Genomic DNA, 57,671 nt, shown 5'->3' on the forward strand with positions numbered 1-57,671 from the left:
GTTGAGGTATTCGATATTTTCTTTGACTTTAATGCCGCGAATAATCGAGGCAGCAGCAATTTGATACATCTGCTGCAATTTTTTCAGTACCGACAAAAACTGTGACGCATCGATACTGGCAGGTAAACGTTTGGCGGAAAGTTGTGTTGCTGGGCGTAAATCTGGATTAAATAGACGGGATTCAGACAGTAAGTTTTCACCGCGTACCGCTCGTAAATCGTTGAGCAGCGGCAAAATCATTGCTGGCTGGTCTTGGCGATGAGTTTTAATGAAATCTAAATACAACGGCAACTGCAAGATACCGCGCATCAGTGACTCTTGAGCTTCAACAACAAATTGAAGTTTTTCGTCACACAGGGCTTGCGCTAGATGCTCGAGTTCTTCGGCAAGTAGCGCGGCGCCATAAAACTCCACCATTTGAAGAGAGCCATGCACTTGGTGGATGTGGCCCAAACAAAAGCGAATTTTCGATTTGTCGTTAGGGTCGTTAGCCCACCCTTCCAAAGCATCGCGTGCATGAGAAAGTGTTTCGTCGATCTCTTGGGTAACCCAATCGAGCGCTGCAAAGTTTCTATTCTCTCCCATTACGGAAGTCTTCCTCTTCTCTTCTGCCTAGCTTTAGGCTTCTAACGACGTTGGTACGCTTGAACACCATTTGCTGGAATTGCTTTTATTTTGTTGTGCTCCCAGCCAACGATTTCTCCAACACCAATAATTAAAATTCCGTTAGGTTTAAGCCAGTCGATGAGCTGTTTTAAAATATCCCGCCGACGCCAACGTCGAAAATACACTAACAAATTCTGACAAAAAATGACGTCCATCGGCAATTTGGGCATTGCGTCTAATTCACAGATATTGCCGCGAATAAAATTAACTCGTTGAGCAATTTCTGGCTTCACAACAAACTGCGATGAATCCGCGCCACGGTTGAAATAACGCGACTTTTCTTGGTCGGTCAACTGAACTAAACGTGCTTCAGAATAAACCGCCTTTCGGGCATGATTCAAAGCAGATTGGCTGATATCTGTGCCAGTTACGGAAAAATAAGTATTACCTTTAGCAAGAGTGAAGCCATCGTGTATCGCCGCTGCGATACTGTACGCTTCTTCGCCGGTAGAACAGCCCAAACTCCACGCATCGAAACTGTCGTTTAATTCGTCTGCGTTAATGCGATTAAATATTTCCCGCTTTACGAAATCGATAGATTCTCTGTGGCGAAAAAACTGTGTTTCTTTAACCAACAGTCGATCCATAACAATCAGCCATTCGCGATAGTCCTGGCTGACCTTGTGAAAATATTCATCGGGATCTTTTAATTCTAACTCTTTCATTCGCAGAGCCACTTGTGTTTGCAAATGGCTCAGACGAATTTCACCTAACTGGATCCCGGTTTTCCGCTCAAGCAACTCAGCCCAAAGCTGAATCTGCTCTTCTGTTAATGAAGAAAGCGCTTCTACGCTCCACACTTTTTATTTTCCGAAATCCAAATGGTCTTAAACTGCCGCACCCGATTTTTTACCGCCTTCTAAATCGAGGTTGTCTGATTCTTCTTCAACACTGAAATGAATATCTTCGTCAAACTCAGAGCTTTGAAGGTCGACGGTCTCATCTAAAGTGGCGACGTAATCGTGCTCTTCCATTGATTCACCTGATCCGTAATCAGAAACGGTATCGGTAACCACAGGTAAGTCGTCGTCACTGATCGCGTCGTGCGTACCAGTTTCAGAAACAGAACCATCGGGTAGGGTGAAACCAGCAACCGACTCTCGCAGTTCCATCGCCATCGAGGCCAGAGTTCCAATACTGCCAGCAGTGGCACTGGTACCTGATGCTGTCTGAGAAGTAATTTCCTGAATTACGTTCATCGTATTTGAAATGTGACCGGCAGAAGATGCCTGTTGGCGTGCAGCGTTGGAAATGTTTTGAATCAAGTCTGCAAGAGAAGTCGATACGTTTTCAATTTCTTCCAGTGCAACACCCGCATCCTGTGCTAGGCGAGCACCGCGTACCACCTCTGCGGTGGTTTGTTCCATCGAAATAACCGCTTCGTTGGTATCGTTCTGAATTGTTTTAACCAGCGCCTCAATCTGCTTAGTTGCAGCAGCGGAACGTTCCGCAAGACGCTGTACCTCATCCGCTACCACCGCGAAGCCTCGACCGGCGTCACCTGCCATCGATGCCTGGATTGCAGCGTTAAGTGCGAGGATGTTGGTTTGGTCGGCAATGTCGTTAATCAACGATACGATATCACCAATCTCCTGGGACGATTCACCCAATCGTTTAATACGTTTTGAGGTGTCCTGAATCTGTTCACGAATCGTATCCATCCCGTGGATGGTGTTCTGTACCACTTTTGCACCGTTGTTTGCGATCGATACCGCTCGTTCCGCAACCGAGGCTGATTCCGCGGCGTTAGCGGATACCTGGTCAATGGTGACCGCCATTTCGTTTACAGCAGCTGAGGCTCCGGCGATCTCTTGCGCCTGGTGTTCCGCGGCCTCTGCAAGATGCAATGCAGTTTGCTGGGTGTCCTGAGATGCCGATGCAACTCCCACCGATGTTTCGTTAATGCGCGATACCAGAACACGTAATTGGTCGATTGTGTAGTTGATGGAGTCAGCAATCGCACCGGTGAAGTCCTCGGTTACCGTTGCAGTGGTGGTCAAGTCACCATCAGCGAGGTCAGCCAGCTCATCGAGAAGACGCAAAATTGCGTTCTGGTTTCGTTCGTTGGTTTCCGCTGTTTCTTTCAAGCGTTTTTGCGTCGCGTTCAATAACTGGGATGAAATCAAGACCAAACACAGTACCGCCAAGGCTGCGAGAATAGTAATTGTCACCGTGTTAAAGGGTCGAGCTTCGGTTGCGTTTCGAAGGTCAGCACCAACAGCAGACAGCGACTCTAAAATAACAGGGGAGTCATCAAGAATAGTTTCGGAAGATTGACGCGCGGCGAATAAAGCAGGGGAAGATTCGAATATCTCTCGTACGGAGGAGTTCACGAATTCAAACAACTCGGAAATTTCATCCAAACTACTGATGGCGTCGGGGTCTGAAATTTTTGAGATTCCCAATGGCGCATCACCGACACGCATACCATTAAGAACCTTACCGAATAAGTTTGCATCGAGGTTGAACTGATCGGCAGCGATTGCCACGTCTGAATCACCACGAAGCATTTTATCAACGTTACGTCCAATACGCTCTGCACGCCAAGACTGCATCTGCGCTAAAGCGACCTGCTCACCCGGAGAGTTACTTTCGAGTAAAATTTCAACAATACTATTATGTTCAGCCTGAAGTTCGGGAAGCGACTCGTTCAAGGTGATTGCAACGTCGTTTAGGAACAAGATGGTGTCTTCGTTCTCAAGAATAACGCCGGAGTTGTCCTTCACACGTTGAAAAACTTGTCTGAAGTTTTCGAAATCCTGACGAGCCAGTTCACGTTCTTGAACCTCACTCGTACTGAGCTGATTCCAAGAACTGTCCATTGATGACAAAACTTGTCGCAACTCGTCAAACGAAGACTCTTCACCCGCCGTCGCGTTTCGAGCCAGTGTGGTAAGAAGATAAGATTGCGCACGAAGGTCGGCCACATTCTCTAAGTACGCTTGGTCTTTCTGAGACTCTTGGTAAATATAGATTAAGCCGTAAGTGATAAAACCTATCAATAGTACCAAGGCGAAAACTAGGGCCGCCAACACTGGGTTCTTCCGAACTGTCACCAGTAAATTGTTGGAGTCACTCTTCATGCTAACGCTCTCCCGAACGAATCAATTTAGAATTTCTTGCAATATATTTGAGAGAACAAGCCTCTCGTTACTACGGTCTCTTTTATAAAATGCAACAAGTCTCAGGTATCAAACCCTCAACTCGCTGCATATTTATTCGTCTTTTAATCTTCTTCATTCTTGCTCGTCTAGCGCTACGAGCAAGAATTTCGCAACAAAGCGTTTACTACCCAATACCCTTCTTTCGGTGAATTCGTGGGTGTCTTGTGTTGTATTCGCTGATTAAGGCAACACCTAAGCATAACTCAAAAACACGCTTAAACTTTTGATGCTGATGAAAACTCGGCATCTTCAACCAGGTTTACCATACTGAAGACGTGCCAATTTTCACTCCCCGCTGTATAGCCGCCCAGCAAATAAGGCGCAACAGATTGCTCGTCAATGGTCATATCAGATCGATAGGCTTCCGATAAGAAACGTTGAATACCAAAAGACTGGTCAACGACTAAGCCACAATACAATTCTTGATTTTCTAGAATCAACACTCGCTGGCGGCGAGTTGGGTTGATCAATCGAGCACCGAGGAAAGACGCCAAATCCAAAACGGGCAAGAGTCGGCCACGCACATTAGCCACACCCTTTACCCAAGGTTTTACTCCAGGCAGGCGTGTGTAACTTGGAACTTCAATGATTTCTGATACCTGCCCCATAGGAACAACGAAGTGTTTCCCAAGCAAGCTGAATCCTAAACCGTTCCACTCTACCTCTGCTTCTTCTTGAGAAGGCAGATCTTGCGCAGCTGATCGACTCAACTTTGCTAGATTGGTCAGCGCTTTAAACGCAGGCGTCTGCTCAATCACACAAACCTCCCATTAACACCAGCACTTAACCGAGTACGCTAGTAATGGTGGTTAACAATTGTTTTTCTTCAACAGGCTTCGTTAGGTATGCCTTAGCGCCTTGACGCAAGCCCCACACGCGATCGGTTTCTTGATCTTTGGTGGTTACAATAATGATTGGAATATCAGAAGTTTGACTGGCTTTACTAAGTTGACGAGTAGCTTGGAATCCATTGAGGCCGGGCATGACAATGTCCATCAGAATAACGTCTGGATTATGTTGTTTAGCCTCGACTATTCCAGCCTCACCATTCTCAGCGGTTATTACCGTGTAACCACCTTTTTCCAACATTTGAGTGAGTCTGTGTGTTTCTGTTGGAGAGTCGTCAACGATCAAAACTGTGGTCATGTAAACATCCTAAAATAGCTTCAACATGTAGTTGTCAAATCAATTACTTAGCAATACTCGAAAGCGCCTACCACGAAACTGAAATTCACCATCCGAGATTCGCAAAGAGGTGAAAACCAGTCGGGTTCTTTGTAAGACTAGCTGGCTATGAGCTTTCCGTCGTCCAGGGCTTGCCAACTGTGCCTAAAGCAAACGTAGTATTGGCAATGCCCAGCTTACGACATAAATAATAATAAAATTTGTCAATGCAGACTTTTAAAGAAGAATTTTCAATTCAACCAATAAGTTGCACGATAAATGTAACAACAAACCTTAAACGATCACAAAAAATTTATCAGCATTTTTAAGTAAACAAATGCCAAGTTGCCGGTTTTTTTTACGCCCATTTCCTTTAGTTGGCCATTTAAGGTGCATATTAAGTCGAATCTAGATCACAGTAGCCCAAATACAGCCCATGTAGAAGCCTATGCTTATTACATTTTTGAAGATAAAAACCAAAGGTCAAACATTTAGTTATATATAATTTAAGGCTTCCACGAATTAACAGCTAGCGCTCACGGCAAACACATCAAAGCCCGCGACAAAAAAATATCGCAAGCAAAGAAAACGCAATTTAGAAACTTCAAACAATAAGAATTTGAGTTCGAAAAAAGAAAACTCACGAGTATTTAATTAACTTTTGAAATAAAGAGGCGGGATGCTTTTAACAGCGAAAAGGCCAATAACACCAATACATGGCCTTTAAAATATAATTTTCTGTATTTTAGAAATAATTAGTGCCAAAAAAGATTAAAGAAAGCGATAACCCAAAAAGACGTCAGAATAATTAAGACGCTTTTGCCGGCTGAACGTGAGTTTCGATAGCGCCTAATAATTCACTTTTGCTGAATGGTTTCGTCAAATATTGATCTGAGCCAACAATTCGGCCTTTTGCCTTGTCAAATAATCCATCTTTACTGGAAAGCATAATAACCGGCGTTGCTTTAAATTCGCTGTTATTTTTAATCAAAGCACACGTTTGATAGCCGTCTAATCTCGGCATCATAATATCAACAAAAATAATATCGGGACGTGTATCCGCAATCTTGGCTAAGGCGTCAAAGCCATCAGTAGCGGTCACTACATTGCAACCAGCTTTCTGGAGCAAGGTTTCAGCAGTTCGACGAATTGTCTTACTGTCATCAATTACCATGACCTTTAATCGTTCTAAATTTACATCCATAGCGTAACCTTGACAGTATGTTCTCGTGTCATTTGGAATATCATTATTCGCCACTACTACGCAAGACATTAAATCTGCAAAAAAGTGCGAGCGTTTTACGCATTTGTGAAGTCAGATCAATCGGCGTAACAAATGACGTAATTTAGATAAGCCCTAAAAGGCTTGGGATTTTTACCACAGATTTCTGCGTTAATCTATTAAACGGCATTATAAGGTAAAAATACATTAAGCTTCGGTCCCAACTGTATCTACAGTGTAAAACCTTGGCATACTTCACACTATACATCAGCAAATAACGAAACAAGTTGAGACAAAATTCTCATGAGCAAAGCAATCGGCATTATTATGGACCCAATTGAGTCCATTACCTACAAAAAAGACACCACTCTCGCTTTAATGTTAGCGGCCCAAGCCGAAGGTTGGCAAATCTATTATATGGAACAATCAGACTTGTACCTTGAGCAAGGCCGAGCCAAGGCCATTACCTGCCCAATCACTGTATACGCTGACCCTAACAAGTGGTTCGAAAAATCGGAACCTGTCAAAATTGAACTTGGCACTCTCGACGCCATACTAATGCGCAAAGACCCCCCGTTTGACAACGAATACATCTACAGCACCTATGTTCTTGAAGCGGCTGAGCGACAAGGCGCGCTGGTGGTCAACAAGCCGCAATCACTGCGCGACTGCAACGAAAAAATATTCGCCACTCAGTTCCCCCAGTGCTGTCCTCCTGTATTAGTATCAAAAAATTACACGCTGCTCAGAGAATTTCACCAAGAGCATAAAGATGTAATATTCAAACCACTTGATGGCATGGGCGGAAGCGGAATTTTTCGAGTTCGTGAAGACGATCCCAACATTGGAGTGATCCTTGAGACCCTAACCAACCATGGCAACAGCCTGATCATGGTACAGAAATTCATCCCGCAAATTTCCGATGGCGACAAACGCATCCTCGTTGTTAACGGCCAAGCGGTGCCCTACTGTCTAGCACGCATCCCCGCCAAAGGGGAAACCCGAGGCAACATTGCCGCCGGTGGTACAGGACGCCCTCAGCCACTGTCTGAAAGAGACCAGTGGATCGTCGATCAAGTTGCGCCAACCTTGGTAGAAAAAGGGCTATTTTTTGTTGGATTAGACGTTATCGGCGACTACTTAACTGAAATCAATGTCACCAGTCCAACTTGCGTGAGAGAAATCGATGCAGCCTACGACACCAACATCGGCGGGCGCTTGATGGCAGCTATTAAAGAGCGCTTGAACTAGTCAGCACTTAGTACCTTCACCCGTTTCGCTCAGATGCCTCGACACGATTTTAGAACCAACGAATGTCGAAATTTGAGCGGAACGTAAAGGAATTAAATCAACCTTCTTTTTATACTCAACATTGAAGCGTGAATATTCTGCCAAACCTTTTTAGAATGGCACCCCCAAACGTATTAACCAGAGAATTAAAAGCGGATGATCAACGCGCAAACGCAGATCCAATCAACAGAAAGATTGACCTTCACACTGTTCGTCGCAATTGCCATCCACGCATTACTCATTTTTGGTTTAACTTTCGATATTGATATCAACAAGAAAACCAGCTCAACGTTAGAAATTACTCTGGCCACACACAAAGCGGAAATTGCTCCTGAAAGCGCAGATTTCATCGCTCAGCACAACCAGCAAGGCAGCGGCACTGAAGACAAACCGCAACAAATTACTACCGAGCACCTAGCTGAATTTGAAAACACACAAATCAACGAAGTACAGCAGGCCAGAAGCCAAAAGCCGCAACCAAACTCTGTTGATACTCAAGTTGTCACATCAACGCAAACTGCCGATATCCAATTTGATAAACCTTCTGAAGACGAACAACAGCAAGTGCTAACAGAAGCTGGCGAAGACGCTGAGAATCGCAGAATTAGCCAAGAGATTGCCAGCCTTAAAGCGAAACTCGATAAACAGCGCGAAGCCTACGCTAAAAAGCCGAGAATAAGACGGTTAACCTCTGTTGCTGCAATCGCCTCAGCTGACGCAGCTTATTTGCACCAATGGAGCCAGAAAGTGGAATTCGTCGGCAATAGAAACTTCCCCAAAGAAGCACTCAATGCCGGAATTCACGGCAAGCTTCGCCTACTTGCTGTCATCGATAACACTGGCAACTTAGTCAACGCTGAAATATTACAATCGTCTGGCTATCGAGTACTGGACGACGCAGCAATGCAAATCGTTCATCTGTCGTCTCCTTTCCCGCCGTTTCCATCAGAAATTCGCCAAGATACTGACCAATTAGAAATTATTCGTACGTGGCATTTTGAAATCACCGGACTTTCGACAGGCTCCTAAAAAGCAAAGCGGATAATTTTTGAATGCCCCGCTCTGTAAACTCGTAAAGCGCGCTGAAAAACAGTTGAAAAGAGCAATTGAGTCGCCGCTCTATAAAACCTTCTAAAAAACTAGGTTTTATAACGTATAAACCAGAGGTATAACTTGTAATTAATCCATTCCGGCTCAATAATGAATTTATGAGCCTACTTAACAGCCAATCAGATCTAAATTCACTGAGCCTTAGAAATCACTTTTTGATTTCAATGCCCGGATTGAACGACCCCAATTTCAGCCACTCAATCACCTACATTTGCGAACACAATGAAGATGGCGCAATGGGATTAGTGGTCAACCACACCCTACCGATGAAATTAGGCGAAATTTTCGATCAGCTGGATATTGATGACGCCGCCGACATCGGTGAAATTGAGTTGCTAGCAGGCGGTCCCGTTCAACTGGAAAGAGGCTTTGTCCTTCACTCTAATGACAAATGCTGGGAATCCACATTAAAAGTTAGCGATGATATTTACCTAACGGCTTCTCGAGAAATTCTTGAAGCACTGGCTAAAGGTGAAGGCCCTGAAAACCTATTGGTGATTTTGGGTTATGCCGGTTGGGAAAAAGGCCAGCTTGAGCAAGAAATTGCCGAAAATTCATGGTTAACCGTACCGGCCAACAGCCACGTTCTGTTCAACACCGAAACGGCAATGCGTTGGCAGGCGGCCGCAGATTACGTGGGTATCGATCTCAATTTAATCTCTCAATTCGCCGGCCACGCTTAAATAAATTAGCAACGCCCTCTCAAAAAGAAGTTATCTCGTCGTTGAAAAACCGTCGCACTATTGTCGCATTTGACTACGGCCTCAAGAACCTAGGGGCCGCCGTTGGCCAAACCATTACCAGCAGCGCAAGCGAACTTCCCGCATTGAAAGCCCGTGACGGCGTACCAAACTGGGACGAAGTCGCTAATCTTTTGAAAGAGTGGAAACCCGATCTAGTTGTCGTTGGCAATCCAATAAACCTAGACGGCTCAGCCAGCGAATTATCTAACCGAGCAAAGAAATTCAGCAACCGTATCAACGGTCGATTTAATATTCCGGTAGAGATGGTCGATGAGCGCTACTCTTCACGAGAAGCAAAATCTCAGGCGAGGGAACAAGGCCACAAAGGCAATTACGGGGAAAACCCCATCGACTCAGTGGCCGCCCGCATCATCCTAGAAACCTGGTTAAACGAGCAGCCACAGAGCTAATAAGCGTCACACTATGCTCAGACAAATAATCAACCGCTAGAAAAGCTTCGAACGATCATTTTCATCTGCCTGCAAACTCAGCTCTTTCGCAGCGTTGCCCAAATAATCGGCGTCGGTTTCGGACGCAAGCTTAATCATCAGACGAAGGTCATTCGGCGAATCTGCGTGCGAGAGCGCATCTTCGTAGGTAATTTCACCGCGATCATACAACTCATAAAGCGCCTGATCGAATGTCTGCATGCCGATTTCGTTAGACTTTTTCATCAACTCTTTCAAATCAGACACTTCGCCTTTTCGGATCAAATCCGAAGCCAAAGGCGAGTTCAGTAGTACTTCGAGACAAGCTCTTCGGCCCTTACCATCAGGCGTAGGTATTAACTGTTGAGCGACAATACCACGCAGGTTAAGAGACAAATCCATCCACAGCTGCGAGTGGCGATCGGCCGGGAAGAAATGAATGATTCGATCCAACGCCTGGTTCGCGTTGTTCGCATGCAATGTACACAAACACAAGTGGCCAGTTTCGGCGAACGCAATCGCGTGCTCCATGGTTTCTCGGGTTCGAACCTCACCAATCAAAATAACATCGGGGGCCTGACGCAGTGTATTTTTAAGCGCAACCTCGAAGGATTCGGTATCAAGGCCAACCTCACGCTGGGTGACGATACAACCTTGATGTTGGTGGATAAATTCAATCGGGTCTTCAATAGAAATAATGTGACCCTTAGAATTTCTGTTGCGGTGACCGAGCATCGCCGCTAACGAAGTCGACTTACCGGTACCGGTAGCACCAACGAAAATAATCAAACCACGCTTAGTCATCGCCAATTCTTTGACGATATCGGGCAAACCGAGATCATCAATCCTCGGAATATTGGTTTCGATACGACGCAGTACCATGCCCGCCAAATTGCGCTGGTAAAAAGCCGAACAACGAAAACGGCCAATACCGCGTGCACTTACAGCAAAGTTAAGTTCTTTGTGCTCCAAAAACTCAACTCGCTGTTTTTCATTCATTACGCTGAGCACCAGCTCACGTGTCTTTTCAGGCGACAACGGCTGGGTGGTAACCGGAGTAACCTTACCGTGAAGTTTGACCGACGGTGGCACACCTGCCGTAATAAATAAATCGGACGCTCCTTTGTCCACCATTAATGACAACAGTCGATCAAACTCCATCAAACTTCTCCCAGTTTAAAATTACTTATTTTCATTAAAATGCTTCAGGTGATTTCGCTTTTTCTTTCGCAACTTCGCGAGAAATAACACGTCGAGCCACCAAGTCTTGTAGACATTGATCCATCGTCTGCATACCAATGGAACCACCCGTTTGTATCGCAGAATACATCTGCGCCACTTTATCTTCACGGATCAGGTTTCGAATAGCGGGCGTACCTCGCATAATTTCGTGTGCCGCAACTCGACCACCGCCGTTTTTCTTCAACAATGTTTGCGAGATTACCGCTTGCAATGATTCCGACAACATCGACCGCACCATGGCTTTTTCATTCGCCGGAAACACATCGACAATTCGGTCAATGGTTTTTGCCGCCGAGGTCGTATGCAAGGTTCCGAACACCAAGTGACCGGTTTCTGCGGCAGTCAATGCCAATCGAATCGTCTCCAAGTCTCGCATCTCACCCACCAAAATAATATCTGGGTCTTCACGCAGGGCAGAACGTAAGGCTTCGGCGAAACCATGTGTATCTCTGTGAACTTCACGTTGGTTCACCAAGCATTTTTTCGACTCATGAACGAATTCGATAGGGTCTTCAATGGTTAAAATGTGTTCATATTTATTATTATTAACATAGTCGATCATTGCCGCGAGCGTTGTAGATTTACCCGATCCAGTCGGCCCAGTCACCAACACAAGTCCGCGTGGCACAGACACGATATCGCGAAACACCTGCCCCATGCCCAACTCTTCCATGGTCAGAACCTTCGAAGGAATGGTTCGGAAAACGGCGCCGGAGCCACGGTTTTGGTTAAACGCATTCACACGAAAACGCGCAACACCAGGTACTTCAAACGAGAAATCGTTTTCTAAGAATTCTTCGTAATCCTTACGCTGCTTATCGTTCATGATGTCATAGATCAGCGTGTGAACCTGCTTGTGCTCCAGTGGCGGCAAATTAATTCTTCGCACATCTCCATCGACACGAATCATAGGTGGTAAGCCGGCAGACAAGTGGAGGTCCGATGCACCTTGTTTTGCGCTAAATGCGAGCAACTCTGTGATATCCATAAAAAACCTTGCGTTTGTTTTTGGTAAATATTGTTTAACCTAATTCAGCAATTTTGGTTGCCAGTGATAAACTTATCTTTTCTGCAAAGAATTGATACTAAGTATATGCACAACCTCCCTGACAACCTAGCGCAAGTACTCGATAGAATTCACAGCGCGAGCAACCAGTTTTCAATGCCAAGTCCACAGCTGTTGGCAGTTTCAAAAAAGAGAACCGCCGCCGAGATTCGAGAAATCTATAACTTAGGCGTCCATCAATTTGGTGAGAATTATCTGCAGGAAGCCCTAACCAAAAAAGCAGATCTGACGGATTTAGACATTACCTGGCATTTTATTGGCCCGATTCAGTCAAACAAAACTCGCTTAATCGCGGAAAATTTTCAGTGGGTCCACAGCGTGGATCGCATCAAGATTGCCCAGAGATTAAACGAACAGTGCCCAGAGGGAAAAGTCATCAATATTTGCGCGCAAGTGAATTCCGATGGAGAAGACACTAAATCTGGTATGGCAATAAATGAACTGTCTGATTTCGCAGATGCTATGACCGATTTCAGCAATTTGCGCCTGCGAGGGCTCATGACCATTCCCGCCCCCAGAGACAGCTTTGAAGCCCAAAAACAGGTCTTCACAGAAATGAAAGAAACTCTGCATAGCCTTAAAGCTCAGCACCCGCAGTTACCCTTAGATACCTTATCGATGGGAATGTCGTCTGATTTAGAAGCGGCCATTGCCGCAGGCGCAACCATAGTAAGGGTTGGAACCGATATTTTTGGCCCCAGATAGCGAAAAACGACGTGTTAATTAGCTGTTCTTAATTTTTTACCCATACTTATAATAAATCCATCCATTAAAAGCCGAGGATCACGTGACTCATTCAACAGTGAACGATCTATCTAATTTTCCAAAAACCATTGCATTCATCGGCGCAGGTAACATGGCCTCAGCAATCTTTGGTGGACTACTGAGCAATGGGCTGGCGCCAGAACAAATTATCGCGACAACAAAATCCCATGAATCCTGCGAACGCACTCGCGAAAACTTTGGAATTCGGGCCACCACGAGCAACCATAACGCCTGTGAGGCCGCAGACATCGTGGTGTTGTGCGTCAAGCCACAAACGCTGCCTGAGGTCGCCAAAGATATTGCCCCGCACTTATCACCCGACGCGCTTGTAATCTCGGTAGCCGCGGGGATCGATATCGACTCTATGACGCGCTGGATGGGAGAAAGCACGCCAATCGTTCGTTGCATGCCGAATACGCCATCGCAAATACAACAGGGTGCCTGCGGCTTGTTTGCCAACGATCAATGCTCACAGCAACACAAAGACGACGCAGAAAGTATTCTAAGTTCGGTTGGCATAGCCGTTTGGTTGGATAACGAAGACGATATTCACGCGGTCACTGCGGTCTCAGCAAGTGGACCGGCGTATATCTTTTTAGTGCTTGAGGCGATGATCGAAGCGGGAGTCAAACAAGGCCTGAGTCAAGAATTGTCAAAATCGCTAGCGATTCAAACCGTCCTGGGAGCATCCGCGCTGGCCATATCGAGCGAATACGATCCGGCCGAATTGAGAAAACGGGTAACATCCCCCGGCGGCACCACAGAACAAGCCATCAACGTATTTGAAAGCAAAAACCTACGTGCTATCTTCTCTGACGCCATGGATGCATGCGCGAATCGATCAAAAGAATTGGCGAAAGCCGCTTCTGACCATTGAGCACAATAACCACAAAGAAACTCAATACCCCCGAATAAACCATAGGACACAGTGAATGCAGGCCCTTTCGAGTATCGCAACGTTGTTAATTCAAACTCTTGCGAGTCTTTATTTATTTCTCATCGTACTTCGCTTTTTGTTACAACTCGCTAGGGCCGACTTCTATAATCCTATTTCTCAAGCGGTGGTAAAATACACAAACCCTGCACTGGTGCCTTTGCGCCGAATTATTCCCAGCCTGTTTGGTTTGGATACCGCGTGCATACTGCTGGCCATTTTCGTCGGCTTTGTCGCGATTGAACTCAATTACTTGGCCGTAACCCAAAATATCGTCAATCCTTTATTGGCACTAGCGTGGGCAGCCATTGGTGTTGCTGCGTTTACAGCAAAAGTGATTTTTTTCGCACTGATCATTTCGATCATCGTGAGCTTTGTAGCACCACAAAGTTTTCATCCAGCCCTTGTTCTAATCAACCAGTTACTGGATCCAATCAGAGCACCATTTCAAAAGATTTTACCGCCAATGGGTGGTTTCGATTTAAGCCCGATCCTGATCATATTAACGATACAAATCGTCGAAATTCTGCTCAAAGCGGCCGCCGCCCAAGTTCAATTGGTCCCACCAGTTGTTCCGGGATACTGGTAATAAAAAACCAGCTCGAACATTGGACGTTAGTGTAATAACTGATTAAAAAAGTACGTTTTTATTCCGCAAAATTTGATTTAGAAATAAATAATTACAAAAAATGAAAATATAATCATTCTCGGAATAAACCTTCCTATTAGAATTGGGTCAAATATCGCGAACAACGCCTTATACCCGAAAAGACTATAGCCATAGAGGTCGATTTAGGCTTTAATTGTGGTATAGCATTTTGAAAGATCCGTCTACCCGCACACACCAAAATTAATGGGATAGGCGTCACGAAACCTGTATGTTTCATTCATAAAGTGAAACAGTTTTTGTGCATAGATCTGACTGCGGCATTAACAGATTAAGTGGCCTAGTCGTAAAAACGCCTCTAGATGTACCAATCACACAGATTAAAATTCTAGGTTTTCTGACTGTTAGATTTAACAGTTCTGGTGCATTTATTCCTCAGCATTCGGGCAATTTCGGCGTATTATTAGCCACAGATGGCTTTATTATCTGGCGCATTCGTTAATTCTAGGCTCTTACAGTATTGACTTTTGGTTAACTGGAATTAGCCAAACGAACATGGAAAATTATGAATCTGTCTTCATTACAGTGCCAACTGAACGATTTTGAACAACATCGCATTGCGTTAGTTAACAAGCTTTTGTCGTTCAAACATTGGTACGAAAACAGTGGTTTGCACAGTTCGTCTGCGAACTACATTATAGACAATGCTATAGACAACCTAAGGTCGTTGCACAGCTATACTGCGGTGGCCGTGGGTGAATTTTCCCGTGGAAAAACCGAAATCCTGAATGCCCTACTATTTTCCCGATATCAATGTCGAATACTGCCTGTACGCCCAGAGCGAACCACTCTGTGCCCTACCGAAATAGGTTTTGACCCAAGCTTACCGAACAACAGCATTCAACTGTTACCTATGTCGACTCGCAAAGGCGGATCGTCGGTAAGTGCTTATAAAAAAATTCCCAACCACTGGGTTAATATTCGTTTCGACACCAACAATCCTGCATCACTGCAAGATGCACTCGGCAGAATCGCTGAAAAGCAATACGTCACAGAAGACCAAGCCCGCGAGTTAGGTTTTAACTGCTCGCTACTCAACCGCCATCCAGAAAACATCAACCACGTTGAAGTTCCCAGCTGGCGTTATGCGCACATCAATATGGATCACCCTCTATTGGTGATGGGATTGCGACTAATTGATACTCCAGGGCTCAATGCGCAAGGTTCTGAACCTGAACTCACCCTTGCGACACTGGCGGACGCAGATTCCTTATTATTCACGCTGGCAGCCGATGCACCAGCAAGCTTGTCGGATCGCACCATTTGGCGCGATTACATCAATCAGGAAGACAACAGCCAAATACTGGTGATCCTGAATAAGATTGATAGCTTGTGGGACGATCTTATCTCCGCACCTTCAGAAGAAGCGTGCATCAACAGCGTTCGTACCGAAACTGCCCTGGCGTTGGGTTTGCCTTTGCAGCAGGTTGTGCCTGTGTCAGCGAAAAAAGCGTTGCTGGCGAAAGCTCGCGGAGATTCATCACTGCTTGAGAAAAGTAACTTCGAGCAGATTGAAGCCACTCTTACCAGCCAGCTGATCGAAAAACACAAATTGCTGATTAAACACCCAGCAATTGAAGACGCTATTATCTTGATGCGCCAAACTCGTGATCAGTTGCACACCCGACTTCTCGACCAAGCCGAGATGCTGCAATCAGCACAAAATCAGTCAGAAAGTCACCACTCAGACGGTTTGATTACGGTAAAAGAATCAATCAAAGAAATGCACCGCAACGTGCACCAAGCATCTCTGATCTATCGCTCACACGAGCGATCACTAAAAGATCAATTCGAAAAACTGGCCCAAGTATTTGACCAGCGCCAGCTAGAGAGAATCTTTAACTACCTTCACGATGCCGCGGCCGATCCCGATCCTATTCTTCGCCCAGCCATGAAAGCTGCGTTTAAACAAATCCAGCGCGGCTTACAAACCCTGGCTATTGAAGCGGATAACGCCAACCATCTTTTGAAGGAAATTTACGAGTCGCCGATTGATGGCAGCTCTATGCCGTTAACGTCTCGCAAACTTGATATCACAGTTCAAAAGAACGATTTCTCAAGACTGAAACATCGCTACGAAAAGCATTTGCAGAGCATTGAAGACAGCCCGCACGAACGCGCGGTAGTTCGCTATTTTCTGCTGAGTTTGAGCCACGAATTGCGTCGATTCATTACCGATACCAATAATTTATTGATTGAGTGGCACGCTCAAGCACTCACGCCAATTTCGTACCCGAACGAGTGCCAAAAGCAGCTTTTACAAAAAGAGTTGTTGATTCTGTCTCGTCTCGGCAACGAGCAAAAGCCCAGCGACCAGCAAATGCTTGCAATTCGCGCCGAGCTAACATTGAGCGAAGATCGACTGTTCACACTCAACCAATTGCTCGACACCATCGAATCCCTAGAACCCACCAAATCTGTCACCAGCAAAGTGGTTCCATTTCATTTTGCCCGTCGCCGCTCTTCCGTTTGAGCGGCAACTGAACCTCGAACAAGCGTTAGTCAGCACTAAAAAGACCCAGCTGATTAAAATTGCTTGAATCACAGACCTAATTAAGCAGCCGATTGCATAAAAAAGCATTATAATCGCCTGCTTTTTGTGATTTTCCAAAAAGTATTACTACAATATTAGGTTTTCACGGATTCAAAAATCGATGCCCCATTCACACCCCACAGGCTCTGTGGGTATTGTTACACCTTCGACTCAGCGCTTCACAGATCCTTTAATACTGGCTAACGGCGACGTATTAGAAGAGTACGATCTTGTTTACGAAACCTACGGCACATTAAATCAAAGCGCGAGCAACGCGGTATTGATTTGTCACGCGTTATCCGGCCATCACCACGCCGCCGGCAAACATTCTCCAGACGATCGTAAACCCGGCTGGTGGGACAATTACATCGGCCCAGGGAAAGCCATCGATACCGATCGTTTTTTTGTAGTCAGCCTCAACAACCTCGGCGGTTGCCACGGCTCAACCGGGCCGGTGAGCATCAATCCAAAAACTGGGAAAGCCTGGGGGGCGACCTTCCCGCGCTTAAGAGTCAGAGATTGGGTGCACTCTCAGGCAAAACTCGCAGATCATTTAGGCATTGATACCTGGGCAGCGGTTATCGGGGGCAGTCTCGGCGGCATGCAAGCCATGCGCTGGTCGCTGGAATACCCAGATCGCCTGCGCCATTGCGCGGTAATAGCCTCGGCAATGAAGTTGTCCGCGCAAAATATCGCGTTCAATGAAACCGCGCGCCAAGCCATTATGTCAGACCCAGACTTTCACGACGGTGATTACTTAGAATTCGACACTTACCCCAAACACGGTTTATCTATTGCGCGCATGATTGGTCATATTACCTATTTGTCTGGCGATGGCATGGGTGAGAAATTTGGCCGTGAATTGCGTAAAGGTAACTTTAATTTAGGCGAACGTGACCTCGTTGAATTCGAGATAGAGAGCTATCTTCGCTACCAAGGTGAGCGATTTTCTGGAACCTTTGACGCAAATACCTACATTTTGATGACCCGCGCGCTGGATTACTTCGATTTAAGCCGCGAGTACGGCAATGACCCGTCACAGGCATTCGCGCAGTCAAAGTGTAAATTTTTGGTTTTGTCGTTCTCCAGTGATTGGCGTTTTTCCCCACAACGCTCCAAAGAAATTGTTGATGCGCTCATCGCCGCCAGAAAACCTGTGACCTACGCGGAAATCGAATCAAGTCACGGCCATGACGCATTCTTGGTCCCCAATGCGCGCTATCACGATGTGTTTAGCCGCTACATGCAGCAAATTACGATTTAAGAAGGGAATACCATCATGCGAATTGATTTAGATGTTATCTCCCAATGGGTCACACCCAGCAGCAGAGTATTGGATCTGGCCTGTGGAGATGGCACACTACTGTCGCGATTAGCAAGCGATAAATCCGTATTCGGCTATGGCTTAGAGATCGACAGCAATCACATCAGTGACTGCATCAGCAAGGGTGTAAATGTTATCGAGCACAACCTCGATACAGACTCGCTCGATACGTTTGGCGATGCCAGTTTTGACACCGTAATTATGACCCAAGCGCTGCAAACCATGCGTTACCCCGACAAGGTTCTGGAAGAAATGCTGCGCATCGGTAAGGAATGTATCGTCACCTTCCCGAACTTTGGTCACTGGAAGGCTCGAATTTACCTAGCACTTAACGGCAGAATGCCAGTCTCAGATATATTGCCTTACGAATGGTACGACACCCCAAACATCCATTTTTGTACCTTCAAGGACTTTGAATTTCTGTGCAAGCAACGAGGCATCACCGTCAAACATCGACAAGTGGTCACCGAGAATTCCATCGATAAAACCGGCGCTAAATTTTTACCCAACTTTTTTGGCGAAACTGCAATCTACCATTTGAGCTAATAACCATGAAAACAAACACCGCTCTCATTCGACGCAATTACCTATTAATCACGGCACTGATTCTCGCTGTGTTTACCTCTCACTCCCACGCTGATGTTGAGCGGTTTTGGGTCGAACGAGGTTACAAAGTTATCTACAGTGTTTTTAACAGTAAATTTCTAACACCTGAAATTGCCTCAGAATACGGCTTAAAACGCAATGGCGACCTCACATTATTAAATGTAGTCGTCACTAAAGACGGCGAAGAAGTAACCACGCTTGGCCTTCCTGCTGAACTCGAAGGTTCTGCTCGAAACTTATTGCAACAAAAACAAGCGTTGAAATTTCTGAGAATCAAAGAAGCCAATACTGTTTATTACATTGCACCTATCAAGCATCACAACGAAGAAGTGTACAACTTCGACCTTAAAGTTTTACCCGAAGGCGAGACCAAACCCATCCGCATTCAGTTTTCTAAAAAACTCTATTCGGATCGATAATTGATCATGCCCAATTCAATACAAACACTGGTACTGGCCAGCAATAACTCCGGCAAACTGGTTGAGTTAAAGCACTTACTCGAACCCATTGGCTGTACCGTGTTACCGCAGTCAGAATTCAATATTCCTGACGCCGACGAAACTGGCTTAAGCTTTATTGAAAATGCGATTCTAAAAGCTCGCCACGCCTCAAAAATTGCAAACCTACCGGCGTTGGCTGATGATTCAGGCCTGTGTGTCGACGCGCTCGGCGGCGCTCCAGGTATTTATTCTGCTCGCTATTCTGGCGGTGGCGATTCGGACAACAACGCCAAATTACTCCGGGAATTAGACGGGGTCAGCGACCGCCGCGCCCAGTTTATTTGCTGCTTGGCTTTAGTGCGTCACTGGCAAGATCCGCTGCCAATTACGGTTGTTGGCCAATGGCGAGGAGAAATACTCCGCGACATCCAAGGCAGTGGCGGCTTTGGATACGACCCACTGTTTTGGGTTGAGCAGACTCAATGCAGTTCGGCAGAACTGAGCAAAGAACACAAAAGCAAGATCAGTCACCGTGCCAGAGCAATGCAAGCCCTGTTGGACGAATTGTCTCGCGAACAAAACGCGTAAATATTGAATGCCAACACTTAAACTGCCTCCACTGAGCCTTTACGTGCACATTCCTTGGTGTGTGCGTAAATGCCCTTACTGCGATTTTAATTCTCACAGCACCCAATCATCCGCGCAAAATGGCGGCATCCCCGAGCAGGAATATCTCAAGCAACTTTTGCTCGATATGAATTTCGAACAAGGGAATGCTCAGAACCGAAAGCTGACCAGCATTTTTTTTGGCGGCGGCACCCCCAGCCTATTTTCAGATGGCACCATCGCGACCATCATTGAAGCCGCTGAAAAAACCTTTGGATTCGAAGACGACATAGAAATCACCCTAGAAGCCAACCCGGGAACAGCTGAGCAATCCAAGTTTTCTGGATTTTTTAACGGTGGCGTCAATCGACTGTCTTTGGGAGTGCAGTCATTTAATCCAAAACATTTGAATGTATTGGGCCGAATCCACTCCAGCGATGAAGCCAAAAACGCCATCGCCATGGCTAAATCGGCGGGCTTTCGTCGCATCAATATCGATCTCATGCACGGGCTGCCCGAGCAAACTCTAGAAGACGCTCTGTTCGACATTGAAACCGCCGTGTCACTTGGACCAGACCATTTATCTTGGTATCAGTTAACCATTGAGCCCAATACCGAGTTTTTCTCGGCGCCACCGCGCCTGCCCGAAGACGATAATCTAGCCGACATTCAAGAAGCCGGTTATGAGCGGATTAACCAGTTGGGCTTTCATCAGTACGAAGTTTCAGCCTACGCCAAATCCACGTCAGCTAGAGCAAAGCACAATCTGAATTATTGGCAATTTGGCGATTACATCGGTGTTGGCGCAGGCAGTCACAGCAAAATTACCGATTTAAACACAGGCCATATTCGCCGATATTGGAAAACCCGGCTGCCAACCGACTACATGAAACGGGTCGCCTCTCAGTATCGAAACCCCTGTACCGCCGGAGAAAAAGTGATTGCTTCATCGGAATTGTCGCTGGAGTTTTTCATGAACGCACTGCGTTTAACTCAAGGCGTCACAATACAAACCTACGAATCCTTCACTGGCCTGCCATTTTCAAATTTGGATTTATCCGAGCTTATCCAGAAAGAATTGTTAGAAGTGAATAACACAATCGTTCGCCCCACCCACTTGGGCACACGTTATTTAAACAACGTGCTCGATCATTTCTTAGTAACCTAGGGCCTACTATCCCTAACGACCCCATCACATTTGAATAAAGTGGTTGTTCCCTGTCTTGAATATCAACATTAGAACCAGTACAACTGGGTCAAATGACGTTGCGCGCCAACTACGAACTTCCACATTTCTCAACATTAATTTATGAGCACGAAAGCGACTCGGAAAAACTCCATTGTTTTTCGGTTACTCACCCTGATTGTGCTTGTCACATCGGGCATTGCCTTAATTGCCACGCTGGTCGATGTCTACATCGGTTATCAAAACGATTTAAGCGCTTTGACACGACGCGTTAACCAGGTTCAGGTCAGCGCCCTACCGGCCATTTCGGAAAGTCTGTGGAAATTCGATGCAGAGCAACTTGAGATTCAGGTCAACAACCTCTTGCAAGTAGAAGACGTCGTCAAAGTAGAATTGAACTGGCGCGATTGGAACGACAAAGATCGTGTTTTTTTAGCCCAAATTGAGGAGCACTTGTCACATTCAGTTTGGACGCAACAATTTAATCTGACCCATGAAGACCCCGCAGGCGGCACAAAACAACTCGGTATTCTCAACATCACTGCCGACCTCCAACACCTACACGACGGTGTTGTCAATCGCGCAATCGTGACTGCGGCCTTGCAAGCAGTTCAAACATTTTTTGTCGCTTGGTTGCTGCTAAGCCTAATCAGAACATTACTCACCCAACACATGGAGACCATTGCTCGATTCGCAGGGCAAGTAAACATCAATAATTTACAAGCACCGCTAAAACTGAATCGTGCGAAAAACGAGGAACGGCAATCAGACGAACTCGACAACATTGTTAACGCCTTCAACAACATGCGTGAAAATTTGTTGCGAGACATTCAACAACGCCAGGAATTTGAAGACGCCCTCAGCGCGCAAAAGCAGGCCAATCTTGAATCCCAGCGCATCGCCGCCGTTGCTGAATCGTCCAATCGGGCGAAAAGCCAATTTTTAGCAACCATGAGCCACGAAATTCGTACGCCAATGAACGGCGTGATTGGCATGGTCGAATTATTAAGAGACACAGAACTCAACCAAAATCAGCGCCATTATTTAGATGTTATCCATCGATCGGGCCTAAGCCTTCTGGATATTATCAACGACATTTTAGATTTCTCTAAAATAGAAGCAGGCAAATTGGTACTTGAGAATATTGAATTCGATTTACAAGAACTGATGGAAGACTGCCTACTGCTGTTTTCGTCTCCGGCCAATCACAGCGGTATCGAACTCATCAGCTATTTAGCCACTGATACTCCCACGCAACTCAAAGGCGACCCCACTCGCCTGCGCCAACTGTTCATCAATTTGCTTGGCAACGCGTTTAAATTTACAGAATCAGGCACCATCTTTTTTGATGCCAAAACTGTAAATATCAACGACACAACAACCAAAATAGAATTTTCCATCACCGACACCGGAATCGGTATTGAGCAAAACGTCCAAGAAAAGTTATTCGATTCCTTCAATCAAGCCGACAACTCAACCACTCGAAAATACGGCGGCACCGGTTTAGGTTTAGCAATCTGTAAACATTTGTCGAAATTAATGAACGGCGATATTGGCGTGTCGAGCCAATACGGCCAGGGCTCTAAATTTTGGTTTACCGCAGAATTTGAACGAGTGAATGACATTTCAGTTGCCGATACCTCTGATTCGGTATTATCCGGCAAGAATGCACTGCTGATGTTTCCCAACCCTCAATTAATTCAGACATTAACCAACCTGTCGCGCCATTGGGGAATGGAGGTTAAATCCGCTCTCCCGGAAACCGCAGCGGCCTTACTGGCCACCGAAGGTTATGGTAAATCCGTTGACGTTCTTGTTATCGATCACCAATGGCCGAACTCACACGGCTGTGAAGTCGCTCAATCGGTGGTGCCCTCACTCAGTAAATCCTGCCCTATCCTGGTGTTATCAAACGAAGACTGCCCGTACTCTAAAGAAGAAATGCGCAGCTCAAGAATCTCGGCGTGGTTGCGCAAGCCCGTTGTACCGAGCCAACTTAAATCGAAGCTGGAGCAAGTCGCTAACAATGCCGTCATCGACGATTCAATAGCCACAAAACAATTAAATACCTACACACCTGATTTATCTCATTTAAAAATTTTGGTGGCCGAAGATAATAAGGTTAATCAAATGGTTATTCGAGGCATGCTCAATCGGCTGAAAACAACACCGGATTTGGTCGGCAACGGCAAAGAAGCCTTAGAAGCGGTTAAGTCGAATACTGATCGCCCGTACGACCTCATCTTCATGGATTGCGAAATGCCGGTCATGGACGGTTTTGAAGCCAGCAAGAAAATTCGTGAGTTTGAAAAGAATAGCGATCTTCCGACCGCATTTATCATTGCATTAACTGCGCATGCTCTCGAAGAGCATCGGGAAGCGGTAATCGCATCGGGAATGAACTATTTTCTCTCCAAACCCATGAGCTTGGATCGCCTTTCCAATACCTTAAAACAATTAGGGTTAACGCACACGGAAAGAAGTCTTTGACGAAACTTTTGATCAGCCATACTAATTTGAAGGAACATCCTTTCTCTTGGCTGTCCTTTTTCTGTCATACAGGCAAACTACGATGACGAATTAATCACACATTAATTACGTAAATTGCATCAACTGGCCGGTACGAACTTGCGCTTGCAAGCCCTGCAAAAACCGTTATTCTCAGTTCAAGATTTGGCCCGCAATAAATAAATTCTCGCTGGATTACGGCACGCCAGCACCAGCTCAACGAGAATGTTTTTACGCCAAAAGATTACAGAATTACCCCAAGGCCCATCAATGTCGAAAACAAAATCCGCTGCTCCTAAATCCCACATGAAAAATCACGAAGATATTGATTTAAATAATCCCACTTATTACATCAACCGAGAGCTAAGTCATTTAAAGTTTAATCAGCGGGTTCTTCTGCAAGCACTCAATGCTGGGCATCCACTGTTGGAACGACTCAAGTTTTTGCTAATTTTCAGCTCCAACCTCGATGAGTTTTTCGAAATTCGAGTCGCCGGTTTGTTTTCACGTATCGAATTAGATCAGGACAAAGTTGGCTTAGATGGCCGAACATCCGAGCAAGTACTCGAAGAAATTCAAAGCGTTTGTCACCCATTAGTAGAGCGCCAGTATCAAATTCTCAATGAGCTACTCATTCCCGAGCTGGAAAAAGAAAACATTCGCTTTATTCGCCGCAGTGAATGGAGTGATTCGCAAAAATCTTGGGTGCTAAAGTTCTTTAAAGAAAACATTGTTCCTGTCAGCAGCCCCATTGGGCTTGACCCCGCACACCCATTCCCACTGTTGGTGAATAAAAGCCTTAACTTTATCGTCTCCCTAGAAGGGAAAGACGCTTTCGGCCGAGAAACCGGACTTGCCATCGTCCCGGCGCCCAGATCACTGGATCGCGTTATTCGAATACCCGATGAGCTTTGCGATGGCGGCGACAATTTTGTCTTCTTGTCGTCAATGATTCACGCCCATGTCGACAAATTATTCCCGGGCATGACCGTCAAAGGCTGCTATCAATTCCGCATCACACGTAACGCCGATTTGGATGTCGATATGGAAGGGGTTGCCGATCTGGCGCTGGCACTCAAGGGCGAGCTGGCCTCTCGCCGTTTTGGCCGCGCGGTCCGCCTAGAAGTCGCCGATGATTGTCCTCAACCGCTGATCGATATTCTTCTGGAAAAATGCAATCTAGATCACTCACATCTGTACCAAGTGCAAGGCCCGGTAAACCTAAAACGATTGATGAGAGTTCCAAGCCTTGTTAATCGCCCAGATCTTTTGTATCCATCGTTTACACCTGGTACGCCAAGGCCGTTGCGCGAGCGCAAAAATCTTTTCAGTGCAATTTCAAAGAAAGACTTTTTGCTGCTGCACCCGTTTGAATCGTTCAATCCTGTCGTCGATTTGCTGCGCCAAGCCGCGGTAGATCCCGACGTTATGGCGATAAAACAAACGCTTTATCGCACAGGTGATAACTCCCCGATTGTACAAAGCCTGTTGGAAGCGGCAAAAAACGGTAAAGAAGTTACGGCGGTTGTCGAGCTTCGCGCCCGATTTGACGAAGAAGAAAACCTCGCTTTAGCCGCTGAACTGCAAGCTGCTGGCGTGGTGGTGGTTTACGGTGTGGTCGGCTACAAAACGCACTCAAAGATGATTCTCATCGTCCGCCGCGAAGGCAAAAAGCTCAAGCGTTACGCTCATCTCGGCACCGGTAATTACCACGCAGGTACGGCCAGACTTTACACCGACTACACACTACTCACTGCCGATGAAGACCTGTGTGCAGACGTTCATAAGGTATTCCAGCAATTGACTGGAATGGGCAAAATCGAGCGGATAAAACGCGTACTGAACGCACCGTTCACTCTGAAAGCTGGGTTAATCGAGCTGATCGATCAAGAAATCGAAGCGGCAAAATCCGGCAAAAAAGCCCGTGTCATCATGAAAGCCAATGGCCTTACAGAGCCCGATGTTATTCGCGCATTATTGAGGGCCAGCCAAGCCGGTGTCACGGTTGATCTTATCATTCGCGGAATGTGCTGCCTGCGCCCAGGAATACCTGGTGTTTCTGACAATATCCGAGTTAAATCAATTATTGGACGATTCTTAGAGCACACCCGTACTTATTACTTTGCCAATGCCGAGCCATCGATTTACTGTGGCTCTGCTGATCTTATGGAACGCAACTTGAACCGTCGTGTCGAAGTGTGTTTCCCGCTACAGTCACCGAGCATCGCCAATCGCGTTCTTTACGATTTGGAAGCTTATTTAGAGGACAAAAGCCAAAGCTGGACCCTCAATGTCGACGGTGATTATGAGGTAGACGACAAAGAAGAATTAGAAAACGGGGTACAAAGTCGCTTGTTGCAAGCATTGAAAAATTAATTACCAACCCCAACACTGTAAGGCATGATCAAATCGGCGGGCATCGAGTGGTACGACCACACTTGTTCTTAGGTCCGTCAATCCTTATGATCCGTGCCTTACAATAATTCCCCATCAGAGAGCACGCAGAATTTTTTACGGAGATGAAACATGAGTGAAAACATCGTACAAGTTACTGATGAGACTTTTGAAGAACAAGTATTGAATGCAGAAGGTCCAGTTCTTGTAGATTTCTGGGCTGCTTGGTGCGGACCCTGTAAGATGATTGCCCCGATTCTTGATGAATTGGTTACCCAATACGAAGGCAAGATTAAAATCTGTAAAATGGATGTCGACAACAACAAAGACACTCCAGCTAAGTACAATATCCGTGGTATCCCAACACTGATGATCTTTAAAGGCGCTAATTTGGAATCAACTAAAGTTGGTGCTTTATCAAAAAGCCAATTAGTCGACTTTATTGACGCAGCGCTTTAAGTTAGCCTAATCGAATAAATTTATTCGCAATGCCATCTGTCTTTTTAATGTAATTACTCACAGGTAATTGTGTTTATTTGACCTATGGCATTTTGCACTTTCGAATTATTATCGCTATACTGACGTTGATTTAGCCCAATCTATAACGTCTTACCGCAAGTTTGCAGGCATTCAGCTAACTCTTTCATACCTTTCAACTCTAATGGATGACAACGGTTAACTGTCTTACAAACTATTTTCTCGTCCTTCAAACTACCCTGGCCGTAAGCACACAAAAATATTTGGGCAATAGTCACAATGATTACAATTGATGGTGTCGGTACTATTTAATCGTTTTTAAAATAATACCCACAAACAACACGTAATTATGACTGGTAATTACTCGTTAGTCGGAATCATCATAACCACTGCCAGGTTTCTCGGTAACCCATTCAGTAACTCGCCTTTAGTCGCCAATTACCTATTTAGATTAAAAGCCTGCAATGATTTACCTATGGTTTCGAATTAAAGATGTACTTTAAACGCTACACTCATTAACGACTGAACAGATCGAGCCTTTTGCTGCTTATTTTAGCCCTTTATGATGTTTTTGATTTTTAACAAGTTAACCCATAAACGCTTAAGTGCGGCTGATCATTAACCAACTCACACTGTGTTCTAACTCAGGTGCCCCATCCTCTAGACCTCAATAACCTATGAATCTTACAGACCTTAAAACGAAACCCATTGAAGAACTTATCAATATTGCCACCGAAATGGGCCTTGAAAATATTGCCCGTTCTCGCAAACAAGACATCATATTCAACATTCTGAAGCGCCACGCAAAAGGCGGTGAAGACATCTACGGCGATGGTGTTCTAGAAATCCTTCAAGACGGTTTTGGTTTTCTGCGTTCTGCTGACAGTTCTTACCTTGCAGGTCCAGATGACATTTATGTTTCGCCGAGCCAAATTCGACGCTTCAACTTGCGAACGGGCGACACCATTGCCGGAAAGATTCGCCCACCTAAAGACGGTGAACGTTATTTCGCACTGTTAAAAGTTAACGAAATTAATTTCGACAAACCTGAAAAACTGCGCAACAAAGTTCTCTTCGAAAACCTTACCCCGCTCTTCCCAGATCAGCGTTTAATCTTAGAAGCTGGTAACGGATCAACAGAAGATTTAACCGGCCGAATCATCGACTTGATTGCACCGATTGGTAAAGGCCAACGCGGATTGATCGTAGCACCGCCGAAAGCCGGTAAAACCATCATGATGCAGAACATCGCTCAAGCGATTACCCGCAACAACCCTGAGTGTCACCTCATTGTTTTGCTCATCGACGAACGTCCAGAAGAAGTAACCGAAATGCAGCGTTCAGTGCGCGGCGAAGTTGTTGCATCAACGTTTGATGAACCACCATCGCGCCACGTTCAAGTTGCCGAAATGGTTATCGAAAAGGCCAAACGCCTAACCGAACATAAAAAAGACGTGGTAATCCTATTAGACTCAGTTACCCGTTTAGCACGTGCCTACAACACCGTTGTTCCTTCATCCGGTAAAGTTCTCACCGGCGGTGTTGACGCTCACGCCCTAGAGCGACCAAAGCGTTTCTTCGGTGCGGCGCGTAACATCGAAGAAGGCGGCAGCCTTTCGATTGTCGCAACCGCCTTGATCGATACCGGTTCAAAAATGGACGAAGTTATCTTCGAAGAATTTAAAGGAACCGGTAACCAAGAATTACACCTCGATCGCAAGATTGCTGAAAAACGCGTCTACCCTGCAATCAACGTTCGCCGCTCCGGCACACGTCGTGAAGACTTGTTGATGAAAGAAGACGAACTGCAACGTGTTTGGATTTTGCGTAAGTTATTGCACGATATGGAAGATGTTGCAGCAACAGAATTCCTTGTCGATAAATTGAAAAACTTCAAAACCAACGACGAGTTCTTCCTTTCTATGAAGCGTAAATAATTGCGCCGTAAATAAAAAAGAAAGATACAGACATCAATAAACTTGTTGCCCAAATGGGGGAGCAAGTTTATTGCGACTGACTGCTCAGATTCCCTACCTGCAATTCATCTCAAAACACTTCTTCTACGTATTTCTCCCCACAATCGAAAAATCACGAGTCAACAATACTCATCAAAACGCCACGCCATTAATAGCTATTAATTGACATTCTTCGATCTGATAAGCGATAAAAAACGCCAACATTACAACGGCGTCCTGTGGTAACGTCTATTTTTTTAAGCTGCCTTAACCTGCCCGATCATGAATGAAAAACCACTGAAATATCAGGACTTAAGAGACTTCATCCGAATCCTTGAGCAAAAAGGGTTACTAAAACGGATATCACAACCAGTAGACCCCAATTTAGAAATGACCGAAATCGCGGACCGAACCTTAAGAGCAGAAGGTCCCGCATTATTATTTGAAAACCCAGTCGGCAGTGACATTCCCGTACTCGCCAACTTGTTCGGCACACCAGAGCGTGTTGCTCTGGGCATGGGAGCGGAAAATGTTGAGGCACTGAGAGAAGTAGGAAAACTACTCGCCTTTCTAAAAGAGCCAGAACCGCCCAAAGGATTAAAAGACGCCTGGAGTAAAATGCCGATATTCAAGCAAGTATTGAATATGGGACCCAAGCAAGTCAGCAAAGCGCCCTGTCAGCAAGTGGTTATTGAAGGCGACGACGTCGACCTCAATAAATTGCCGATTCAAACCTGTTGGCCTGGCGATGCTGCGCCCCTGGTTACTTGGCCTCTAGTGGTCACCCGAGGCACACAGCGAGAACGACAAAACCTCGGCATTTACCGCATGCAATTAATTGGTAAGAACAAATTGATCATGCGTTGGTTGAGCCATCGCGGCGGCGCTTTGGATTTTCGCGATTGGCAATTAGAAAATCCCGACGAGCCCTTCCCTGTCTCGGTCGCCCTTGGTGCCGACCCGGCTACCATTTTAGGTGCGGTAACACCGGTTCCCGATACGCTCAGCGAATACGCTTTCGCAGGTTTACTGAGAGGTGGAAAAACTGAGGTTGTGAAATGCTTGGGCAACAGCCTTCAGGTTCCAGCCTCGGCAGAATTCATTTTAGAAGGTCACATCGCGCCAGGTGAAATGGCCGACGAAGGCCCCTTTGGCGATCACACCGGCTACTACAATGAAGTCGATTCGTTCCCGGTTTTCACCGTCGATCGCATCACCCACCGCAAAAAACCGATTTATCACAGCACTTACACCGGCCGTCCACCCGATGAACCAGCAGTGCTTGGAGTGGCGCTAAACGAAGTCTTCATTCCAATATTGCAAAAGCAATTCCCGGAAATTGTCGATTTTTATTTGCCGCCAGAAGGCTGCTCCTATCGGCTCGCCGTTGTGACTATGAAGAAACAATATCCCGGTCATGCCAAGCGAGTCATGATGGGCGTGTGGTCGTTTTTACGTCAATTTATGTACACCAAGTTTGTGATTGTCACCGATGATGACGTTAACGCGCGCGATTGGAACGACGTTATTTGGGCCATTACCACACGCATGGATCCCGCCCGCGACACAACCTTGGTTGAAAACACCCCCATCGATTACCTCGATTTTGCTTCTCCGGTTTCTGGCTTGGGATCAAAAATGGGCATGGACGCGACACACAAATGGCCCGGTGAAACCGACCGCGAATGGGGTACAGCCATCGAAATGGATGAGAGCATTAAGAAAAAAGTGGATGAAATTTGGGACGAGCTGGGGATTTTCGACGCCTAAACCGCACTTTTTAGAAAATACTTGCCCAACATACGATCAAGCTGATCACAAAAAGCGCTTGCCTCGACCTGATATGGTGTTATAGTTATATATAACACCATATCAAACGAAACTGAGGCGAGTTATGTTTGGGCATCAAAGCCGCAACATCATCCACGAAGATTCATCCCTGTCGGTACTATTCCAATTTATCCTCGCATGCATGGTTTGCGCAGGCGTGTCTTGGTCGGCAAACGCCAGCGAATCCAACCTCTACAGCAAATCGTTCCAACTATCGGGTATCCAAGAACTCGAAATCAGCCAGGGCTACCAAGTAAAAGTTATACAAGGCAATCATGAATACGTTCGTGCCACGGGCCCCCAAGAAGTACTCTCACTCATTGCCGCGGAATACGCTGAAGGCAAGTTAAGCATCAGCAGCCAAACCGGCGGACTGTTACCGGTGACCATTGAAGTCGGCGCAAAATCCTTAAAACGCCTTACCTTTGAAAGTGTCAGTTACGCTGAAGTCGAAGAACTCACGGGTGAATCGCTCAAAATATCGAGAAGTGGCGACGGCCAGTTACACCTCGGCAACATTCGCTCGAATTCATTAAAACTGGTGAGCCAAGGCAGCGGCCAAATACACGGCGACACACTGATCAGTGAAAACCTAAGTTTAACCCTATCCGGCACTGGTCAAATCAACGTCCATTCGATTCAGGCAAATCATCTTCAATCGAGCATTTCTGGCAGCGCCGGTGTTTACATCGATAAAGTGGGCGAAGTCGATACCTCAGCCATTCAACTATCCGGCTCAGGCTTGTTCGACGCCGCCAATGTCATAATTCACGAGGCAGAAATCGCCATTGCCGGCTCCGCCAACGCTCTGGTTAATGTGATGGAAAATCTCGATGTGAACACCTCGGGCTCAGGTACCGTGACTTACTACGGCAACCCAAACATTAATACCGGTATTTTTGGTACCGGGTTTGTGCGCAAGGCATTTTAGGCCGGGTTGCAACATGCAAGAACACTGGAATGATCAACAGCCTATTTATCGCCAGCTGCGTGATCGAGTCGCCGCACAGGTTTTAAATGGTCACTTTAAAGAAGGCGAAGCCGTGCCTTCGGTTCGACAGGTTGCGAGCGAATCAAAAGTGAATCATTTGACCGTCAGCAAAGCCTACCAAGAACTTGTCGACGAAGGTGTTTTGGAAGTAAAACGCGGGCGCGGAATGTTCGTTGTATCCGGGGCTCAGAATAAACTCAAACAAGTAGAACGCGATAAATTTATTTGCGAAGAATTACCTCAGCTTGCCTCACGTATGGACCAACTCAATATTTCACCCGACGACCTCATCCATTTACTTAAGGAGCAATCATGACCGCTCCAATCGTTAAAATTCGGAACCTAAAAAAATCCTACCGCAGGAAATCCGTTGTCGACATCGAACAGTTAGACATTCAACCGGGCAGAATTTTAGGATTTATCGGTCCCAACGGCGCCGGAAAAACCACCACCATTCGCTGCTTATTAGGCTTGGCCCGATTTCAGGGCGAATTAGAAATACTCGGCAAAAACCCCTACAAAGATCGCCAAGAATTATTGCGAGATATTTCCTTCATTGCCGATACCGCAGTGCTACCCAAATGGATCACCAGCCGCCAGCTGTTGGATTATTTAGAAAAAGTACACCCGAACTTTAACCGCCACAAAGCCGAAGGTTTCTTGGCACACACCGACATTGCCCCCAACGCCAAAGTAAGCAGCCTATCAAAGGGCATGACCACGCAATTGCATTTAGCGTTGGTTATTTCCATTGACGCAAAATTGTTGTTGCTCGATGAGCCAACGCTGGGTTTGGATATTATTTATCGACAAAAATTTTACGAGCAATTGCTCAATGACTTTTTCGATGAAACGCGAACCGTGCTCATAACCACACACCAAGTCGAAGAAATCGAAACCATCCTGACCGACATCGTCTTTATTAATCGCGGCAAAATCGCGCTCAATTTACCCATTGATGATATCGGTCAACACTACTCGGAAGTTGTTGTTGCCCCGCAAGACATCGAACTAGCGCGCTCGCTCAAACCAATCAATGAGCGAAAGAATTTGGGCGACACGATTATGTTGTTTGAAAATCAAAATCCGAGAGACCTAGAACAACTCGGCACGCTTCACACCCCCAGTCTTTCGAATCTGTTCGTCGCCAAGTTTGCTTCCAATTATCAATCCCTCGGAACCTAACCATGCTTTCTCAAAATTTCTCCATGCACCTTCGACGGGAATACTGGGAATCAAGAAACTGGCTCCTGGGGTTACCGCTATTGCTGGTGACGTTTATTTCGTTGGCAATTATTCTGCTCACCCAAATCAGCGATCACATACAAACCACCGTCAGCGAATCCCCTTTCAGCAGTGAAAACCAAGGCATCGTTTTAAATTTTGGCGATGGCGCCCAACCGCTGGACGAAACCAAAACCGAGCAACCTGAATCCGAAGACGACGACATAAACGTTCACTTCAAATTCGATGGCCACGACAATTTAAGCGGTTTGTCGATGCTGGAATTGTTTATCAATTTCGGCTGGATCGGCGCGTTGTGTTATTTATCCACAAGCTTATACAGCGATCGAAAAGACGCGAGTATTTTGTTTTGGAAGTCATTACCCGTTTCCGACACAGAACAGGTGTTGTCGAAGTTTTTCTTTGCCGTTATCTCCTTCCCGCTTGTATCACTTTTCATTGGCTGGCTTTTCTTAGCAACACTGCTGGTACTGGACGCTACGTATTACGCCGCCAACGATCTAGACTTAGTGCGCTCACTCGGCGACAACAACTGGCTGCTGACCTACCTCATCACCCCACTGACGGGTTACTGCTTGGGCTTTGTGAAAGGCATTCCTGTACTTGCGTTTACCATGCTGGTTTCTGCAATCGCAAAACGCCTACCCTATTTGTGGCTGATTATTCCGTTGCTGGCCGCCGCTTTGGCTGAGCAAATTATCGCCGATTCTTATTTTGTTGTGTCTTGGTTTATCACTCACTTCCCGATCATCGAGTCGGAAGTTTTTGAACGACTCACCGCAAACTATGGCGGTTTTCTGTTTCATCATTTTGCAAGGAATGCCGTAGACTTCGTCATCAATATAAGCCTTGGCGCACTGATTATTTTTGCCTGTATTTGGCTCAGAAAGCATCGATTTGAAATCTAACCCGTCGTGCCTGCAAGCCGACGGAAAACCGAAGGAATTGCATGGAACAGACAATAAAAACATCACCTCTGAGTAATTTTTTTAACCAATACCTCATTGTATTAATTGCACTCGGCATCGTTCTCGGTGCCATCGTCGGCAGCGTTGCTCCGTCAGTCGGTGTTGCCCTGGGGTTATTTGGTGAGCTTTTTGTCGGTGCCTTACGGGCAGTTGCACCGATCCTAGTATTCACCTTGCTGTTAACCGCTATCGCGACTCGATCGCAAAATAGCAGCCTGAGTTTTGGCCCTATCATCTCTCTGTACGCCATAGGCACATTTAGCGCAGCGTTCATCGCGGTAGTGCTGAGCATGGCGTTTCCCTCAGAATTGATCCTGAACAACTCAGCAGGCGACATCAATCCGCCCAATGACGTGAAAGAAGTGCTGAGGAATCTTCTGTTTCGGATTGTCGATAACCCCAACAACGCACTGGTTACCGGCAACTACATCGCGCTAGTCGCCTGGGCAATTGCTCTGGGCTTTGCCTTGCGTGGCGCAGCCGAGAGCACAAAAACCTTGCTGAGTGATTGCGCTCAGGCGATTTCTACGTTGACTCGCTGGGTGATTCGTTTGGCACCGATTGGTGTCTTTGGGCTTGTGTGCAAAACTGTGGCTCAAACTGGGTTGGGAGCAATGACAAACTTTGTTCACTTACTCGCCGTGCTGCTGGCGTCTATGTTGTTGGTGGCTTTAGTGGTGAACCCTCTGATTGCATTCGTGAAACTCAGAAGAAATCCTTATCCACTGATTTTTACCTGCCTAAAAGAAAGTGGTATTACCGCATTTTTCACACGCAGCTCCGCCGCCAATATTCCAGTCAACTTGGAATTGTGCAGACGCTTGAAATTAAATGAAGAGCTTTATTCAGTGTCGATTCCACTGGGGGCAAACGTGAATATGGCAGGCGCGGCCATTACCATCACAGTCATGACGCTCGCTGCGGTCAACACCCTCGGCATTGAAGTCAGTTTTGTATCAGCGCTATTGCTGAGCATTATTGCCGCTGTTTCGGCCTGTGGTGCCAGCGGTGTTGCGGGTGGCTCTCTGTTGCTGATTCCTCTGGCGTGCAACCTATTCGGCATCAGCGGCGATGTGGCAAGCCAAGTCATTGCCATTGGCTTTGTCATTAGTGTGGTTCAAGACTCAGCAGAAACCGCATTGAACAGCTCCACCGACGTCGTCTTTACCGCCTCTTGCAGCGATACACTGGAATTAAATTCTTCCGACAAAAGTTAATTCCTAACACCCGTTTAGATTTTTAGGATTACTCAGGCTAACAAACACAGTAACGTTTGTTAGCCTGTTTTTTTACTGCCGCCATTAACCAATATATTGCCCAAGCAACCTCGAACCAACAATTTCCCCCACTAAAACTGAGACACACCTTTATACAACCCTCAATAAGTAAGGGGTAATATCGTTATGCTCTTTCGGTCTTGGTTTTGCATTTTAAAGTTGTCAGAATACTGTTCTTCTTTTTGGTCTCTCAGATTTAGGGCAAATTAATGAAAGCATTAGAGTTGTTTATAGAATCCGTACTTTTTCGAAGTCGGTGGTTGTTAGCGCCATTTTTTCTCGGATTAATCGTGGCAACCTTGGCCCTACTCGCCAAATTTTTCAAAGAACTCTACATTCTTGTTGCTGAACTTTTCACGCTCAGCTCCAGTGAAGTGATCATATCGATTTTAACCCTGGTAGATACCACATTAATCGCAAGCTTATTGTTCATTATTATCTTAAGTGGTTACGAAAGTTTCGTTTCGAAAATAGAATTTAATAACCATGAAGACCGCCCCGATTGGATGGGCAAGGTAGGATTTTCTGAACTGAAATTAAAATTGATTGGCGCCATTGTCGCCATCTCCGCCATTGAATTACTAAAATCCTTTATCGGCGGAGAAAGCGAATCAACAGAAATTATCGGCTGGAAAATCGCGATTCACATGACGTTTGTTGTATCTGGTGTTTTATTCGCACTCACCGATTATATTTCTGCTAAGAAAAATCAAACCTCAAAGTAAGTTCTCACGACTTTCAAGCGCGCGGTTATCAAGCTAATCGTGCGCTAGTCTTTCAATAATCTCTTTGTGCTGCGGAAACTTGTTAAGCAACTCTTTTTTAGTGATCAACACCATATCTTCCATTTCCCAACCTGGCGCCACCGCTTCACTCACCAAGCCATACTCACCTTCGGTAAGCTCAGCCGCTTTAAAGGTTCCACCAGTAACGGCCAATTGCAACTGTTGGCCGTTAGCGATATCTGGACCAACCACCACTTTTTCATAACGACCATCAGGGTGAATCAAATGATAAGTAATCGGCGAACCCAAATGGAAATACTCGATTCCATCTGAATATTTCGTATGAAAGTGATCAACAGAATTATCATGGGTTAACATGTAATAGATGGTGGTTAACGTAGACCGCTCTCCCCGCTCAGTGGCAACACGATCTCGGTGATTTGCTTTAAAACTCTGTCTAAAATAACCGCCTTCAAAATGACCCTCTAAGTCTAATATCTCAATAATTTGATCTTTAGAGAGTGCTTTTTCAGCGTGGGCAGAAGCCGCCAACAGGCAAGCACTCATAAAAACCAGCAAAATTTTTAATAACATAAATATTCCAAATTTTATTAATGTAAAAATTTCTCTCAAAAAGCTCGCTTCTATGAATGGCGTATTTGTATTCGTATAAAGGTACAAACACGCCTATAAGTATTTATGATAACTCTCAATCAATAACAATCATTCACCACTACTTAAGCAGTAAGAATAACTTTAGTGCCTACAAAAACAACTTTCAGGTAATTGCTCAATTTTACCAAGGGGATAAGATCACTCAACTCCCAACATCAACACAACATGGACTGTTTCTATGAAAATACTGCTCCTAATTTTAGCCATAACGCTATTAACCACCGTTAATACACAGGCAAACAACTCAGTCAATATTGCTGACGATTTCATGATGAAAATAAATCTGGATAATTTTAGAGTTGTAAGATTTCCACTAGCCCATAGAAATTTCATTTTTCATTCAATTGACAACCCTGCGTGTATAGCATCAACATTCAGCGCAGAAGACCCAATACCTACAACGGAGCTAGAAACTTTCTTTCCAAGATTAGACGGAGCTAACGGGGTACTTTTTAAAGATTGCGACACCAACGATATAACTCAACGCTTTACCTACGCGAATAAAAAAATAAAAAATTATTTGGGGCAATGCCTTACAGAAGTAGACTGGCCTTCATCTTTGAGTGTAACAGCCTGCGACAGAGCGAATGGCAGAATTCTAGACAGATCAATTCGTTACAGAGAATCCTTATTGTTTTCTTCTTGCGATGGTTCTGGATCACAAGAATGGGACTTAGATACGTCATCGGGAAATAGTATTTCGTTTCATAAAGGCAACAGATGCCCAACCTTCACCGGAGAATCGCTAGCTCTAATGACTACTTGTGGAAGTTTCGGCACTAGAAATATAGTAGAAGATAGCTTTTTTGCTGGTGTTGAGAGTTGCTCTCTTCGAGGCCAAACCCATTTTATTGAGAACCCAGAAGGCGGCCAAGTTATCCTTGAACGTATCATTCCTATCGTTATTCCACTCTAATTAAACTTACGCCAAAGCACGCGAAATTGATCGTAGCTTAATCCCAAAATACTTGCTGCTCGGCCTTGATGATGATTAGCTAGGTCCATAGCAGCGAGTATTTGCTCTTTCTCCCAAGCTTCTCGCCGCTCTTTAAAGCCTTTCAAAGACAATTCATCAACAGCAGATGGCGTTACTCTTTCGATATTTTTATTGTTTATTGATGCGGATTCCAACGGACTAATTTCTGACGCATGATGAACATCGGAATTAATCGTAGTATCAGACCAAGGAATTTCGAACGGATCTAACACCACCTCTTGAATCGGATCGGTGGGATTTTTACAACGAAATAAAGACCGCTCTACAGAGTTCTTCAGCTCACGAATATTTCCAGGCCAAGCATATTCCAACAATTCATTTTCGACAGTTTCGGAAAATCCTGGAAAATAATCCCAATTTAAATTGCGCACAAAACTCACGGCAAAATGTTCCGCCAGCAACAGTATGTCGTCACCACGCTGTCGCAACGGTGGCACATGAATAACATCAAACGCTAAGCGATCGAGTAAATCCAATCGAAATTCGCCAGCTTCGGCCATTCTTTTTAGATTTCCGTGGGTTGCACCAATCACTCTCGCTTGTGTGTGCAATGTTTTTTGGCCGCCGATACGCTCGAATTCTCCGTATTCCAAAACACGAAGTATTTTTTCTTGTACACGCAAAGAAAGCGTGGCGATCTCATCCAAAAACAACGTACCTTCGCCAGCGCGCTCAAAAAAGCCTTGCTGAGCTTTTGTCGCCCCAGTAAATGAGCCCGCCTCATGACCAAACAGAGTCGATTCAACCAAACTCTCTGAAAGCGCGGCGCAATTCACCTTTATAAAAGGCTCTTCCCATCGAGGAGAGAGGAAATGGGTTCTATGTGCAATCAATTCCTTACCCGACCCCCGTTCACCTAGAATCAACACCGGTCGATCTAACTGAGCCAAGCGAGATGCATGATCAAGCGCATCCAAGAAAAGCGGGCTCTGGCCCAGTGCCTTTTGCTGGCCCTGGTCATAATTGGCCATATAAACCACCTTTTGGTGAAAACTTTAGTAAATTTAACCAAAAACAAGTTCAAAAGACCAGCCTAGCATCTTGAATATCGATTTATTCCTTTAAAAACAACGAGTTAAAAACCTTGGCACAATCTCAGCTATGTACACTGCACACAACAAAGATATTTCAGTAAGACGTATAAGTCAGGAGATAAACGTGGGTATTTTTTCAAGATTTAGCGACATTGTTCAGTCCAACATCAACAGCATGTTAGATCGTGCTGAAGACCCGGAAAAAATGATCCGAATGATGATTTCGGAAATGGAAGAAACACTGATTGAAGTCAGAAGCGCGAGCGCTCGCATTATTGCCGACAAAAAAACCGCTCAGCGACGTTTGGACAACATGGAAAAAGACGCCGCTGAGTGGGAGCGAAAAGCAAAACTTGCACTGTCTAAAAACAGAGAAGATCTTGCCCGTGCTGCCCTGGCAGAAAAACAAGCCATTCTCGAAGAAATTGAGTTGATTAATGATGAACTCAAAAATCTCGAAGAACACTTAGAAAAGTTGGACGTAGAAATTTCTCAATTGCAAACCAAGCTCGATGATGCCAAAGCAAAAGAGAAAACCATGAAATTGCGCCAGCAAACCACCAGCGCACGCATGAAAACCAAGCGTCAAAACGAACGCTCAAATGTTGAAGATGCTTTCTCTAAATTTGAAAAATTCGAACAACGTTTGGATAAGTACGAAAGCGAACTGGAAGCAATGGATCTTGGCAAAGGTAAATCAGGCAACTTAAACCAGCAATTTGCCGATCTTGAAAATGACGACAAACTCAACGCCGAGATTGAGCGTCTGAAAAAGGACATCAACACCAACAATAATTAATTACTCAGGAGCTCTAAGAGCCAATGTCATTTTCAACATTTTTAATTGCACCGACGATTATCTTTGTCGCGTTCGTCGCTCCATTATGGTTGATATTGCACTACCGAAGTAAAAAGCGCGAAGAAACCGGTTTAAGCGAGCACGAACGCCAACAAATGGAAGATTTATTGGTGAAACTCGACAAAATGACCGATCGAGTTGAAACCCTGGAAAAGATTTTAGATGAACGTCACGGAAGCTGGCGCGACAAATTCAAAGAGGAGCAATACAAATAATGAGTCATTACTCAAAACATAAATATGGCTTCAATTACGACCGCTGGAAACATCGCAAAAATACCGGATACAACCGCAACCTTTACCGCAACAAACGCGACGGAAAAATATTTGGCGTCTGCGCCGGACTTGCCGATCACTTGAATTTAGATCACTGGGTTGTTCGCGTCCTTTTTATCGGTTCATTTTTTATTGTCGGACCTTTTACTTTCTGGGCATACATTGCCGGTGCGCTTCTACTGTCGAAGCGCCCAAAGGAATGGAAACCGGAATACGAATACGATGAAGAGCGTGGTCAGTATCGGGAAAAAACCATCTTCAAACACTCCAAACCGGCCCCACAACGTTTGCGAGTCGCCCGAGAAAAAATGGATGCGACCTTAAAACGAATTGAAAATATGGAGCGGTACGTAACCTCCTCTCGTTACGATTTAGACCGCCAGTTTGCCGATATGGAACGCGGCAAGTAACGCATTGATGCATCTTTGAGGGAGTCTGGCTAAAACAATACAATCGAATAATTCGATGTCGATAACGTAAACCACAGAGACTCCCATCTCATTTAATAAATACGATTTTTATTGAACTCAGTGTTCAAGGGATTTTCTCGGTTAAAAATCGGGAAACTGACAATAACAAGGTCAATAGACAAAAAGAAATTGACCGAATAACACAGGAGACCTAAATGCACTATTTCGAAGAGTTAGTCGCCTTTATTTTGGTAGTCTCCGTAACCGTATTTTACTTAAACTCAGAATCGCGCATATGCTGGCAAATATCATTCATGGAAATGAGCATTGAAATCACCAAAGGAAACAACCACCCAAACACGTCATATAATTCAGATTACAAACTTGAAGCGGGAATAGAGCAGAAAGAAAACGAAGGGCTCGCCCGCTTTAAAAAATGGGCGATTTAACGAAGCTGTTCGAGATGCAATAGTAAACGGCACACAATAAATTTGGCACCGTTCACTCAAACATTTAATTATTTTAGAGAATCTAATTGACCTACGCGAACCATCATTTCTGTAATGATTTGCAAATCCAACATAAATTGATACACAGTTTTAAATTCATTCGCGTTATGGCCGGTGTATTTCGTTCCCGGTTCAGACAATCCAAATTGAACTCCGTTGGGAAGATAATGCACGGAGGTTGCCCCAGCCGAAGACTTAAATTCACGCGGTAAATCCAAGTTTTCTGTCGCAACATCTAACAGTGCGTTTACCCAAGCGCCTTCTGGATTACGATACATCGGCTCAGCTATGGAAATATCTAAGCTCATTTCAACATTATTTTCGGCCAACCAACCCACAACGCCGGTTTGAATTTCCTGTTTTAATTGTTTGGTTTCTTTACCAACAGGAGCGCGAAGGTTAGTCGCTAGCTTCATGTCTTTATCAGTGACTTTAATGTAGGTCAGCGACGTTGTTAGCGGGCCCATAAAATCATGAGCGTAATTAATGCCCAGTTTTTCACCGTAGTAATTTAGCCCCCAGTTGGCTGTCGCGTAATGTGCGGCATCGAGAACATGGTTTTTCTTTACTTTTGTTTTTTCCGGTAATTCATGCAAAAACAGCAACATTCTCGAAACCGGATTAACGCCTGTTTCAGGGCTGGAAGAATGGGCCGATATACCTTCAACAATCAATTCAATGTGACCGTTTTTAATTTCCGTTGTAATCGAGTAATTACCTTCGTATTTTTTCTGAAACGATTTGGCAATTTTATCGAGGCGTTTTTTCGTTCTTTTTAGATTTTTGGCATTAATGGTTGCTTTAGAAACACGAGGAATTTGATTGGTCGCCAAGCCCCCGGTTAAATCAACAATTTCTAACCCTTTACCTTCTCCCTCATAGGCATCAAACGTTGCCATCACGGTACCATAGCCTTTTTCCGCGATAACCACCGGATAACCGCCATCTAAAGCTAAATTATATTCAGGCTGAGGGAAACGCTCGAAGTAATAAGGAATCGCCGTAGACGAAGTTTCTTCTGTCGTATCAACCAATAATTTGAACGTACGATTGAGAGGAATACCCTCATCTTTCAATACTTTCATGGCGTACATTGTGACGATGATTCCGTTTTTATCGTCCTCTGTACCTCGCCCGTACAGGCGATCCCCCACTAAGGTCATTTTAAAGGGATCTAGCTTTGTGCCATCGTCTAACACCCAATTATCTGGATTAACTGGCACCACATCCCCGTGGGCGTGAATACCAACGAACTCTTCACCCGTGCCCTCTAGGGTAATTTCCCAAATACGATTATCAACATTTCGAAAACCCAGTCCGAAGTCTTCCGCCAACTCACGAATCTCTTCTCCGAGCTTAATAAAATTAGGGTTTTCGTGCTGCTCGTAAGCTTCGTCACGAAACGTCGGAATTTCAACAAATTCGCCAAGCTTTTCAATGGCTTCTTCGCCGTATTGAATGCGACTGTAGAGACCCACTAAGCGCTGAATAATATGACGCTCAGAAATTGACAGCGCCTTTTTATCGCTCAAGTATTGAGCAATGGCTTGGTTAACATCAGCGGAAAGCTCTATGTCGTTATCAGCTTGAACAGCCTTGGCGAACGCGGCAAAACGATCGAATTTTTGCTCACTTAACTCCGCCAAAATGGCCTGATTCTGGGCGAAGCTCAGATTAGCCTGCGACATACCTTCTGGAATGTAGCCGCACAGAGCCAGTGCGCACAATGAAGATTTTATCGGGGTACGCAAACTCTTCCCGAGAAAATGTTGGAATGGGTTTCTCATATCACTCACTTGCATTAAAAATTATAACGATAACCACAAGCGCCTGATTCAAATTTTGCTCAACAATACAGCACAGTTACGAATCTGAAGGCGTTCTATCTGAATAAGACGTAAAACTGGGTGAGTCTCCCATTACTGGGTAAGCAACCGAGCAAAGATTTATGCGAGCCAATCGGTTCTAAATGAGAAATATCTAATATTGCGTACACAAAGCTATCAAAGGAACAAAAAACTTAGGGCCTGTTAACAAGAGCGCATTATGAATCAGTTTTTAGATCACACACAGCCGACAGACTCATCAGCAACGCTGGAAGACCTTTACAGTAGCGGAAAATTTTCAGCGTTTTTAAACGCCTTCAACGCCCAATACCCGCACACCAATCAGTGCGATGACCTAGGTTTAATCAATCTCGTGATTCGCGCCAAAAGCCTGCTGGGATTAACCCGAGAAGCCAAAGCACTCATGTGGCGATTTTGGCGAAAACACAACCAGCCACAAGAATTGATCGAATTGTATTTATCGGTACTCAAGAACCAAGGCAGTCATTGGCAGGGTTTGAAAGAGGCAAAACGCCTTTGCGAAAAAATAGAAAATCCCAAAACACTTTCTAGAATTTACAGCTACCAATGTGAAGTCTTATCGCTATTTCGTGATTTTAAAGGCGCTGAGGAAGCACTAAAAACCGCAAAAACACTCACTGACGACAACTGGAATGACGTAACACAGGCGTATCTCGCGCTGGACAATGATGCCCCTGATGAAGCCTTCAATATTGTTGAACGCGTTTTATCGTCAGATTCAACAAATTATGCTGCCATCCAGCTTAAAGCTCATTTGCACCATCTAAACGGCGACGTCGATTCGGCAGCAGCTATGTTGGCACCGAGTTTAGATCCCAACAACAAAGACGCTATCGAGTCTGTCTATTTAGCCGTTAAGCAGGCGTATTATTTGATTGAACTTGAACAATATCAAAACGCTCATCAAATGGTGGAACTGGCAAAATCTTGGCTGCCAAACCCTCCGGCTTATTGGACCCGTTGGATCAATCAAACTACGGCAGACATTCTCTGTGCCGAGCAAAAATACGATGACGCACTCGAATATTTAGAACCCACCGATCTGTACACAAAATCTGTTGCCGACCGTATTAAACGCGCAGAGACCCACTTAGACAATCGCGATCACCACCAAAAAAAATTATTGGACGTTCCTTTCGTGCGCCAAAATTTTTATACCTGTGCGCCTGCGAGCTTAACCTCGGTATCCCGTTACTGGGGCACAGAGGTGTCTCAAGAACAGGTAATAGAAGAAATTTGCTATCGCGGCACACATCAAGTCGACGAAAGGCACTGGGCGATAAAACAGGGCTGGATAGTTAAAGAATTTGAATTACAGTTTAATAGCGCCAAACAGTTATTGGACAACAATATTCCGATTTTACTGACCACCGTAGATGCGCAAATGGGGCATCTGCAAGTCTTGGTCGGATACGATCAATCCAAAGGAACCTATTTTGTTCGCGACCCGTCCTACCCGCGCTTACAAGAACTGTTAATCGAGGCCGCAGAGACCTACTACGCAGCCAGCGGCCCCCGCTGCATGATTATTTTACCGCGACACCAACAGGCCTTACTCAACGAAATAGAGCTACCGGCAGCCGCGCTTTACGATGCCCACTTTGAGTTGAAATCCTCACTTGAGAATGAAGACCGAACCAAAGCATTTCAGGCATTACGGCAACTTATCGATGTTGATCAAAACCACCGAATTACATTAATTGGTCAAAAAGATATTGCCTACTACGATCAAGATTATCGCAAAATTGATCAAACTCTCGATGAGCTGCGCAAACGCTATCCCGACGACACCAATTTAATTATCGAAAAAACCTACAATTTAAAAAATATTGGTACCAGCAAACAAGTACTAACCTACTTAGAACCCTTTGTTGAAGCACCGCACTGTCATCATCTCCTGAAAAACTTGTATGTTGAAGAGCTTCGACACGACGGTAGAAATTTATCGTTATCATTAAAACTCTCTAATAAACTGCTTAAGCACTACAGCTTGAACGACCGAGTTTTAATCACTCAGGCCAATCTTCTGTGGGATCAAAAAAATCATCAGGAATCTCGTGAGCTATACCGCTTGGCGTCTTGCTTGGAAGATAAAAACGAACAGTACGCGCACCAATATCATTTAGCCTCTCGATTTGTTAAACAAGAAAAAGTAGCTCTGGATTTTCTAGAAGATCGTTTCAAACGATTTTCCAAAAAATCCAGCGGTCCGGGACTGTCTTACTACAACGCCGCTAAGTATTCGATGGGTGAAGAGCAAGCGCTAAACATACTCGAACAAACAATAACGTTACATCCTAACGACGGTCATCTACACATCTATACGGCGCAAGAGTACTTACTTTCAGGCAAACTCGAAAGAAGTCGAGAACTGCTAACACTCGCAGAGCCCATCGCCAATAAAATCGAATTTCTACAAATACAAGGGTTTTACTACGAGACCAATAACGAATTCGAAAAAGCGCTTCAGTGTTTAGAAAAGGTTATTAGCTATCAACCGCTCAACCAATCGGCCACACAATCAGTTATTCGGATTCTTGAACAATTGGGAAGAGAGAAACAAGCCAAAGAATTAGTGGCAAATCTGTTGGCTAAATTTCCGAGCAATTACAATCTATTAACCAGGAAATACCGATTAATTCCGGAATCGGATGTCAGCGAAAGAATGACACAACTGGAACACATTATTGATCTACACCCTTCAGAGTATTGGCCTTACCTTGAATACTCTGTCTTGCTCGGCGAGCAAAATCGGCTTGACGATGCTCTGAATATCGCCAAAAAAATGACAAACGTGCGCCCTGATATTGCCAGTGGATTCACTCAATCAGGAAAAATGGAATTCCAACTCGGCAATACAGATTCTGCTAAACACTGGTTTGAGCAAGCAATAAAAATATCGTGCGACGAAACAGAAGCGTACGATCTTCTGTTGCAATGTGCCGATAGCCAAGCGCTCGAAAAACAATACATCAACTTTATTAAATCAGAATTAATCAATCAAACCAGTGAAGGCGAAGGTATTCTTGGTTATCAGCAATTTGCCAGCCCCTATGAAACAACCGAACAACTGGAAGAATTTTTAACTTATGCCTGTCGTGAACGACCCGATCTCTGGCAGAGCTGGATTGCTAAATCTAGAAATCAGAGAAAGCTCGGCATGCTCGATGAGGCCATCGACACGCTAACCCAAGCGCTTGAGCGACACGGCTTAAAACCGATCATGTACTTAGAACTCGGCAAAACCTACCGAGTACAAGGTAATTTAGCTCAAGCGGAGCAAGAAACTCGTCGCGCTCTAGAAATTAATCCTGATTGGTCGTCAAGTATTAATGAGCTGTCCGAAATCTTAAATCTGCAGGGTAAAACCGATGAAGCCATTCAAGCATTAGAGAAATATCTACGAATTAATCCGCAAGAGGTTATTTCACACTCCTATTTAGCCAGCCTTTACTGGTCACAGGAAAAGCACGAGTTAGCCATTGGTTCGCTTTCGAAAGCACTGGAGCTCTACCCCGAGTACCGCTGGGGCTGGAATGAAATAGCAAGTTGGAACACAGAACTGAATCAACACCAAAATACCGTTGAGTTAATTCAAGCAGCCCGAACCAAACATCCCCACTCCGTTCCTTTAGTTTTGGTCGAAGCTTCTGTGTACGGTACTTCGGAAGAAGCCACTAACGTTCTAAAGGAGTTTTCTAAAGATCATCCTAATGCATTAAATGTGTTTACCGAATACTGTTATTTACTGTGTGATTTAAACGAACCAGAAAAAGCGAAGCATACGTTAGAGCAATCCCACTGGAATAAAAGCTCTGTCACAGACATTTCAACGCTTCGAGCTTATATAGAAGTGGAGCTGGGTTACATTGACCGGGGAATCGATATTATCGACTCAGTCGTGACTGCCCAGCCGGGATTTTCATCAGGTTGGCGATACCTAACGGCTTGGTATGCAATTCATAAACGAGATGTGGCAGCGACCAAGCACAGTCTCAACCATTTTGTGAAACTAAACAGCTCAAACGCCAGTGAAATATATTTCGGCGCGCTCAAATTACAAGAAGTAGCCCCGCACGATCCGTTAATCAAAACACTGATTGAAAAGTGCTTACGGCTTGACCCAACAAACGAAAGCTACCTAGCCACCTATTTCAATCATTTACAGTCTTTACCCGCAAAAGAAAATAACCTAAGTAAAGAGCAATTGATTTCATTGTTTGATAATGCGCTTAAATTAACAGCACCCATCAAAAAGACAATAACCTATACCCTCTATTCACTGATCACGGAATGTTTCAAAGGCGACAATATTGAACGTATTATCGCTTTGTGGTCAGAATTATTAACCACTACTGGCGTTCAATACTATCAGTTGGAAAAGGCCTGGTTAGCCCTAGAAGAACATGGCGTAGCCCATAGCGCTACTGAGACTATAGAAAAACTTTGGCTAACAAACGGCAATATCAATGTCTACGCGGGCGAATTTCTCGCAAAAGGAAAAACAAAACAATTAACATTAAAACAGTTGGATCAATGGATGATTTCAACCGATTTTACTGATGCATTTTCCGACGGCGTTATTGAAGAATACATTCGTCACACCATTAGAATTAAATCCCCACTCAACAAAAAAGCCTTTAACAAGTTATCAGAAAAGATTGCTTCGAATACCATGAATTGGGGGCTTATAGGTTATTACTACGCAGATCAAAGTGACTGGAAACGAGCTGGCCAATGGTTTGAAGACTACAAGTCTAAGTCTGGCGTGCAAGCTTGGCAATTGTATTTTTACGGCATTACGAAACTGCAATTGGGTAATTGGCGACACGGTATAGAAATTATGACGGATGCCTTTGCACTTCCCAGCGATTCGTATCGCGATGAAATTGTAACTTGGATGACGCTGAACGGTTTATTGGAAAATCAAGAAGTGGATTTGGAGGAATTCAATCGTATTAACGTTAAAGACTTATCGTCCTACAGCAACTACGCTCATCACTTAGCGCAAGCGTTAATATTAGTTGAAAGCTCCAGCTTAGAGGCCGAACACAACAACGTGAGTACTATCCTAAGACATTGCCAACGTTTGTATCAACCGATTGTGGGTCAGCTAAGCGTTACTATGGCAAAAGCAAAATCTCAACAAGCCTTAAAACGAAAAATTGAATCAAAACACCTCAAAAAATTGTATTGGCAATGGAAGCTGTCGAATTATTTCTGATCAATCTTTTTATAATTCCATAACAAACCGGAGCAGAGTCGAAATAATCCATCGACTCTGCTCGTTCGTCATTATTTAGCCATTGTAATCTGCGCGCCATCCAATTTTAGATCAGACAGTTTAGCAAGAAACGCTTCAATATTTTTCATGCCCGAGCCTTCATTGGCTAATCGTAACCGTTTGGTTGCAACAAGCGCTTCACCCACTTTTGTTACGTGTGGTGCTTCAATAACTTCATCAAACACGACAGCGTTCGTTGCAGTATCTGTGAGTGTGTATTTGATGTGCGTAGTCACTTTCATATTCAAACCCACTAAAGGCTGCGCTACTTTCACCATGTTTACAGCCAGTTGGTATTTACCGTTATCTGACAACAACCCTTGAGCTTTTAAACTTTCTTTTAAAGCACCTTCGAAAGCGATATCGCTGATCTCCGATGTCCAAGCAGGATTGGTTTTTTCACCGCCGAGAACGCCTGTAACCTCAACATTTTCCTTCAACGCTTCTGGGTAGGATTTACCCTCACCGTGATAAACCATGTTTTCCATTTTTGCGCCAGTTGCACAACCGGTGATGTACACCGCTAAAAGAGCGATAAATCCAAACTTTATTAATTTCATTTTTCGTCCTAGTGATTTTATAAATAGATTACGACATTCGTAACAATGCACCGCACCTGAATTTTACACGCACAGTCAAATTGAGTACAAACAGAATTGAATAAGAATAAATTTAGAGTGCGCACACCCTGAGCTATTTAACTAGCAGTATTAATCGACGATCTCATATCCGCAATCAATATAGTGCACACCTCCAGTTACCGCTTTAGCGGCGTCGCTTACCAAGAATGCCGCGAACGAGCCGATATCCTCTAACATCAGTGGTTTGTGTAATGGTGACTTTTCGACAAAATCCGTTAGTAAGCTGTCGAAATGCTCCAATCCGGAAGCCGCCCGAGTATGAATAGGACCGGGAGAAATAGCATTCACTCGAATATTGGTTCGGCCTAGTTCTGCAGAGAGATAACGCACTGTCGCCTCCAACGCTGCTTTTACAGGCCCCATTAAATTGTAATGCGAAACCACTTTTTCTGAGCCGTAATAGCTCACCGTTAATAAACTGCCGCCTGATTTCATCAATGGTTCAGCGCGCTTTGCCAAACGAATAAAAGAGTGACAGGAAATATCCATTGCCGTTAGAAACCCCTGTGAACTGCAATCGACAACACGACCGTGTAAATCTTCGGCCGGGGCAAAGGCAATCGCGTGCAATAAGAAATCTAATTTCCCCCAGCGGGCTTCAATTTCTGCAAAAAGTGCGTCAAGCTGTTCTTCACTGGCAACATTAAGTGGCGAAATAATTTCTGCGTTAACTTGCTCTGCCAGAGGTCGTACGTATTTTTCGGCTTTTTCGTTGAGATAAGTCGCAGCAAGTGTAGCGCCCTCAGAATGAAATGCCTGGGAACATCCCCACGCAATAGATTCGTTATTGGCAATCCCTACAATTAATCCTTTTTTTCCATTCAAATTAATAATTGCCATCATCTCAACCTCATTATTTATTGGCTTAAAAAAGCGTAGGTGTGTGTTGCCAGCATTTTCTCTTCGTTGGTGGGAATCCGATAAATACCAACAAGACTGTTTGCAGTGTGAATCGTACTGAAATGGTTCTGGTTAGCGTTTACATCCAGTTGTATTCCTAACCATGCGAGATGAGAGAGAATTTTTTCTCGAATAAAAGCGCTGTTCTCGCCAATACCACCGGTAAACACAATACCATCAAGACCACCCAATGCGGGAATCAATCCGGCGAGTTTTTGCGCCGCGCGAAAGGCAAAAAGCTCCAGGGCAATGCTAGCGTTTTTATCATTACTGGCTTCAAGTTCGCGGACATCTGAACTGATTCCCGATACACCCAGCAAGCCCGATTGTTTATACAAAATTGATTCAATTTGCTGATCATTGAGTCCCAAGTGTTGCATTAAATACAGAACCACACCCGCGTCTAACTCGCCACATCGAGTTCCCATCATCAAACCATCTAACGCGGTAAAACCCATCGTCGTGGTAACACTGTTTAAATCGGACATTGCGCACATACTAGCGCCATTACCCAAATGCGCGACAATAAGACGGGGACGATGCTGAACGCCGATAAATTCATGCGCCACAGACGCAATGTATTCATAGGAAAGACCGTGAAAGCCATAACGCAAAATACCGTTTTTTGCGTATTCATTGGGTAAGGCGAATTGTTGATACAACGAATTTTGGGTTTTGTGAAAAGCGGTATCAAAACAAGCCACTTGCTTTATTTCGGGATAATGGCGTGCAATGAACCCAATGGCAGCCAATTCTGACGGGAGATGCAATGGCGCAAGCGGAATTAATTGTTTTATTTGCTCTTCAATGTTGTCGTTCAATAACGTCGGCTCATAAAACTGCGTACCACCATGAACTAGACGATGACCTATAATTCGAACGCTTCTGTTGCCGTAATTTTCATAGATATGATCCATCAACTGGATAAGTGCGGCATCTAAATTTAAGTCTTTATCGGGTTTGAATTCAATTTTCCCCTGTTCAATCGATATTAAATCCGGCAAGTGCCAAAGAGAATATTTAAGATTCGAGGAACCTGCATTTAACGTTAATAATACGTCAGACATAACGATAAAAACTCAACGGTTTGATCGCGCACAAAGTAAACCCAGCGCGCAAGATGCAATACGCGTAGCTCCTCGGCCCGCAGCTCGGCTGGTTAGAATGATGGGCACTTTCGCTCCCAACACAATTCCGGCACCTTCAATCCCGAATAAATAGCCAAACTGTTTATACAACATATTTCCCGATTCTAAATCAGGAGCCACAATTATATCGGCCTGTCCCGCTACCTGAGAGACAATTCCTTTCGCTTGTGCAGCTTCGATAGAGATCGCATTATCAAGCCCAAGCGGTCCGTCTAACAGCCCACCATTTATTTGTCCTCGCTCAGCCATCTTACACAATGCGGTGGCATCTAGGGTTGACGGTATCGCTTCATTGACGGTTTCCACAGCGGAGACGATCGCCACTTTTGGTGTACCGCGATTAAGTGCCTGAAAAAGATCAATGGCGTTTTGAACAATATCCCTTTTGGTGGATAAATTGGGACGAATATTGATTGCAGCATCGGTGAGGAAAAGGGGTTTTGGATAGGTCGGTACATCCAATGCAAACACATGACTCATGCGCCGCCCTGTTTGCAAACCAGAGACTTTATTGACAACAGCCGACATTAATTCGTCGGTGTGCAACTTACCTTTCATCAAGGCTTCGACTTCACCCTTATTCGCCAATTCTACCGATACTGACGCTGCTTCATGGCTGTGCTGGGTATTGATAATTGAGTAATTACCGAGATCAAAACCCTGCTCCTGGGCAACGGCGCGAATCTTATGCTCTGGCCCGATCAGTATCGGCGAAATAATTCCCTCGGCAGCGGCTTCTAATGCACCGCCTAACGACGCAGCATCAACAGGGTGTACAACGGCTGTGGTTACGGGTGTTAAGTCCCGACATTGCGCCATCAATTCATGATAAAACTGGCCTTCCTCATTTTTAAATTCAATTTCTGGCAGACTGACTTTTTGACGTTTTACTTTTTTGGTCGGTGCAATAACGCGTGCTTCACCACACACAACTTGCTTGCCTTCTTGGTTACAACAGACACAATCGAGTAATAATTCATTTTTACCGTCATTAGCTTTCGACTTGACCGTCACTGTTGCTGTAATTCTGTCGCCGACTTTTACCGGTCGAACAAATTTTAAAGACTGATCTAAATAAATCGTTCCCGGTCCGGGTAGCTGAGTGCCCAAAACGGTTGAGATAAGCGAGCCACTCCACATTCCATGACCAATGATTTCATGGAACATATCACTCTTTGCGTATTCTTCATCGAGGTGTGCGGGATTAACGTCACCAGACATAATTGCGAACAATTGAATATCTTTGATGGTGAGAAAATGTTTTACACTGGCGCTATCACCAATCTCAATTTCATCAAATAATTTATTTTCGATAAATTCCGTCATACAACACCATTAAATGCTAGGGAATCTCTGATTAATACCAAAGATAATAAGAGGGAATTATTGTTGGAACACATAGGTTCCTGGTGCATCACCCAACACCGGATAACCCTTACTCGCATTTCCAACTTCGATTGGATCTATATTTTCTTTTTCTATCTCGGTTAACCAGGCAACGTATTGGGGCCACCAGGATCCCTGCTGAACAGGGGTTTGATCAAACCAAGAATTCGGATCGATATAAGAATCTTCCGCCGTTCGTGTAGATTGTCTAAAGCGGCGTCGAGGATGGCCAGGCTCAGAAACAATACCGGCGTTATGGCCGCCACTGGTTAAGACAAAGGTCACATCGGTATCGCTTAAAATATGAATTTTATAAACAGACTGCCAAGGAGCAACGTGATCTTTTTCAGTACCTACGGCAAAAATAGGGGCGCGAATATCGGTAATTGAAATCGGTTTTTCGTCAACCAAATAATGACCTTGCGACAATTGATTTTCTAAAAATAACTTGCGCAAATATTCACTGTGCATTTTATAAGGCATGCGCGTCGAGTCAGAATTCCAGGCCATTAAATCATTTACGCCCGAGCGTTCGCCCAACATGTATTCCCGAATCATGCGCGACCAAATTAAATCGTTGGAGCGCAACATTTGGAATGCGCCAGCCATTTGTTCGTTATCGAGAACGCCTTGATGCCACATCATATCTTCTAAGAAGGTAATTTGGCTTTGATCCACAAATAACATCAATTCACCGGCTTCGGCAAAATCGGTCTGTGCAGCCAACAAGCAAACGCTTTTAATTCGACGCTTATGCTGATTTGACGAATCTGTTAGCGTATCACTGCCAGAATTGCTTTGTTTATCCTGCCGCGCTTGTGTGGCAGCAGCAATACTGAGCAGAGTGCCTCCCAGACAATACCCTGCCGTATGGATCTCAGATTCACCGGTAATCGCCTCGATAGCATCCAGCGCGGCTTCAATGCCCAGCACGCGATAATCGTCCATCGATAAATCTCGATCTTCACTGGTCGGATTTTTCCAAGAAATGGTAAATACCGTAAATCCTTGTTGAACGAGATAATTAAAAAAGGAATTACTTTCGGATAAATCCAAAATGTAATATTTCATAATCCACGCTGGAACGACCAGCAATGGAACTTTATTCGTTTGCGGCGTTGATGGGGAGTACTGGATCAGCTCGATAAGTTTGTTTCTGAAAACAACTTTGCCGGGTGTAACAGCAATGTTTTTTCCCACTTGATAATCTTCGCAACCTGCCGGTCTTTTTCCGGTAACTGCTCGCTGCCAATCGTCCCACCAGTTCATCCAACCTCGCAACAGATTGGTACCACCCTCTGTAATCGTTGCTTGAATGACTTCTGGGTTGGTAAAAAAATTATTGCTCGGCGAAAAAGTATCTAATAATTGCCGCGTACCGAATTCCACCATTTTTTCATGATGCTTGGATACGCCTCTTACCCCCGTAGTCGCTTCGCTCCACCATTGCTCTTTCAGTAAAAAGCTTTGATGAATAAGATTAAACGGCCACGTTTGCCAACCGCCGTGAGCAAATCGGCGATCGTTGCCCACCGGTCCGGCACAAGTTTCACCTTGGGACCAGAGCGCGCTGCGCAATCCGTAGTTAAAAAGCTGTATATTTTTTTGTGTCCAATGTTCCAACAACTGCCACTGCTTACCTGGCGCTATGGCCAAGTGAGCAAACCAATCGGCGTAAGCTTCCATCACTGAGCCGGGAGAAACACCCAAGGTAAATCTTGCCATCATTGCGTGAACGGCTCGATCCAGATTTTCGCCCATCATTTCCGAGGGCGCATCCAGTGAAAGCGAGACATCTTCCAACAGACTTTGCATGGGCCGCAGCCCATCAATCATAGGAAAATAATCTGTTGATAGATCGGTTAAAAATTCCAATCCATTGGGGAAAACAGTTGATTGGGGCAATACGAAAGATTCGTTCATAGTAATCACTCACAATGAATGGAATAAAACGCAATTTTGGCAACGACTTTAATGAGGCGTGCGTAATTTATCTATGTGTTTTCAATCTCAATTTCTACTTAAATAGGCTTTTGAAAGACGCAAAAAATATAACAGCCAAGCAACCGATACTACGTACCCAGTAATAATTTGAACATCGAATACGTTTGAATAGAAACGACTAATTCTTTGCGGATATAGGACTCACGATAGATAAACTTAAAGGCACGCGAAAAATCCTTTTTGAATCTCTCCCTATTCCTAACGTGCCTTCACTAACAACGTGTCTAATTTGACATTGATTGGAAATTCTTCGTTTGAGCCAACTCAAACTTTTCTTGTTGTTTTCATAAAATTCATTCGACGATTAGAACGTCTTTAAGAAAACCCAACGGGCAAGTAAATTATTCCGTTGTTTTTCAAGTTGGCTTTCTATTTACGCCTCATTCTTTTTTAGCGCTATAGTCGTTAACACAGGGCCGAGCAATTCAAAGACAATGGAACTTGCAATAACAATTTGAATGATTAACTGTTGATATTGAGGCAGGTAGTGAGATGCAACCAGCGCCATACCGATGGCAGCGCCCGCTTGAGGCAACAGTGACAGGCCAATCCAGCGCTTTGTCGTTTTGTTATTACCGGCAATTGACGCCCCAGCGTAACCCCCCAAAAATTTCCCAACAATTCTGAGAATTACATACATCGCTGTTGGTACGAGTAACGTTATTAACGAATCAAATTCCAACAGGGTGCCCGCCAAAATAAAAAACAGCAGTAAAAACGGCCATTCAATATTTTCGATGGCGGTAAACGGCCGCTCGTGGTGGCGAGCCAAATTAGCAATGACACAGCCAGTGGTGATCGCCGCCAGCAGAAAAGACACTTCCAACCACAATGCCAAGCCACCACAGATAAACACCACCGCTAGAGCTTCCAATAAAATGGGCTCTCCCGGTTTTAGTCTGCCGGTCACAGCAGAAGCGGGTAAGCCAATAACAATACCCAGAAGAATCCCGCCACCTAATTCACGAGTGATAGTACCTAAAGATTCCCAATCAGAACCCACAGCAATAACAGCCAAACCTGCCGAAAAAAGTAACAGGCTCCAAACATCATCCAATGCCACTGCACCCAGTAATATTTTTGAAAATGGCGACTGAGCTTTGGTTTCCACAACGGCATCAAAGGCTATTTCCGCGGCAGTGGCAGCAGCGATGCATCCGAGTACTAAAGCCACCTGCCAAGGAACACCCACGACATACATGCCAACACCAACCATCAATGCGGCACACAGTGATTCACCGAGGGATATAGAAAACAAAGAAGTGCCAAGTTGCGAAAACGTACTTGCGGTCAGCTTGCCGCCCAACAGAAATCCAACCATAACCAACGCGATGCTGGTTAACCAATCAAATTGGTCTTCAACTACATGGGGGATAACATCAAATACTTGTGGACCGATGAGAACACCGATAGAAACCAGCAGAGTCACTCGTGGAATCTTGGTATTGCGAGCAATCGCATCGGCGATAAGACCTAAACAGAAAAAACTACCGATGGTAATTAATATAATTTCTTCTCCGGTCATACACACACCTTAATAGAAAGCATTAAAACCTTTAAATCACACAGGTTCGTGCAGACTATCATGTAATCAGGAGGAGACTTTAAAGACGATCAAATTGTAGAAATTAATTCGTAAAAGATGAAAATTTAAGAGATAAAACGTTGAGAATTAACATTAAGGGTATAAAAAGGTAAATACGATTGATCGCATTTATCCCACAGCCATCTGTGATGACCGTGGGTACTCAATGAGTTTTAGAGTTTAGATTGAAGCAATTAATGCACTTCGGCTTGTTCTGCCAAAGACAGAAGACCTGGAACCGCAAATGAAATCACTCGATCGAGCAGATCATTTTCATCGATCACACCTTCCAGGTTTTCCAAGTAGTGTTCGACTTTTTCAATCTGCGTGTGAACAGCCTGCTCAATGTTTAATAAAAAGTACACTTGCCAACTGATTTCTTCACGACCGGCGTTCGGAAGAATCTCGATCAATGCGTCAATAAAGGGTTTTAATTGAGCATTGTGTTCTTTTAATGCCAGAAGTAAATCGGAAGAAAAGCCCAAATTAGCAGCTCGCGCTAATAAAGAACCGGATGAGACATTATCTTGGTTTTCAGTGGGTAACGAAATTGACGGCTTTAAAAGCGCCTTGAGAATGGCAGCAACCTTGTCTTGCCTTGGCAGATCTTGCTCCAAAGCTTGGCTCAACAGTCGCTGACGCTCGGTACAAATCTCTTCACTTGCACGTTTAACAAGTGCAATCAACAACTGATCTTTGGTACCAAAATAGTAATTTACCGCCGCCAAGTGGGTTTTGGCTTCACGGGTGAGCTCGCGAAGATTGACTCGATCGAACCCTTTTTGAGCAAAAAGTCGTTGTGCGGTGTTTAAGATCCGCTCTCTAGTCTCGTTGTCTTCCAACGCTAATTTCGGTCGACCTCTGGTCGGCTTTGGAATGACTCCTCCGTCTTCTTGATACATTGTTGAATAATCCCCTGTATAAGTATGAAATCTAAATTCTTTTACTAGGGCCTGTTCACGCTCTTTTGTTCTTCTCACCGCTTACAGAGCGGAATCTCGCGCTCAACCTTTGTTCCGGTAATAAGCCGCCGCGAACAACGTTGTCTATTGCCACACGCACTGCCAGAGTCATTCCTACTCGAAGTGTTATCTTTCACTCAGGCAAGCCAAGCGACCGTTTGTCTAACGGATATAAGATGGATTAAAAAATTATCTTCAGTGGAATCCTTCAATATGGTGTGAACAAGCCCGTATCTCTAATGTTCTTTTTATAATCAGGAAGTCTTGTTGGAGGGCTACAACATTTGATCAGCTTGCGTTCTTTATTGATTGCTTTGGTGAATTGGCACTGTTGTCTCTGCACTAATCAACATGCCACCAATAGCATTTCTCCTGCACATAAAGCCACATTTACTTACGTTGCACTTACAAATGCAAACTCAACTTCATTCCTGGTGTTTACAGTATTATTTGGTGTTAAACCTAATGAATTAGTAAAAATTTTATCATCCCCCTGAAATTAAAAAATCAACATATGTGATGATTTCACATACGGACATAGGAGGGTTTTTGATGGAATCGCGAGGAGTGGGATGGGCAGCACTGGTTGTTGAATGATCGATAACTTGCACAGAAAATGGTGGCGGTTAAAAATCAATCAGAGCGTCAACACCTAGATTTTAAGGTTTGGCGCCTGTTTCACCGAATAAAAATACTATTTTGAACGCCAACTGAACGGATACTGAGTGCGCCAGTGTAAAACTTCTTGATCATTTAACCGAAAAACGTTTTTTTTATTAAGACAAAATGGCATCTAATTAAACATCCAGTCACATTATTGAATTAATAAATACACAGACATGTTAAATAAAAGCGACCTACTTCACATTATCGAGACAAAAGTAAACTTAGGTTTTAACATTCAATAATAAATAAAAGATAATATATGCAAAGGGAATTTCAGTGAAAAAGGTATAAGGCGAGATAGCTAGTGACCAATAAGCCGAAGGTACGGCGTTTGATCACTCTACAAACCTTAATGATAGGATATGTCTCATCTCCTCTTCTAGATTTGGCTACCACGCCACCTTCCACTGGTGACCTTCACCAAAAATGATAACTACACACTGGGTTTACGAGACCGAGTGAAGAGATTTGAATCGATTATTCGATTAACATCTCAACAATTACCTTGCAAACACAAAAAAGATTAAATTTTATTCAGCAAGGTGAGAAAAAGAAAATTAGGGCTTAGGGTGGCCCACCTAAAGAAATATCAAGAATTTTTGGCCAGATAACTGAATTGTTGGTTAATTTTGGCTCTTATAACTAGATTTTGACCAATTACTGTAATTTTTGACAGCTGAGAAAATAGGAAAAGCCTCTTGTTATAAAGCGAAATATCTACTTGAATACAACCAAGAATTAAAAGTTATAAGAATCTAGAATTTTAATGTATAATCAAATTCAAGATGACTTAAAAACCTACACTTCACATGGTTGAGCTCAAGAGATAGGACTCTAACGGAATAGATAGCTCGAAACGGAAATCGAACAAAAGGAATTCAAAATGAAAGTAATCGCTACAGTTCTAATTTCGCATTTCTTCGAAGAAAGAACTGAAACTGG

Annotated in this window: 48 protein-coding genes (1 of these 48 only partly in view); 30 read left to right on the forward strand and 18 right to left on the reverse strand. The window is 44.6% G+C overall.

Annotation, left to right across the window (positions count from 1 at the left end):
• The 6 genes from LU361_RS05305 to pilG form a co-directional block, all read right to left on the reverse strand.
• A protein-coding gene (locus LU361_RS05305; RefSeq protein ID WP_233087772.1) for a hybrid sensor histidine kinase/response regulator crosses the window boundary here: on the reverse strand, positions 1-585 show its 5' end (the start). Its footprint begins 6,693 nt before the window's first position; 585 of the gene's 7,278 nt are visible here — the first part of the coding sequence; the start codon lies at positions 583-585; its stop codon lies beyond the left edge, outside the window.
• A 41-nt stretch (positions 586-626) separates the two neighbouring features.
• Entirely contained in the window at positions 627-1,466 is an 840-nt protein-coding gene (locus LU361_RS05310) for a CheR family methyltransferase (protein WP_233087773.1), read from the reverse strand.
• 27 nt (positions 1,467-1,493) lie between these two features.
• Positions 1,494-3,749: a methyl-accepting chemotaxis protein gene (locus LU361_RS05315; RefSeq protein WP_233087774.1), complete on the reverse strand. Its 2,256-nt coding sequence runs from the start codon at positions 3,747-3,749 to the stop codon at positions 1,494-1,496.
• A gap of 296 nt (positions 3,750-4,045) precedes the next feature.
• Positions 4,046-4,588, reverse strand: coding sequence for a chemotaxis protein CheW (locus LU361_RS05320; protein ID WP_233087775.1), 543 nt, complete (start codon positions 4,586-4,588; stop codon positions 4,046-4,048).
• A gap of 25 nt (positions 4,589-4,613) precedes the next feature.
• On the reverse strand, positions 4,614-4,976 hold the full coding sequence (pilH, locus tag LU361_RS05325) for a twitching motility response regulator PilH (RefSeq protein ID WP_233087776.1): 363 nt from the start codon (positions 4,974-4,976) through the stop codon (positions 4,614-4,616).
• Positions 4,977-5,802: 826 nt separating this feature from the next.
• Positions 5,803-6,198, reverse strand: coding sequence for a twitching motility response regulator PilG (pilG, locus tag LU361_RS05330; RefSeq protein WP_233087777.1), 396 nt, complete (start codon positions 6,196-6,198; stop codon positions 5,803-5,805).
• A 321-nt stretch (positions 6,199-6,519) separates the two neighbouring features.
• Here pilG and gshB point away from each other — a divergent pair, with 321 nt between their 5' ends.
• The 4 genes from gshB (at position 6,520) to ruvX (ending at position 9,769) form a co-directional block, all read left to right on the forward strand.
• Entirely contained in the window at positions 6,520-7,467 is a 948-nt protein-coding gene (gene gshB / locus LU361_RS05335; protein ID WP_233087778.1) for a glutathione synthase, read from the forward strand.
• 195 nt (positions 7,468-7,662) lie between these two features.
• Positions 7,663-8,535 (forward strand): energy transducer TonB, encoded by an 873-nt coding sequence (locus LU361_RS05340; RefSeq protein WP_233087779.1) that lies wholly within the window; start codon positions 7,663-7,665, stop codon positions 8,533-8,535.
• A gap of 179 nt (positions 8,536-8,714) precedes the next feature.
• Positions 8,715-9,299, forward strand: coding sequence for a YqgE/AlgH family protein (locus tag LU361_RS05345; RefSeq protein ID WP_233087780.1), 585 nt, complete (start codon positions 8,715-8,717; stop codon positions 9,297-9,299).
• Between the two features lie 32 nt (positions 9,300-9,331).
• Positions 9,332-9,769, forward strand: a complete 438-nt coding sequence (gene ruvX, locus LU361_RS05350) for a Holliday junction resolvase RuvX (protein ID WP_233088203.1) — start codon at positions 9,332-9,334, stop codon at positions 9,767-9,769.
• 36 nt (positions 9,770-9,805) lie between these two features.
• On the opposite strand, the gene LU361_RS05355 is transcribed toward ruvX, so the two are convergent.
• Positions 9,806-10,948 (reverse strand): PilT/PilU family type 4a pilus ATPase, encoded by a 1,143-nt coding sequence (locus LU361_RS05355; RefSeq protein WP_233087781.1) that lies wholly within the window; start codon positions 10,946-10,948, stop codon positions 9,806-9,808.
• A 34-nt stretch (positions 10,949-10,982) separates the two neighbouring features.
• Complete coding sequence (locus LU361_RS05360) at positions 10,983-12,017, reverse strand: type IV pilus twitching motility protein PilT (protein WP_233087782.1); 1,035 nt, start codon at positions 12,015-12,017, stop codon at positions 10,983-10,985.
• Between the two features lie 105 nt (positions 12,018-12,122).
• Between LU361_RS05360 and LU361_RS05365 the strand changes: the two genes are divergently transcribed.
• The 20 genes from LU361_RS05365 to LU361_RS05460 all read left to right on the forward strand — a co-directional run bounded on the left by LU361_RS05365 (position 12,123) and on the right by LU361_RS05460 (position 35,526).
• Positions 12,123-12,800 (forward strand): YggS family pyridoxal phosphate-dependent enzyme, encoded by a 678-nt coding sequence (locus LU361_RS05365; protein ID WP_233087783.1) that lies wholly within the window; start codon positions 12,123-12,125, stop codon positions 12,798-12,800.
• A gap of 82 nt (positions 12,801-12,882) precedes the next feature.
• Positions 12,883-13,737, forward strand: coding sequence for a pyrroline-5-carboxylate reductase (gene proC / locus LU361_RS05370; protein WP_233087784.1), 855 nt, complete (start codon positions 12,883-12,885; stop codon positions 13,735-13,737).
• A 55-nt stretch (positions 13,738-13,792) separates the two neighbouring features.
• Positions 13,793-14,383 (forward strand): YggT family protein, encoded by a 591-nt coding sequence (locus LU361_RS05375; protein WP_233087785.1) that lies wholly within the window; start codon positions 13,793-13,795, stop codon positions 14,381-14,383.
• 583 nt (positions 14,384-14,966) lie between these two features.
• Positions 14,967-16,934 (forward strand): dynamin family protein, encoded by a 1,968-nt coding sequence (locus tag LU361_RS05380; protein WP_233087786.1) that lies wholly within the window; start codon positions 14,967-14,969, stop codon positions 16,932-16,934.
• A 181-nt stretch (positions 16,935-17,115) separates the two neighbouring features.
• Entirely contained in the window at positions 17,116-18,258 is a 1,143-nt protein-coding gene (gene metX, locus LU361_RS05385; protein WP_233087787.1) for a homoserine O-succinyltransferase MetX, read from the forward strand.
• A gap of 15 nt (positions 18,259-18,273) precedes the next feature.
• The gene (gene metW / locus LU361_RS05390; protein ID WP_233087788.1) at positions 18,274-18,864 is read left to right on the forward strand and encodes a methionine biosynthesis protein MetW; all 591 of its coding nucleotides are present in this window, start codon (positions 18,274-18,276) and stop codon (positions 18,862-18,864) included.
• 5 nt (positions 18,865-18,869) lie between these two features.
• Complete coding sequence (locus LU361_RS05395; RefSeq protein WP_233087789.1) at positions 18,870-19,343, forward strand: DUF4426 domain-containing protein; 474 nt, start codon at positions 18,870-18,872, stop codon at positions 19,341-19,343.
• Between the two features lie 6 nt (positions 19,344-19,349).
• Positions 19,350-19,952 carry an RdgB/HAM1 family non-canonical purine NTP pyrophosphatase gene (gene rdgB / locus LU361_RS05400; RefSeq protein WP_233087790.1) on the forward strand — a complete coding sequence of 201 codons (603 nt, stop codon included), beginning with the start codon at positions 19,350-19,352 and terminating at the stop codon, positions 19,950-19,952.
• A 7-nt stretch (positions 19,953-19,959) separates the two neighbouring features.
• On the forward strand, positions 19,960-21,138 hold the full coding sequence (gene hemW / locus LU361_RS05405) for a radical SAM family heme chaperone HemW (RefSeq protein WP_233087791.1): 1,179 nt from the start codon (positions 19,960-19,962) through the stop codon (positions 21,136-21,138).
• Between the two features lie 141 nt (positions 21,139-21,279).
• Positions 21,280-23,646 (forward strand): hybrid sensor histidine kinase/response regulator, encoded by a 2,367-nt coding sequence (locus LU361_RS05410; RefSeq protein ID WP_233087792.1) that lies wholly within the window; start codon positions 21,280-21,282, stop codon positions 23,644-23,646.
• A 288-nt stretch (positions 23,647-23,934) separates the two neighbouring features.
• Positions 23,935-26,040 carry a polyphosphate kinase 1 gene (gene ppk1 / locus LU361_RS05415; protein ID WP_233087793.1) on the forward strand — a complete coding sequence of 702 codons (2,106 nt, stop codon included), beginning with the start codon at positions 23,935-23,937 and terminating at the stop codon, positions 26,038-26,040.
• Positions 26,041-26,190: 150 nt separating this feature from the next.
• A complete protein-coding gene (gene trxA, locus LU361_RS05420; protein ID WP_233087794.1) occupies positions 26,191-26,517 on the forward strand; it encodes a thioredoxin TrxA in 327 nt (108 codons plus the stop codon).
• A 695-nt stretch (positions 26,518-27,212) separates the two neighbouring features.
• A complete protein-coding gene (gene rho, locus LU361_RS05425) occupies positions 27,213-28,472 on the forward strand; it encodes a transcription termination factor Rho (protein WP_233087795.1) in 1,260 nt (419 codons plus the stop codon).
• A 300-nt stretch (positions 28,473-28,772) separates the two neighbouring features.
• Positions 28,773-30,260, forward strand: a complete 1,488-nt coding sequence (ubiD, locus tag LU361_RS05430; RefSeq protein WP_233087796.1) for a 4-hydroxy-3-polyprenylbenzoate decarboxylase — start codon at positions 28,773-28,775, stop codon at positions 30,258-30,260.
• A gap of 124 nt (positions 30,261-30,384) precedes the next feature.
• A complete protein-coding gene (locus LU361_RS05435) occupies positions 30,385-31,251 on the forward strand; it encodes a GIN domain-containing protein (RefSeq protein ID WP_233087797.1) in 867 nt (288 codons plus the stop codon).
• 13 nt (positions 31,252-31,264) lie between these two features.
• Positions 31,265-31,627, forward strand: coding sequence for a GntR family transcriptional regulator (locus LU361_RS05440; RefSeq protein WP_233087798.1), 363 nt, complete (start codon positions 31,265-31,267; stop codon positions 31,625-31,627).
• Positions 31,624-32,496: an ABC transporter ATP-binding protein gene (locus tag LU361_RS05445; RefSeq protein WP_233087799.1), complete on the forward strand. Its 873-nt coding sequence runs from the start codon at positions 31,624-31,626 to the stop codon at positions 32,494-32,496. Before LU361_RS05440 ends, LU361_RS05445 begins: the two co-directional genes overlap by 4 nt.
• A 2-nt stretch (positions 32,497-32,498) precedes the next feature.
• On the forward strand, positions 32,499-33,464 hold the full coding sequence (locus LU361_RS05450; RefSeq protein ID WP_233087800.1) for an ABC-2 transporter permease: 966 nt from the start codon (positions 32,499-32,501) through the stop codon (positions 33,462-33,464).
• A gap of 41 nt (positions 33,465-33,505) precedes the next feature.
• Positions 33,506-34,741 carry a serine/threonine transporter SstT gene (gene sstT, locus LU361_RS05455; protein WP_233087801.1) on the forward strand — a complete coding sequence of 412 codons (1,236 nt, stop codon included), beginning with the start codon at positions 33,506-33,508 and terminating at the stop codon, positions 34,739-34,741.
• Positions 34,742-35,010: 269 nt separating this feature from the next.
• Positions 35,011-35,526 (forward strand): TIGR00645 family protein, encoded by a 516-nt coding sequence (locus LU361_RS05460; RefSeq protein WP_233087802.1) that lies wholly within the window; start codon positions 35,011-35,013, stop codon positions 35,524-35,526.
• 33 nt (positions 35,527-35,559) lie between these two features.
• Here LU361_RS05460 and LU361_RS05465 read toward each other — a convergent pair whose 3' ends face one another.
• Entirely contained in the window at positions 35,560-36,120 is a 561-nt protein-coding gene (locus LU361_RS05465; protein ID WP_233087803.1) for a cupin domain-containing protein, read from the reverse strand.
• A 259-nt stretch (positions 36,121-36,379) separates the two neighbouring features.
• Between LU361_RS05465 and LU361_RS05470 the strand changes: the two genes are divergently transcribed.
• On the forward strand, positions 36,380-37,117 hold the full coding sequence (locus LU361_RS05470) for an RICIN domain-containing protein (protein WP_233087804.1): 738 nt from the start codon (positions 36,380-36,382) through the stop codon (positions 37,115-37,117).
• Here LU361_RS05470 and pspF read toward each other — a convergent pair.
• Entirely contained in the window at positions 37,114-38,169 is a 1,056-nt protein-coding gene (gene pspF / locus LU361_RS05475; RefSeq protein WP_233087805.1) for a phage shock protein operon transcriptional activator, read from the reverse strand. The genes LU361_RS05470 and pspF overlap by 4 nt on opposite strands.
• A gap of 187 nt (positions 38,170-38,356) precedes the next feature.
• On the opposite strand from pspF, the gene pspA reads away from it, so the two are divergent.
• The 4 genes from pspA to LU361_RS05495 all read left to right on the forward strand — a co-directional run bounded on the left by pspA (position 38,357) and on the right by LU361_RS05495 (position 40,225).
• Positions 38,357-39,031 (forward strand): phage shock protein PspA, encoded by a 675-nt coding sequence (gene pspA / locus LU361_RS05480; RefSeq protein ID WP_233087806.1) that lies wholly within the window; start codon positions 38,357-38,359, stop codon positions 39,029-39,031.
• Between the two features lie 23 nt (positions 39,032-39,054).
• On the forward strand, positions 39,055-39,306 hold the full coding sequence (pspB, locus tag LU361_RS05485) for an envelope stress response membrane protein PspB (RefSeq protein ID WP_233087807.1): 252 nt from the start codon (positions 39,055-39,057) through the stop codon (positions 39,304-39,306).
• Positions 39,306-39,776, forward strand: a complete 471-nt coding sequence (pspC, locus tag LU361_RS05490; protein ID WP_233087808.1) for an envelope stress response membrane protein PspC — start codon at positions 39,306-39,308, stop codon at positions 39,774-39,776. The genes pspB and pspC overlap by 1 nt, the downstream gene beginning before the upstream one ends.
• Positions 39,777-39,991: 215 nt before the next feature.
• Positions 39,992-40,225, forward strand: a complete 234-nt coding sequence (locus LU361_RS05495) for a hypothetical protein (RefSeq protein ID WP_233087809.1) — start codon at positions 39,992-39,994, stop codon at positions 40,223-40,225.
• Positions 40,226-40,293: 68 nt separating this feature from the next.
• On the opposite strand, the gene LU361_RS05500 is transcribed toward LU361_RS05495, so the two are convergent.
• The gene (locus tag LU361_RS05500) at positions 40,294-42,072 is read right to left on the reverse strand and encodes a dipeptidase (protein ID WP_233087810.1); all 1,779 of its coding nucleotides are present in this window, start codon (positions 42,070-42,072) and stop codon (positions 40,294-40,296) included.
• Positions 42,073-42,331: 259 nt separating this feature from the next.
• Here LU361_RS05500 and LU361_RS05505 point away from each other — a divergent pair, with 259 nt between their 5' ends.
• Positions 42,332-47,377: a tetratricopeptide repeat protein gene (locus LU361_RS05505; RefSeq protein ID WP_233087811.1), complete on the forward strand. Its 5,046-nt coding sequence runs from the start codon at positions 42,332-42,334 to the stop codon at positions 47,375-47,377.
• Positions 47,378-47,448: 71 nt separating this feature from the next.
• Here LU361_RS05505 and LU361_RS05510 read toward each other — a convergent pair whose 3' ends face one another.
• The 7 genes from LU361_RS05510 to LU361_RS05540 form a co-directional block, all read right to left on the reverse strand.
• Entirely contained in the window at positions 47,449-47,997 is a 549-nt protein-coding gene (locus tag LU361_RS05510; protein ID WP_233087812.1) for a hypothetical protein, read from the reverse strand.
• 150 nt (positions 47,998-48,147) lie between these two features.
• Positions 48,148-48,918: an enoyl-ACP reductase FabI gene (fabI, locus tag LU361_RS05515; protein WP_233087813.1), complete on the reverse strand. Its 771-nt coding sequence runs from the start codon at positions 48,916-48,918 to the stop codon at positions 48,148-48,150.
• Positions 48,919-48,935: 17 nt separating this feature from the next.
• Positions 48,936-50,045, reverse strand: a complete 1,110-nt coding sequence (locus tag LU361_RS05520) for an acetate/propionate family kinase (protein WP_233087814.1) — start codon at positions 50,043-50,045, stop codon at positions 48,936-48,938.
• Between the two features lie 12 nt (positions 50,046-50,057).
• Positions 50,058-51,452, reverse strand: coding sequence for a bifunctional enoyl-CoA hydratase/phosphate acetyltransferase (locus tag LU361_RS05525; protein WP_233087815.1), 1,395 nt, complete (start codon positions 51,450-51,452; stop codon positions 50,058-50,060).
• A 57-nt stretch (positions 51,453-51,509) separates the two neighbouring features.
• On the reverse strand, positions 51,510-53,435 hold the full coding sequence (locus LU361_RS05530; RefSeq protein WP_233087816.1) for a PHA/PHB synthase family protein: 1,926 nt from the start codon (positions 53,433-53,435) through the stop codon (positions 51,510-51,512).
• A gap of 454 nt (positions 53,436-53,889) precedes the next feature.
• Positions 53,890-55,041, reverse strand: a complete 1,152-nt coding sequence (locus LU361_RS05535; protein ID WP_233087817.1) for a cation:proton antiporter — start codon at positions 55,039-55,041, stop codon at positions 53,890-53,892.
• A 254-nt stretch (positions 55,042-55,295) separates the two neighbouring features.
• Positions 55,296-56,003, reverse strand: a complete 708-nt coding sequence (locus tag LU361_RS05540; protein ID WP_233087818.1) for a TetR/AcrR family transcriptional regulator — start codon at positions 56,001-56,003, stop codon at positions 55,296-55,298.
• Positions 56,004-57,671: the final 1,668 nt, after the last annotated feature.

This window comes from Sessilibacter corallicola (genome assembly GCF_021290925.1).
In the GTDB taxonomy this organism is placed as follows: Bacteria; Pseudomonadota; Gammaproteobacteria; order Pseudomonadales; family Cellvibrionaceae; genus Sessilibacter; species Sessilibacter corallicola.

Excerpts from the sequence above, each read along its gene's own strand:
- LU361_RS05445 (WP_233087799.1), top strand. The coding sequence starts at position 31,624 with ATGACCGCTCCAATCGTTAAAATTCGGAACCTAAAAAAATCCTACCGC.
- hemW (WP_233087791.1), top strand. The coding sequence starts at position 19,960 with ATGCCAACACTTAAACTGCCTCCACTGAGCCTTTACGTGCACATTCCT.
- LU361_RS05510 (WP_233087812.1), bottom strand. The coding sequence starts at position 47,997 with ATGAAATTAATAAAGTTTGGATTTATCGCTCTTTTAGCGGTGTACATC.
- LU361_RS05360 (WP_233087782.1), bottom strand. The coding sequence starts at position 12,017 with ATGGATATCACAGAGTTGCTCGCATTTAGCGCAAAACAAGGTGCATCG.
- pspB (WP_233087807.1), top strand. The coding sequence starts at position 39,055 with ATGTCATTTTCAACATTTTTAATTGCACCGACGATTATCTTTGTCGCG.
- trxA (WP_233087794.1), top strand. The coding sequence starts at position 26,191 with ATGAGTGAAAACATCGTACAAGTTACTGATGAGACTTTTGAAGAACAA.
- metX (WP_233087787.1), top strand. The coding sequence starts at position 17,116 with ATGCCCCATTCACACCCCACAGGCTCTGTGGGTATTGTTACACCTTCG.
- pspC (WP_233087808.1), top strand. The coding sequence starts at position 39,306 with ATGAGTCATTACTCAAAACATAAATATGGCTTCAATTACGACCGCTGG.
- pilG (WP_233087777.1), bottom strand. The coding sequence starts at position 6,198 with ATGGATGTAAATTTAGAACGATTAAAGGTCATGGTAATTGATGACAGT.
- sstT (WP_233087801.1), top strand. The coding sequence starts at position 33,506 with ATGGAACAGACAATAAAAACATCACCTCTGAGTAATTTTTTTAACCAA.
- LU361_RS05345 (WP_233087780.1), top strand. The coding sequence starts at position 8,715 with ATGAGCCTACTTAACAGCCAATCAGATCTAAATTCACTGAGCCTTAGA.
- pilH (WP_233087776.1), bottom strand. The coding sequence starts at position 4,976 with ATGACCACAGTTTTGATCGTTGACGACTCTCCAACAGAAACACACAGA.
- LU361_RS05500 (WP_233087810.1), bottom strand. The coding sequence starts at position 42,072 with ATGAGAAACCCATTCCAACATTTTCTCGGGAAGAGTTTGCGTACCCCG.
- LU361_RS05540 (WP_233087818.1), bottom strand. The coding sequence starts at position 56,003 with ATGTATCAAGAAGACGGAGGAGTCATTCCAAAGCCGACCAGAGGTCGA.
- LU361_RS05315 (WP_233087774.1), bottom strand. The coding sequence starts at position 3,749 with ATGAAGAGTGACTCCAACAATTTACTGGTGACAGTTCGGAAGAACCCA.
- pspF (WP_233087805.1), bottom strand. The coding sequence starts at position 38,169 with ATGGCCAATTATGACCAGGGCCAGCAAAAGGCACTGGGCCAGAGCCCG.
- LU361_RS05525 (WP_233087815.1), bottom strand. The coding sequence starts at position 51,452 with ATGACGGAATTTATCGAAAATAAATTATTTGATGAAATTGAGATTGGT.
- LU361_RS05380 (WP_233087786.1), top strand. The coding sequence starts at position 14,967 with ATGAATCTGTCTTCATTACAGTGCCAACTGAACGATTTTGAACAACAT.
- LU361_RS05410 (WP_233087792.1), top strand. The coding sequence starts at position 21,280 with ATGAGCACGAAAGCGACTCGGAAAAACTCCATTGTTTTTCGGTTACTC.
- metW (WP_233087788.1), top strand. The coding sequence starts at position 18,274 with ATGCGAATTGATTTAGATGTTATCTCCCAATGGGTCACACCCAGCAGC.
- LU361_RS05365 (WP_233087783.1), top strand. The coding sequence starts at position 12,123 with ATGCACAACCTCCCTGACAACCTAGCGCAAGTACTCGATAGAATTCAC.
- rdgB (WP_233087790.1), top strand. The coding sequence starts at position 19,350 with ATGCCCAATTCAATACAAACACTGGTACTGGCCAGCAATAACTCCGGC.
- LU361_RS05375 (WP_233087785.1), top strand. The coding sequence starts at position 13,793 with ATGCAGGCCCTTTCGAGTATCGCAACGTTGTTAATTCAAACTCTTGCG.
- rho (WP_233087795.1), top strand. The coding sequence starts at position 27,213 with ATGAATCTTACAGACCTTAAAACGAAACCCATTGAAGAACTTATCAAT.
- LU361_RS05520 (WP_233087814.1), bottom strand. The coding sequence starts at position 50,045 with ATGTCTGACGTATTATTAACGTTAAATGCAGGTTCCTCGAATCTTAAA.
- LU361_RS05530 (WP_233087816.1), bottom strand. The coding sequence starts at position 53,435 with ATGAACGAATCTTTCGTATTGCCCCAATCAACTGTTTTCCCCAATGGA.
- ubiD (WP_233087796.1), top strand. The coding sequence starts at position 28,773 with ATGAATGAAAAACCACTGAAATATCAGGACTTAAGAGACTTCATCCGA.
- LU361_RS05450 (WP_233087800.1), top strand. The coding sequence starts at position 32,499 with ATGCTTTCTCAAAATTTCTCCATGCACCTTCGACGGGAATACTGGGAA.
- LU361_RS05440 (WP_233087798.1), top strand. The coding sequence starts at position 31,265 with ATGCAAGAACACTGGAATGATCAACAGCCTATTTATCGCCAGCTGCGT.
- LU361_RS05470 (WP_233087804.1), top strand. The coding sequence starts at position 36,380 with ATGAAAATACTGCTCCTAATTTTAGCCATAACGCTATTAACCACCGTT.
- LU361_RS05395 (WP_233087789.1), top strand. The coding sequence starts at position 18,870 with ATGAAAACAAACACCGCTCTCATTCGACGCAATTACCTATTAATCACG.
- LU361_RS05495 (WP_233087809.1), top strand. The coding sequence starts at position 39,992 with ATGCACTATTTCGAAGAGTTAGTCGCCTTTATTTTGGTAGTCTCCGTA.
- gshB (WP_233087778.1), top strand. The coding sequence starts at position 6,520 with ATGAGCAAAGCAATCGGCATTATTATGGACCCAATTGAGTCCATTACC.
- ppk1 (WP_233087793.1), top strand. The coding sequence starts at position 23,935 with ATGTCGAAAACAAAATCCGCTGCTCCTAAATCCCACATGAAAAATCAC.
- LU361_RS05460 (WP_233087802.1), top strand. The coding sequence starts at position 35,011 with ATGAAAGCATTAGAGTTGTTTATAGAATCCGTACTTTTTCGAAGTCGG.
- LU361_RS05340 (WP_233087779.1), top strand. The coding sequence starts at position 7,663 with ATGATCAACGCGCAAACGCAGATCCAATCAACAGAAAGATTGACCTTC.
- LU361_RS05355 (WP_233087781.1), bottom strand. The coding sequence starts at position 10,948 with ATGGAGTTTGATCGACTGTTGTCATTAATGGTGGACAAAGGAGCGTCC.
- LU361_RS05505 (WP_233087811.1), top strand. The coding sequence starts at position 42,332 with ATGAATCAGTTTTTAGATCACACACAGCCGACAGACTCATCAGCAACG.
- fabI (WP_233087813.1), bottom strand. The coding sequence starts at position 48,918 with ATGGCAATTATTAATTTGAATGGAAAAAAAGGATTAATTGTAGGGATT.
- LU361_RS05435 (WP_233087797.1), top strand. The coding sequence starts at position 30,385 with ATGTTTGGGCATCAAAGCCGCAACATCATCCACGAAGATTCATCCCTG.
- LU361_RS05465 (WP_233087803.1), bottom strand. The coding sequence starts at position 36,120 with ATGTTATTAAAAATTTTGCTGGTTTTTATGAGTGCTTGCCTGTTGGCG.
- LU361_RS05535 (WP_233087817.1), bottom strand. The coding sequence starts at position 55,041 with ATGACCGGAGAAGAAATTATATTAATTACCATCGGTAGTTTTTTCTGT.